General features: G+C 65.9%; 45 protein-coding genes, 2 tRNA genes and 3 pseudogenes (2 of these 50 cut by a window edge). 32 read left to right on the forward strand and 18 right to left on the reverse strand.

The features are described from left to right. Nucleotides 1-473 carry the start of an electron transfer flavoprotein-ubiquinone oxidoreductase gene (locus WS91_RS12495; protein WP_059583127.1) on the reverse strand. Its footprint begins 1,201 nt before the window's first position, so the window shows 473 of its 1,674 coding nt (coding positions 1-473); it begins with the start codon at nucleotides 471-473; its stop codon lies beyond the left edge, outside the window. A 180-nt stretch (nucleotides 474-653) separates the two neighbouring features. Between WS91_RS12495 and WS91_RS12500 the strand changes: the two genes are divergently transcribed. After that, the gene (locus tag WS91_RS12500) at nucleotides 654-1,433 is read left to right on the forward strand and encodes an SDR family oxidoreductase (RefSeq protein ID WP_038751253.1); all 780 of its coding nucleotides are present in this window, start codon (nucleotides 654-656) and stop codon (nucleotides 1,431-1,433) included. A 44-nt stretch (nucleotides 1,434-1,477) separates the two neighbouring features. Further along, entirely contained in the window at nucleotides 1,478-1,909 is a 432-nt protein-coding gene (locus WS91_RS12505; RefSeq protein ID WP_038751251.1) for an acyl-CoA thioesterase, read from the forward strand. Nucleotides 1,910-2,149: 240 nt separating this feature from the next. On the opposite strand, the gene WS91_RS12510 is transcribed toward WS91_RS12505, so the two are convergent. Both WS91_RS12510 and WS91_RS12515 read right to left on the reverse strand, forming a co-directional pair. Further along, nucleotides 2,150-3,682, reverse strand: coding sequence for a cellulase family glycosylhydrolase (locus tag WS91_RS12510; protein ID WP_059583130.1), 1,533 nt, complete (start codon nucleotides 3,680-3,682; stop codon nucleotides 2,150-2,152). Between the two features lie 586 nt (nucleotides 3,683-4,268). Next, on the reverse strand, nucleotides 4,269-4,814 hold the full coding sequence (locus WS91_RS12515) for a LuxR C-terminal-related transcriptional regulator (protein ID WP_038751247.1): 546 nt from the start codon (nucleotides 4,812-4,814) through the stop codon (nucleotides 4,269-4,271). Between the two features lie 264 nt (nucleotides 4,815-5,078). Here WS91_RS12515 and WS91_RS12520 point away from each other — a divergent pair, with 264 nt between their 5' ends. Together WS91_RS12520 and WS91_RS12525 are read left to right on the forward strand one after the other, a co-directional pair. Continuing rightward, the gene (locus WS91_RS12520; RefSeq protein ID WP_038751245.1) at nucleotides 5,079-5,783 is read left to right on the forward strand and encodes a CoA transferase subunit A; all 705 of its coding nucleotides are present in this window, start codon (nucleotides 5,079-5,081) and stop codon (nucleotides 5,781-5,783) included. Nucleotide 5,784: 1 nt separating this feature from the next. Continuing rightward, the gene (locus tag WS91_RS12525) at nucleotides 5,785-6,426 is read left to right on the forward strand and encodes a CoA transferase subunit B (protein WP_038751243.1); all 642 of its coding nucleotides are present in this window, start codon (nucleotides 5,785-5,787) and stop codon (nucleotides 6,424-6,426) included. 437 nt (nucleotides 6,427-6,863) lie between these two features. Here the strand turns inward: WS91_RS12525 and WS91_RS37935 are convergent. Continuing rightward, a pseudogene (locus tag WS91_RS37935) lies at nucleotides 6,864-7,805 on the reverse strand (NAD(P)/FAD-dependent oxidoreductase); the annotation flags it as partial. Between the two features lie 167 nt (nucleotides 7,806-7,972). Here WS91_RS37935 and WS91_RS12535 point away from each other — a divergent pair. From WS91_RS12535 to WS91_RS12590, 12 genes and pseudogenes are all read left to right on the forward strand, one after another. Next, nucleotides 7,973-9,242 (forward strand): annotated as a pseudogene (locus WS91_RS12535) (alpha/beta fold hydrolase). A gap of 72 nt (nucleotides 9,243-9,314) precedes the next feature. Continuing rightward, nucleotides 9,315-9,668, forward strand: a complete 354-nt coding sequence (locus WS91_RS12540; RefSeq protein ID WP_038751240.1) for a RidA family protein — start codon at nucleotides 9,315-9,317, stop codon at nucleotides 9,666-9,668. A 45-nt stretch (nucleotides 9,669-9,713) separates the two neighbouring features. Beyond that, nucleotides 9,714-11,957 (forward strand): RelA/SpoT family protein, encoded by a 2,244-nt coding sequence (locus WS91_RS12545; protein WP_059645734.1) that lies wholly within the window; start codon nucleotides 9,714-9,716, stop codon nucleotides 11,955-11,957. Nucleotides 11,958-12,065: 108 nt separating this feature from the next. Beyond that, nucleotides 12,066-12,142 (forward strand) — tRNA-Val (locus tag WS91_RS12550). A 271-nt stretch (nucleotides 12,143-12,413) separates the two neighbouring features. Next, nucleotides 12,414-14,321, forward strand: coding sequence for a threonine--tRNA ligase (thrS, locus tag WS91_RS12555; RefSeq protein WP_059583138.1), 1,908 nt, complete (start codon nucleotides 12,414-12,416; stop codon nucleotides 14,319-14,321). Nucleotides 14,322-14,370: 49 nt separating this feature from the next. Continuing rightward, nucleotides 14,371-14,895 carry a translation initiation factor IF-3 gene (gene infC, locus WS91_RS12560; protein WP_081464034.1) on the forward strand — a complete coding sequence of 175 codons (525 nt, stop codon included), beginning with the start codon at nucleotides 14,371-14,373 and terminating at the stop codon, nucleotides 14,893-14,895. Nucleotides 14,896-15,090: 195 nt separating this feature from the next. Then, nucleotides 15,091-15,288, forward strand: a complete 198-nt coding sequence (gene rpmI, locus WS91_RS12565; protein WP_004191477.1) for a 50S ribosomal protein L35 — start codon at nucleotides 15,091-15,093, stop codon at nucleotides 15,286-15,288. A 30-nt stretch (nucleotides 15,289-15,318) separates the two neighbouring features. Then, a complete protein-coding gene (gene rplT, locus WS91_RS12570; protein ID WP_004192938.1) occupies nucleotides 15,319-15,678 on the forward strand; it encodes a 50S ribosomal protein L20 in 360 nt (119 codons plus the stop codon). Between the two features lie 148 nt (nucleotides 15,679-15,826). Further along, nucleotides 15,827-16,840 (forward strand): phenylalanine--tRNA ligase subunit alpha, encoded by a 1,014-nt coding sequence (gene pheS, locus WS91_RS12575; protein ID WP_059583141.1) that lies wholly within the window; start codon nucleotides 15,827-15,829, stop codon nucleotides 16,838-16,840. Between the two features lie 87 nt (nucleotides 16,841-16,927). Continuing rightward, nucleotides 16,928-19,360 (forward strand): phenylalanine--tRNA ligase subunit beta, encoded by a 2,433-nt coding sequence (gene pheT / locus WS91_RS12580; RefSeq protein ID WP_059670360.1) that lies wholly within the window; start codon nucleotides 16,928-16,930, stop codon nucleotides 19,358-19,360. 72 nt (nucleotides 19,361-19,432) lie between these two features. Further along, complete coding sequence (locus tag WS91_RS12585) at nucleotides 19,433-19,837, forward strand: integration host factor subunit alpha (protein WP_038751231.1); 405 nt, start codon at nucleotides 19,433-19,435, stop codon at nucleotides 19,835-19,837. 57 nt (nucleotides 19,838-19,894) lie between these two features. After that, the gene (locus tag WS91_RS12590; protein ID WP_059645731.1) at nucleotides 19,895-20,299 is read left to right on the forward strand and encodes a MerR family transcriptional regulator; all 405 of its coding nucleotides are present in this window, start codon (nucleotides 19,895-19,897) and stop codon (nucleotides 20,297-20,299) included. Nucleotides 20,300-20,451: 152 nt separating this feature from the next. Here the strand turns inward: WS91_RS12590 and WS91_RS12595 are convergent, their stop codons facing one another. The 4 genes from WS91_RS12595 to WS91_RS12610 all read right to left on the reverse strand — a co-directional run bounded on the left by WS91_RS12595 (nucleotide 20,452) and on the right by WS91_RS12610 (nucleotide 25,862). Next, nucleotides 20,452-22,605: a hypothetical protein gene (locus WS91_RS12595; RefSeq protein WP_059670361.1), complete on the reverse strand. Its 2,154-nt coding sequence runs from the start codon at nucleotides 22,603-22,605 to the stop codon at nucleotides 20,452-20,454. 1,279 nt (nucleotides 22,606-23,884) lie between these two features. Next, a tRNA-Pro gene (locus WS91_RS12600) sits at nucleotides 23,885-23,961 on the reverse strand. 184 nt (nucleotides 23,962-24,145) lie between these two features. Next, nucleotides 24,146-25,354, reverse strand: coding sequence for a DUF3443 domain-containing protein (locus tag WS91_RS12605; protein WP_059670362.1), 1,209 nt, complete (start codon nucleotides 25,352-25,354; stop codon nucleotides 24,146-24,148). Nucleotides 25,355-25,364: 10 nt separating this feature from the next. After that, nucleotides 25,365-25,862, reverse strand: coding sequence for a DUF2844 domain-containing protein (locus WS91_RS12610; protein WP_059583154.1), 498 nt, complete (start codon nucleotides 25,860-25,862; stop codon nucleotides 25,365-25,367). A 311-nt stretch (nucleotides 25,863-26,173) separates the two neighbouring features. On the opposite strand from WS91_RS12610, the gene bamC reads away from it, so the two are divergent. Beyond that, nucleotides 26,174-27,385: an outer membrane protein assembly factor BamC gene (gene bamC / locus WS91_RS12615; RefSeq protein WP_038744503.1), complete on the forward strand. Its 1,212-nt coding sequence runs from the start codon at nucleotides 26,174-26,176 to the stop codon at nucleotides 27,383-27,385. A gap of 552 nt (nucleotides 27,386-27,937) precedes the next feature. After that, nucleotides 27,938-28,228, forward strand: coding sequence for a putative quinol monooxygenase (locus WS91_RS12620; RefSeq protein WP_038743285.1), 291 nt, complete (start codon nucleotides 27,938-27,940; stop codon nucleotides 28,226-28,228). Nucleotides 28,229-28,276: 48 nt separating this feature from the next. Here WS91_RS12620 and WS91_RS12625 read toward each other — a convergent pair whose 3' ends face one another. The 3 genes from WS91_RS12625 to WS91_RS12635 form a co-directional block, all read right to left on the reverse strand. Further along, the gene (locus WS91_RS12625) at nucleotides 28,277-28,534 is read right to left on the reverse strand and encodes a hypothetical protein (RefSeq protein WP_038743283.1); all 258 of its coding nucleotides are present in this window, start codon (nucleotides 28,532-28,534) and stop codon (nucleotides 28,277-28,279) included. 148 nt (nucleotides 28,535-28,682) lie between these two features. Beyond that, a complete protein-coding gene (locus WS91_RS12630) occupies nucleotides 28,683-28,955 on the reverse strand; it encodes a hypothetical protein (protein WP_038743282.1) in 273 nt (90 codons plus the stop codon). 256 nt (nucleotides 28,956-29,211) lie between these two features. Continuing rightward, nucleotides 29,212-29,934 carry a YdcF family protein gene (locus tag WS91_RS12635; protein ID WP_059670363.1) on the reverse strand — a complete coding sequence of 241 codons (723 nt, stop codon included), beginning with the start codon at nucleotides 29,932-29,934 and terminating at the stop codon, nucleotides 29,212-29,214. A 200-nt stretch (nucleotides 29,935-30,134) separates the two neighbouring features. On the opposite strand from WS91_RS12635, the gene WS91_RS12640 reads away from it, so the two are divergent. Beyond that, on the forward strand, nucleotides 30,135-30,452 hold the full coding sequence (locus WS91_RS12640) for a hypothetical protein (protein WP_038743279.1): 318 nt from the start codon (nucleotides 30,135-30,137) through the stop codon (nucleotides 30,450-30,452). A 161-nt stretch (nucleotides 30,453-30,613) separates the two neighbouring features. On the opposite strand, the gene WS91_RS37310 is transcribed toward WS91_RS12640, so the two are convergent. Both WS91_RS37310 and WS91_RS12650 read right to left on the reverse strand, forming a co-directional pair. After that, nucleotides 30,614-30,865 carry a hypothetical protein gene (locus tag WS91_RS37310; protein WP_038743277.1) on the reverse strand — a complete coding sequence of 84 codons (252 nt, stop codon included), beginning with the start codon at nucleotides 30,863-30,865 and terminating at the stop codon, nucleotides 30,614-30,616. A gap of 202 nt (nucleotides 30,866-31,067) precedes the next feature. Further along, nucleotides 31,068-31,469, reverse strand: a complete 402-nt coding sequence (locus tag WS91_RS12650) for a transposase (protein ID WP_038743276.1) — start codon at nucleotides 31,467-31,469, stop codon at nucleotides 31,068-31,070. Between the two features lie 417 nt (nucleotides 31,470-31,886). On the opposite strand from WS91_RS12650, the gene WS91_RS12655 reads away from it, so the two are divergent. From WS91_RS12655 to truB, 8 genes are all read left to right on the forward strand, one after another. Continuing rightward, nucleotides 31,887-32,786 carry a LysR family transcriptional regulator gene (locus tag WS91_RS12655; RefSeq protein WP_059670364.1) on the forward strand — a complete coding sequence of 300 codons (900 nt, stop codon included), beginning with the start codon at nucleotides 31,887-31,889 and terminating at the stop codon, nucleotides 32,784-32,786. A gap of 425 nt (nucleotides 32,787-33,211) precedes the next feature. Next, a complete protein-coding gene (gene scpB / locus WS91_RS12660) occupies nucleotides 33,212-34,555 on the forward strand; it encodes an SMC-Scp complex subunit ScpB (protein ID WP_059670365.1) in 1,344 nt (447 codons plus the stop codon). Nucleotides 34,556-34,618: 63 nt separating this feature from the next. Continuing rightward, a complete protein-coding gene (gene rluB, locus WS91_RS12665) occupies nucleotides 34,619-36,307 on the forward strand; it encodes a 23S rRNA pseudouridine(2605) synthase RluB (protein WP_059670366.1) in 1,689 nt (562 codons plus the stop codon). A 304-nt stretch (nucleotides 36,308-36,611) separates the two neighbouring features. Continuing rightward, on the forward strand, nucleotides 36,612-37,073 hold the full coding sequence (rimP, locus tag WS91_RS12670) for a ribosome maturation factor RimP (protein ID WP_004193908.1): 462 nt from the start codon (nucleotides 36,612-36,614) through the stop codon (nucleotides 37,071-37,073). Further along, nucleotides 37,070-38,545, forward strand: coding sequence for a transcription termination factor NusA (gene nusA / locus WS91_RS12675; RefSeq protein WP_038743268.1), 1,476 nt, complete (start codon nucleotides 37,070-37,072; stop codon nucleotides 38,543-38,545). The genes rimP and nusA overlap by 4 nt, the downstream gene beginning before the upstream one ends. A 91-nt stretch (nucleotides 38,546-38,636) precedes the next feature. After that, nucleotides 38,637-41,567: a translation initiation factor IF-2 gene (gene infB, locus WS91_RS12680; RefSeq protein ID WP_059583173.1), complete on the forward strand. Its 2,931-nt coding sequence runs from the start codon at nucleotides 38,637-38,639 to the stop codon at nucleotides 41,565-41,567. A gap of 105 nt (nucleotides 41,568-41,672) precedes the next feature. Then, entirely contained in the window at nucleotides 41,673-42,041 is a 369-nt protein-coding gene (gene rbfA, locus WS91_RS12685; protein ID WP_038743264.1) for a 30S ribosome-binding factor RbfA, read from the forward strand. Nucleotides 42,042-42,096: 55 nt separating this feature from the next. Further along, nucleotides 42,097-43,005 (forward strand): tRNA pseudouridine(55) synthase TruB, encoded by a 909-nt coding sequence (truB, locus tag WS91_RS12690; protein ID WP_394335879.1) that lies wholly within the window; start codon nucleotides 42,097-42,099, stop codon nucleotides 43,003-43,005. Nucleotides 43,006-43,248: 243 nt separating this feature from the next. Here truB and WS91_RS12695 read toward each other — a convergent pair whose 3' ends face one another. The 5 genes and pseudogenes from WS91_RS12695 to WS91_RS37315 all read right to left on the reverse strand — a co-directional run bounded on the left by WS91_RS12695 (nucleotide 43,249) and on the right by WS91_RS37315 (nucleotide 48,573). Beyond that, a complete protein-coding gene (locus WS91_RS12695; protein ID WP_059575140.1) occupies nucleotides 43,249-44,808 on the reverse strand; it encodes a DHA2 family efflux MFS transporter permease subunit in 1,560 nt (519 codons plus the stop codon). 25 nt (nucleotides 44,809-44,833) lie between these two features. Next, the gene (locus WS91_RS12700) at nucleotides 44,834-46,069 is read right to left on the reverse strand and encodes an HlyD family secretion protein (protein WP_038743258.1); all 1,236 of its coding nucleotides are present in this window, start codon (nucleotides 46,067-46,069) and stop codon (nucleotides 44,834-44,836) included. A 63-nt stretch (nucleotides 46,070-46,132) separates the two neighbouring features. Then, nucleotides 46,133-47,629, reverse strand: a complete 1,497-nt coding sequence (locus WS91_RS12705) for an efflux transporter outer membrane subunit (RefSeq protein ID WP_059575138.1) — start codon at nucleotides 47,627-47,629, stop codon at nucleotides 46,133-46,135. Between the two features lie 99 nt (nucleotides 47,630-47,728). Then, nucleotides 47,729-48,226, reverse strand: a complete 498-nt coding sequence (locus WS91_RS12710; RefSeq protein ID WP_038743254.1) for a MarR family winged helix-turn-helix transcriptional regulator — start codon at nucleotides 48,224-48,226, stop codon at nucleotides 47,729-47,731. A 208-nt stretch (nucleotides 48,227-48,434) separates the two neighbouring features. Continuing rightward, nucleotides 48,435-48,573 (reverse strand): annotated as a pseudogene (locus WS91_RS37315) (pyridoxal-dependent decarboxylase). Here WS91_RS37315 and typA point away from each other — a divergent pair. From typA to zapE, 5 genes are all read left to right on the forward strand, one after another. After that, on the forward strand, nucleotides 48,526-50,352 hold the full coding sequence (gene typA / locus WS91_RS12715; protein ID WP_038743252.1) for a translational GTPase TypA: 1,827 nt from the start codon (nucleotides 48,526-48,528) through the stop codon (nucleotides 50,350-50,352). The pseudogene WS91_RS37315 and the gene typA overlap by 48 nt on opposite strands. Before the next feature lie 357 nt (nucleotides 50,353-50,709). Further along, on the forward strand, nucleotides 50,710-53,574 hold the full coding sequence (locus WS91_RS12720; RefSeq protein WP_038743250.1) for a 2-oxoglutarate dehydrogenase E1 component: 2,865 nt from the start codon (nucleotides 50,710-50,712) through the stop codon (nucleotides 53,572-53,574). Nucleotides 53,575-53,707: 133 nt separating this feature from the next. After that, nucleotides 53,708-54,985: a 2-oxoglutarate dehydrogenase complex dihydrolipoyllysine-residue succinyltransferase gene (odhB, locus tag WS91_RS12725; protein ID WP_059670367.1), complete on the forward strand. Its 1,278-nt coding sequence runs from the start codon at nucleotides 53,708-53,710 to the stop codon at nucleotides 54,983-54,985. A 99-nt stretch (nucleotides 54,986-55,084) separates the two neighbouring features. Continuing rightward, nucleotides 55,085-56,515, forward strand: coding sequence for a dihydrolipoyl dehydrogenase (lpdA, locus tag WS91_RS12730; RefSeq protein WP_038743246.1), 1,431 nt, complete (start codon nucleotides 55,085-55,087; stop codon nucleotides 56,513-56,515). Nucleotides 56,516-56,621: 106 nt separating this feature from the next. Next, nucleotides 56,622-57,671, forward strand: the 5' portion of a protein-coding gene (gene zapE, locus WS91_RS12735) for a cell division protein ZapE (RefSeq protein WP_038743349.1). The gene runs 48 nt beyond the window's last position; the window shows 1,050 of its 1,098 coding nt (coding positions 1-1,050); it begins with the start codon at nucleotides 56,622-56,624; its stop codon lies off the right edge, out of view.

Consider the following 57,671-nt stretch of genomic DNA (forward strand, 5'->3'; position numbering starts at 1 on the left):
TCGGCGTTGTAGAGGATCTCGGCGGCCGGAAAGCCCGGGAAGATCTCGACGCCGAGCCCCTCGGCCATTGTCCCGAGCCAGCGCGTGACGTTGCCGAGGCTGATCACGTAATTGCCGTGGTTCTTGAAGTTGTCCGGAAGCGCCCAGTTCGGCACCTGGAACGCGCTCTTCTCGGTCAGGAACAGGAAGCGGTCTTCGGTGACGTCGACGGTGAGCGGCGCGCCTTTTTCCTTCCAGTCGGGGAACAGTTCAGTGATCGCGCGCGGGTCCATCACGGCGCCCGACAGGATGTGCGCGCCGATCTCGGAGCCCTTTTCGAGCACGCAGACGCCGATCTCCGTGCCTTTCTCGGCGGCGAGCTGCTTGAGCCGGATGGCCGCCGACAGGCCTGCGGGGCCGCCGCCGACGATCACGACGTCGTATTCCATCGATTCGCGCGGGCCGTATTGCTCGATGAGGCTTGCGGGGGTCATGAACGCTCCTCTAACCATTAGAATGCTTTTATTCGGGACCGTATTGTCGGCGAAATAAAACGCTTGCCGCAACAGCGGAATCCTAGATTAGCACGATCGTTCTATTTTATGGGTTGGGTCGTGCACGAGAACGTCGCATACTGGTGCGGCATGATGTCATCGGAACGAAGAGGAGTCGGCATGGGCCGTTCGATCAATCTGGAAGGCAAGGTCGCGTTCATCACGGGCGCGTCGAGCGGTCTCGGGCAGCGCTTCGCGCAGGTGCTGTCGCAGGCGGGCGCGAAGGTCGTGCTCGCGAGCCGGCGCGTCGAGCGCCTGAAGGAGCTGCGCGCGGAGATCGAGGCGGCGGGCGGCGCCGCGCACGTGGTGTCGCTCGACGTCACCGATTATCAAAGCATCAAGGCGGCCGTCGCGCACGCTGAAACGGAAGCGGGCACGATCGACATTCTGGTCAACAATTCGGGCGTGTCGACGATGCAAAAGCTCGTCGACGTGACGCCGGCCGATTTCGAGTATGTATTCGATACGAACACGCGCGGCGCGTTCTTCGTCGCGCAGGAAGTCGCGAAGCGGATGATGATGCGCGCGGGCAGCGGCAGCGCGAAGCCGGCGTGCCGGATCATCAACATCGCGTCGGTCGCGGGGCTGCGGCCGTTCTCGCAGATCGGCCTGTATGCGATGAGCAAGGCGGCCGTCGTCCACATGACGCGTGCGATGGCGCTCGAATGGGGCCGCCACGGGATCAACGTGAACGCGATCTGCCCGGGCTACATCGACACCGAGATCAATCACTATCTGTGGGAAACCGAGCAGGGGCAGAAGCTGCAGGCGATGCTGCCGCGCCGCCGGGTCGGCAAGCCGCAGGATCTCGACGGGCTGTTGCTCCTCCTCGCCGCCGACGAGTCGCAGTTCATCAACGGCTCGATCGTGTCGGCCGACGATGGCCTCGGGCTCGCGTGAGCGGCCGCGCCGAACGGTTTCACCTTGCAGAAAAGAAGAGTGCGATGAGCGATTACACCCCTGTTTTCGAAATGTCGATGCCGATCCGCTGGGGCGACATGGACGCGTTCGGTCACGTGAACAACACGGTCTACTTCCGCTACATGGAGGAGGCGCGCGTCACGTGGTTCGGCAAGCTCGGCATCGCGGGCGGCAACGGCGAGGGGCAGGGGCCCGTCGTCGTCAATGCGTCGATGGAGTTTCTCAGGCAACTGCATTATCCGGGCGACGTGATCGCGCGCCTGTCGGCGGCCAAGCCCGGCCGCAGCAGCTTCGACACCGCGTTCGAACTGACCCGCTCGGACGGCCCCGAGCACGTGTACGCGCGCGGCGCTGCGCGTTGCGTGTGGGTCGACTACGCGCTCGGCAAGTCGGTGCCGCTGCCGGATATGCTGCGCAACACGATCGAAAGCGCGCTGCAGACGAAGATCGCGTAAGCGCGGCGGCGCGCCGGCGTACGCCGTGGCCTCGTCGCGCCGCACGCCGGCGCGCCGTTTCTCTTGCTGCCTCGAGCGCTGCAAATCGCGCGTGCCCCGGCGGTCACGCGTTCGGGGGCGCGGCGGCCGAGCTGATTTCGAGGCGAAGCAGCGGGACGTTCCCGCGCCCACGAAGCGCGGCGGCTGCGGTACGCGGTGCCGCGCGCGGCTTTCCGTCGGATCGCCCGCTTTCCCGATGCGTCACCAGCCCGGGCCGACCGGCGCGTAGCCCGGGGTCTGATTGGCCGCCGCCGCGGCGGCGGCGCCGAAGTTGGGCCAGGCCGGATAGTACTGCCCAGACACGGCCTGATACGTGCCCGCGATCTTGGGCGCGCCGGCCGTTCCGCTCGATCCCGTCGAACCGGTGATCGTCACCAGGCCGAAATACGGCTCGTAGATGTTCGCGCTGTATGGCGACGCCAGCGTCATGTCCGAGTAGCAATACGCGTAAACCGGGCCAAACCGGCCGTAAGGCTGGTTGGCGATCCATGCCATTAGCGCCCGGTACTCGCGCGCCTGGTTCGCTTGCGTCAGGTACGAGGGCGCCAGCGTCTGAAAATCGGCGTTCGTGTACTGCTGTGCGCTACCGCCCAGCTGGCCCGTGAAATTGGCGGCGCCATCCGACGCAGTCGTTGCGACCCCGAATTCCGTGATCACGATGGGCTTGGCCCCGTCGCCGTTCGCGTTCATCAGGTCGCGCAGGCTCGTCCCCGTGTAACTGGCGAACGTCTTGCCGGTAGGGGACGGCCAGCCGTAGGAGGGCGACGAGAACGTGTGCCACATGATGTTGAACGGATTCGAGTAATCCGGATAGACGGAGTTGACGGTCGTGCTCGGGCACTGATCGGGGGGCGATTGCCAATCGTCGCTGTGGCAGTGCGGATGGTGCGCGAGCCCGTCGAAATATCCCTTCGCGCCGTTCGCGTACATCACGGCAAGCCAGTCGCGGGGCTCCCATTGCGTCGGCGCGGGGTAGCGGGAATCCGCCGAATTCACGAGGCCCGCCACGCCGCTCGACGGAAGCGCGCCCGTGCCGTTGTTCGGCGACGTGAGGCATCCCGAGCTGCCGCCCGCATAGACGGACGCCGACGGATTGGCTTGCTTGATCGCCGAATACGCGCTCTTCAGGAGCTGGGTATAGAGGACCGGATCGTGCGGGATGAAGTTGGGCCCGCAATTCGGCTCGTTCCAGATTTCCCACGCGTCGATTTTCCCGCCGTAGCTGTCGCTGCTGTAGTGTTTGGCGGCCGCGCGCGCGAAGTTGGTGTACGACGTGGGATTCGGCGCGCACAGCGCATAGGCGCCGTTACTCGACAGGCGGTAGTTGCTCGGACATTGCGAGCCCACCGCCCAGCGCGGCGTCAACGTGATCACGCCGAGAATTCGCATTCCGTAATTTCTGGCGGCCCGAACGACGATGTCCGTCGCGCCCCAGGTCAGGCCGCTGCTGACGCCGGGATTGGGATCGCTGGTAAAGATCCATGTCGACGCCGGCTGGATTTCCGACCAATTGAGGTGAATGCGCAGCCAGCGCACGTTCATCGCGGCGACGCCCGCCATATAGTTATTGATTGCCTGTGCAGGATTATTGGGATTCTGATTGATAATGTCGAGAATTTCTCCGCCGAGATCGATTCCCGTTACCGGCGTATTGGTTTGAGAAAATGCCGCCTGGCATCCAATTACGTTAATCATGAAAATGAAAAATAAATCTCTTGCTCTCGAGATAATCATTAATTCACCTGGCCTTTTGGATTGGCGTAGTTGATTCGGGATTGGGTTTGTTCGATCGATGCGAGAGTCCGGCGCAGCGTGCTACCAGGTGACGCGAGTCCGTTCCGGGGCCGCCGGGCCGCGTTGCGTTCCGCTGCCCGCGATGCCCGGCGCGGCACGCCGACGGCATGAAATCGTCGCGCTCCTGTGTCGGTCGACATTGTTTCCGCACAGGATCGATCGATCATCCGATTCGGTCAGGACGGTGCGAAAACGCCCTGCCAAAAGGTCGACTTTCTTGCTATCTCAAAATATTTATTGCGTGAAGGATAGGGATGTATTGTTTTTCATCCGATGTTGAAGATTGCGTAACTCACTTGGATCGTGTTGCTCAAGGTTAAATAAATTTCTGAAAAAAGTGTAGGGCGGAAATTCGATCTAATCGGTATCGGGAAATGGAATTGTTGAGTTTTGGATGGTAATGACTCGGTTCTGTTCGGGGGCTGACGCTCGGCTTATTGCCGTTCCCGATTGCCTCGGCGCGCAACGGCAGGATGCGTTCGCGTGCATGTGCTCGGCCGTCTGCCCCGGCGGGGCGCGCGGGCCGTCACTGCCCGAGCAGGCGCTGCACCAGCTCGGGCGTGTTCCCCGTTCCGTATTTGCGCATCAGCCGCGCGCGGTAGATGTCGACCGTGCGAGAGCTGATGTCGAGCACGCGGCCGATCTGCTTGCTTGTCTTGCCGGTCACGAGCTGCGCGGCGATCTCGCGCTCGCGCGGCGTCAGCTCGACCGCGACGCGGCGCGTCGCGCTCAGGTCCTCGAACGTCCATACGCCCGCCGCGAGCGGCGCCGTGCGATCGAGCGCGCGGCCCGTCACGTGGCACCAGAACAATTCGCCCGTCGCGCGCTTCATGATGCGATCGTCCGCGTAGCTGCCGTGCGCGATCATCACGGGCGAGATGCGCTCGCCGATCCGCTCGAATTCGTCGGACGACGGGTAGAGCACCTCGAACGACCGGCCGATCAGATCGATGCGCGCGCAGCGGAAGATCGCGGCGAGCTCGTCGTTGCAATCTTCGATGACGCGGTCGTGCGACAGCACGAGGCCGATCGGCGCGAGATGGAAGGCGGTCTTGTAATCGATGGAGGGCATGGACGCTGACGGGCTGTGATCGGGCGCCGCGCAAGCGGCGGCGAACGCTTATGTATTTTTGCGTATTGTGCCGCATCCGGCGCGCATCGTACCCTTTCACACATGTCGCGGCCCATGCCGCGAACGGACGGCAGAAGAAAGCAGAAGAAGGAGCGGCGTCGCGGCAGCATTGGCCGCGCGTGCTTAGAATGGTGCGACGGGCCCGTCGCGCGCGCGAGCCGCGCGGGCTGTCGAGCTGGTTTCCATAGAGGAAGGGACATACAGATGAACAAAGTCTACCCAAGCGCGGCTGCCGCGCTCGAGGGCGTGGTCCATGACGGCCAGACCTTCGCGGTCGGCGGCTTCGGCCTGTGCGGCATTCCGGAAGCGCTCATCGCCGCGCTGCGCGATTCGGGCGTGAAGGACATCACCTGCATCAGCAACAACGCGGGCGTCGACGGCTTCGGCCTCGGCCTTCTGCTCGAAACCCGGCAAATCAAGAAGATGATCTCGTCGTACGTCGGCGAGAACAAGGAGTTCGAGCGCCAGTACCTGTCCGGCGAGCTCGAGCTCGAGTTCACGCCGCAAGGCACGCTCGCCGAGAAGCTGCGCGCGGGCGGCGCGGGCATTCCGGCGTTCTTCACGCAAACGGGCTACGGCACCGTGATCGCCGAAGGCAAGGAGACGCGCGAGTTCGACGGCAAGCATTACGTGCTCGAGCCGTCGCTCACGGCCGACGTCGCGCTCGTGAAGGCGTGGAAGGCCGACAAGTCCGGCAACCTGATCTACCGTCGCACCGCGCGCAATTTCAATCCGATGTGCGCGATGGCGGGCCGGATCACGGTTGCCGAGGTGGAGGAGATCGTCGAGAACGGCGAGCTCGATCCCGACGCGATCCACACGCCCGGCATTTTCGTGCAGCGGCTCGTGCTCAACGCGACGCCGGAAAAACGCATCGAACAACGCGTCGTGCGCGCGAAAGGAGACTGAGATGGCTTGGAATCGTGATCAGATGGCCGCGCGCGCGGCGAAGGAATTGCAGGACGGCTTCTACGTGAACCTCGGCATCGGGCTGCCGACGCTCGTCGCGAACCACGTGCCGGCGGGCGTCGAGGTGTGGCTGCAATCGGAGAACGGCTTGCTCGGGATCGGCCCGTCGCCGACCGAGGACGAAGTCGACGCGGATCTCATCAACGCCGGCAAGCAGACTGTGACGACGCTGCCCGGCTCGTCGATCTTCTCGTCCGCCGATTCGTTCGCGATGATTCGCGGCGGCCACATCAATCTCGCGATCCTCGGCGCGATGCAGGTCAGCAAGAACGGCGACCTCGCGAACTGGATGATCCCGGGCAAGATGATCAAGGGGATGGGCGGCGCGATGGATCTCGTCGCGGGCGTGAAGCGCGTCGTCGTGCTGATGGAGCACGTCGCGAAGGGCGACCAGCACAAGATCCTCGAAGCATGCACGCTGCCGCTGACGGGCGTGGGCGTCGTCGACCTGATCATCACGGATCTCGGCGTGATCGAAGTGACGCCGGACGGGCTCAGGGTGCTCGAACTCGCCGACGGCGTGAGCGTCGACGAGATCAAGGCGAAGACGGGCGCGCCGCTCGACGTGAGCGCGGTCGGCTGACGGCGCGGCATCGGCGCGGGCGCGCGCTTGCGTGAGTTGGGCCGTCGCGCGGCGGCGCTTTCGCAGCACAACAGTGCGAACGATGCGATGAAAATGCCCCCGCTTCGGGAAGACGTGGGGCGTCATGAGATGGTCGGCCCGATCCCTGCTCAGCGTAGTTCGCCAAGTGGGGATAGGGCTGATTGTAGGTTTTTGCTCCGACCGGCGCCGGCGCGCGTTCGATCGCGTATCGGGCGATGCGTGCCCAGATGCGGCGCAGGGCGTTTTGCGGAGATCGCTGCGCGGTGTCGCGGCGCCGCGCGGCAGCAGGCGCGTCGGGGGAGTGAACTCGCGACGCAGTCGGCCGTCCGCGTTGCTAGTTGCTAGTTGCTAGTTGCTAGTTGCTAGTTGCTAGTTGCTAGTTGCTAGTTGCTAGTTGCTAGTTGCTAGTTGCCGCGGCACGCGCCGCCCGCCTTGCCGACGGACAAATCGACGGTGTCGCCGATCGCGTAGACGTTCTCCGCTCCGCGCACGCGCAGCGTCTCGTGGTCGGTCGGCAGCGATCCCTCGCCGTCGGCGGTCTCCGATACGCCGCTTTCGCGCACGGCGTCGGCCGCGCGTACCGGCGGCGTCTTCAGGATGTCGAACGGCTGCTCGGCACCTTCCTCCGAATATGCGATCCCGCGCGCCGGACCGATGCGCGCGAGCGTGACGCCGCGCTGATGGCGGATGCCGCGCCTCGAAGATCGCGGGCAGCGCGTCGCAGGTCGGCTTTTGCAGGAGCAGGCAATCGCGCAGCAATTGCGACGCGGTCGGATACGTGTGGACGATTCCGACCTTGCGCACATCGCGGCGGCGCAGCCAGTCGTCGAACATCAGCGTGGTCTTGATCGGCACGATTCGGCACTGGTGCGGGACGTTGCGCGCCTTCGGAAACGTGACGGTGACGAACACGACGCCGCGCTTGATCGACGCGATCCGCTTGGCGAGCTGCCGCTCGGGCTCATGCTGGTAGAAATGGTTGCTCGCTTCGGCGAGACCTTCGATGCACTCGGGCGACGGCACGCAACCCGTCGCGATCACGAGGTGGTCATGGCCGTAGCGTTTGTCGCTCGTCGTGCGCACGTGCTGCGCGGCGAAGTCGAAATGCGTCGCGCGACCGACGGCGAACGCGATCTCGGGCCGCAGCAGCGAGCGCTCGGCGCGTGTCAGCGCGTTGCGGAAGAACGCGCCGAACGCGACGTACATGAAGGCCGGCTTGTCGTAGTGGCCAGGCGAATCGGACGGCAGCGTGATCCGCGCGTCGTCGCGGGCGACTTCGTCGAGCGGTTTCGGCGCGAATGGTTGGCGAGCGTCGTGCCGCCGAGCCCGTCGCCGACGATCAAAATCTGCGTGGGCATCGTGCATTTCCTTTCGCCGGTCGAGCAGGAGGCACGAGACAGGGCGTCGGCGCGGCAGCCGGCTCCAACGATTGACAATGCGCGAATCGGAGATTCGTTTTTGTTGAGTTGAGCCGAGCGTAGGAAATCCAATCGGCGATGTTGATTCCGCGGCGGCGCTTTCGAGGATGAATGGCAGGCGGGCGCGAGCGACGGGCTCGCGAATCGCGCGTCGGGAGCAGACGCGGGCGAGCGTTGCATATTGCCTCGGCCATTGGCGGGCGCGCACGGCGCATTCATTCGTCGAACAGCGGCGCGGCGGCGCGCGATGGGAAAAGCGCATCCGGTTTTCCGGAAATGCGATTGACGAAATGGATCGATGGATCGTCTCGGTTTCAGTGCGGCGCGCGGATCGCCGCACGTCGCGCGTCTGTCCGTTCGGCCGATCGGCCGTCTGCAACGAAGCGGTTTACAATCGGTTCATCTGTTCGGCACCCGTCGCCACTAGGGCGCCGAGCGTTCGACCATGCCGACCGTTCGTCAGGAGCGCCGATGTCATCGAACCTTGCCACTTCCGTCTCCCCGCGCGAACGCCGCGTGCAATGCGCGAGCCCGGTGGGCCTGCATCACGTCGCATACACCGAATGGGGCGATCCCGAGAATCCGCGCGTGCTCGTCTGCGTACACGGCCTCACGCGCTCGGGGCGCGACTTCGATCGGCTCGCGGCGGCGCTGTCCGACGTCTATCGCGTCGTCTGCCCCGACGTGGTCGGCCGAGGCCGCTCAGACTGGCTCGCGGAGCCGAAGCTCTACGGCCTGCCGCAGTACGTCGCCGACATGGTGACGCTGATTGCGCGCCTCGACGTCGAGCGCGTCGACTGGTTCGGCACGTCGATGGGCGGGCTGATCGGCGTCGCGCTCGGCGGCCTGCCGGGCACGCCGCTCGGCAAGATGATCGTCAACGACGTCGGCCCGCACATCGAGCCTGCTGCGCTCGGGCGGATCGGCGAGTATGTCGGTCTCGACAAGCGCTTCGCGACCGAAGAGGAGGGAGTCGATTATCTGAAATCGCTATCGCTGCCGTTCGGCCCGCTCACGCCCGACGAGTGGCGCGCGCTGAACCGGCCGCTCCTCGTGCAGAGCGCGGACGGCTCGTGGCGCGCGCGCTACGATCCGCGCATCGGCGAGCCGTTCAAGGCCGCGACGCCCGACGCGAACGCTCAGGGCGAGGCCTGGCTCTGGCATGCGTTCGAGCAGTTCGCGGGGCCGCTTCTTGTCGTGCGCGGCGCGCAGTCGGACCTGCTTTCGCGCGACACGGTCGAAGCGATGAAGGCGCGCGGCCGCGCGGTGTCGAGCGTCGAGATCGCCGAAGCGGGCCATGCGCCCGCGTTCGTGAGCGCCGGGCAGATCGCGATCGCTCGCCAATTTTTCGTCGGCGATGCGCCGCACGCGTCATAATATGCGGTTCGGCGCGGCCTGCCCGAGGGCTCGCGGCGCCGTCCACCGATCAACCATTCACCGGGAATTCTCATGGCAGTTACTCGTCACCACGTCGGCCCCCGTCTTTCCGAAATCGCGATCCACGGCGGCACCGTCTACCTCGCGGGCCAGATCGCCGAGGACACGGCGCAGGACATCAAGGGCCAGACGCGCGAAGTGCTCGGCCACATCGATCGCCTGCTCGGCGAGGCGAACAGCGACAAGTCGCATCTGCTGTCGGTGCAGATCTTCATCTCCGACATGGCGAACTTCCCGGGCATGAACGAAGTGTGGGACGCGTGGGTCGCACCGGGCGCGACGCCGCCGCGCGCGACCGTCGAGGCGAAGCTCGCGAATCCGGCATGCCTCGTCGAAGTGGTGGTCGTCGCCGCGCAGCGCGGCTGAGCAGGAGCGCGACACGTTTTTCCAGGCAACATGCAATACCCGACGATGACAGCTGATTCCGCATCCGGCGCCACCGCTGCGGCGCCGTCGCTCGACAACGTGCTCGCGTTCGTGCGCGAGCACGCGGGCGACGCGCGCTTGCCGTCGGGCGAGTTGCTCGTCGATCATGCGGCGGGCACGTCGACGATCATGCAGCGCCTGAACGTCGATCCGCCCGCGACGCAGGCGGCGGCGCTTTTCGCGCTCGCGCCGTATCTGAGCGATCCCGAGAAGCAGATCGCCGAGCGCTTCGGCGACGAGGTGGCGCGCCTCGTCACCGACGTGCGCAAGCTGCTGCGCCTCGGCACCGTGAGTCTGCGCGCCGCGCAGAGCGCGCCCGTCGACACGGGCCGCGACGCGCAGGCGGAGCGGCGCGCGCAGATCGAGGCGCTGCGCAAGATGCTGCTCGCGTTCGCGCAGGACATCCGCGTCGTACTGATCAGGCTCGCGTCGCGACTGCAGTCGCTGCGCTACTATGCGGCCGCGAAAATCGAGCCGCCGCCCGACGTCGGGCGCGAGACGCTAGAGATCTACGCGCCGCTCGCGAACCGGCTCGGCATCTGGCAACTGAAGTGGGAGCTCGAGGATCTCGCGTTCCGCTTCGAGGACCCCGGCACCTACAAGCGCATCGCGAAGCTGCTCGACGAGAAGCGCGTCGAGCGTGAGGCGTACGTTGCCGAGGCGATCGAGCGGCTGCAGCACGAGCTCGCGGCCGCGCATATCCAGGCCGAAGTGAGCGGCCGTCCGAAGCACATCTACAGTATCTGGCGCAAGATGCGCGGCAAGGAGCTCGACTTCTCCGAGCTCTACGACGTGCGTGCGTTTCGCGTGATCGTGCCGGACATCAAGGATTGCTACACCGTGCTCGGCATCGTCCACCACCTGTGGCAGCCGGTGCCGAAGGAGTTCGACGACTACATCTCCCGGCCGAAGCCGAACGGGTACAAGTCGCTGCACACGGTCGTGATCGGCGACGACGGCCGCGCGTTCGAAGTGCAGATCCGCACGCACGAGATGCACCGCTTCGCCGAATATGGCGTCGCCGCGCACTGGCGTTACAAGGAGGCGGGCGCGCGCGGCTACGGCGGCCAGTTCTCGGCGAGCGAGAAGTACGACGAGAAGATCGCCTGGCTGCGCCAACTGCTCGCGTGGAAGGACGAAGTCGCGGATAGCGGCGGCGGGGACGCGATCGGTCATGAGGCATGGGCGCAACTGCGCGAGACGACGCTCGACGACGACCACATCTATGTGCTGACGCCGCAGGCGCGCGTGATCGCGCTGCCGCAGGGCGCGACGCCCGTCGATTTCGCGTATCACCTGCACAGCGAGCTCGGCCACCGCTGCCGCGGCGCGCGCGTCGACGGCGTGATGGTGCCGCTCAATACGCCGCTTGCAAACGGACAGACGGTCGAAATCGTCGCGGTGAAGGAGGGCGGCCCGTCGCGCGACTGGCTCAATTCGCAACTCGGCTATCTGCACAGCTCGCGTGCGCGCCAGAAAGTGCGCGCGTGGTTCAACGCGGTCGACCAGCAGGAAAACATCGCGCACGGCCGCGCGCTCGTCGAGAAGACGCTGCAGCGCGAGGGCAGGACCTCGGTGAATCTCGAGCATCTCGCGGCGAAGCTCGGCTTCAAGTCGCCCGACGAACTGTTTTCGGTCGTCGGCAAGGAAGAATTCAGCCTGCGCAACGTCGAGCAGGCGCTGTCCGACGCGCCGGCGCCCGAGCCCGAGCCGGAAGCGCCCGCGAACTTCGAGAAGCGCGCGAGCGGCGCGAACGTCGCGCACGGCGCGTCGACGGGCGTGCTCGTCGTCGGCGTCGACGCGCTGCTCACGCAGCTCGCGCGCTGCTGCCGTCCGGCGCCGCCCGATCCGATCAGCGGCTTCGTCACGCGCGGCAAGGGGATGTCGATCCACCGCAGCGATTGCGCGATGTTCCGCCGGATGGCCGAGCGCGCGCCTGAGCGCGTGCTGCAGACGACCTGGTCGGCCGACGTGCTGGGCGGGCGCGGCGCGTCTGTCTATCCGGTGGACCTGATGATCGAGGCGACCGATCGGCAAGGGCTGCTTCGCGACATCTCCGAAGTGTTCGCGCGGGAGAAGATGAACGTGATCGGCGTGAAGACGCAAAGCCGCCGCAACGCGGCGTTCATGCAGTTCACGGTCGAGGTGTCGAGCGCGTCGCAGGTGCAGCGGGCGTGCACGCTGCTCGGCGAGGTTCAGGGCGTCGTGCGGGCGGCTCGCAAGGCGTGAGCGCCGGCCGTGCGCCGCCGCGCGGCAACGGGTTGCGAAGTTTTTCGAACAGAAAGCACAAAAACGCTTGCCAGGGCGGAAAGGGCTCCATATAATTTCAGCTTCTTCAGGCTCGTAGCTCAGTTGGTTAGAGCACCACCTTGACATGGTGGGGGTCGTTGGTTCGAATCCAATCGAGCCTACCAACGACATCGGTCGAAGCTCGATTTGTCGGGCTTCGGCGGCAGTAGAGAATTTCTACGCAAAAGGCGAATACGGTTATGGCACCGCGAACGTTGACCGAAACCCATTCGGAGCGACGCTAGTCGAGGAACGTTTTCGCCTTGTGGTTTTGATGTATCGAAATGCGGCCCCTCGAAAGCGGGGCCGCATTTTTTTTGTCGCGCGTTTTCGTTGGCGCTTTCGCGCGTTGATAGATAGTCTGCCGCTCACTGACGGCATCACGGAGATTGCTATATGGTTTCGATACGCTTGCCCGACGGCTCGGTTCGCCAATACGAGCATCCGGTGACGGTCGCCGAAGTGGCGGCGTCGATCGGCCCTGGCCTTGCGAAGGCCGCGCTTGGCGGCAAGCTCGACGGCGAGCTCGTCGACACGTCCGCGCTGATCGACCGCGATGCATCGCTCGCGATCGTCACCGACAAGGACGCCGACGGCCTCGACATCATTCGCCACTCGGCCGCTCACTTGCTTGCCTACGCGGTGAAGGAACTGTATCCGGACGCGCAGGTGACGATCGGGCCCGTGATCGACAATGGCTTCTATTACGACTTCTCGTACCATCGCCCCTTCACGCCCGAGGATCTCGAAAAGATCGAAAGGCGCATGCAGGAGCTCGCGAAGAAGGACGAGGCCGTCACGCGCCGCGTCGTGTCGCGCGACGAAGCGGCGTCGTACTTCCGGAGCATCGGCGAGAAATACAAGGCCGAGATCATCGAATCGATTCCGGCGAGCGACGAGATCAAGCTGTATTCGCACGGCGCCTTCACCGATCTGTGTCGCGGCCCGCACGTGCCGTCGACGGGCAAGCTGAAGGTCTTCAAGCTGATGAAGGTCGCGGGCGCATATTGGCGCGGCGATTCGAAGAACGAGCAGTTGCAGCGGATCTACGGCACGGCCTGGACGAAGAAGGAAGACCAGGATGCGTACCTGCACATGCTCGAAGAGGCGGAAAAGCGCGACCACCGCAAGCTCGGCAAGCAGCTCGACCTGTTCCACATCCAGGAGGAGGCGCCCGGCATGGTGTTCTGGCACCCGAAGGGCTGGACGCTGTGGCAGCAGGTCGAGCAGTACATGCGCCGCCGTCTCGACGCGGCCGGCTACCTCGAGATCAAGACGCCGATGATCATGGACCGCTCGCTGTGGGAGGCGTCCGGCCACTGGCAGAACTATCGCGAGAACATGTTCACGACGGAGTCGGAGAAGCGCGACTACGCGGTCAAGCCGATGAACTGCCCGGGCCACGTGCAGGTGTTCAAGCACGGCTTGCGCTCGTATCGCGATCTGCCGCTGCGTTACGCGGAATTCGGCTCGTGCCACCGCAACGAGGCGTCGGGCGCGCTGCACGGGCTGATGCGCGTGCGCGGCTTCGTGCAGGACGATGCGCACATTTTCTGCACGGAAGACCAGATCAACGCCGAGGCGATCGCGTTCAACAAGCTCGCGATGAGCGTCTACGAGGATTTCGGTTTCGAGCGCATCGACATCAAGCTGTCGCTGCGCCCGGAGCAGCGGATGGGCTCGGACGAGACGTGGGAGCACGCGGAGGAGGGGCTGCGCAATGCGCTGAAGGCGTGCGGTCTGGCGTGGGAGGAACTGCCGGGCGAGGGTGCGTTCTATGGTCCGAAGATCGAGTACCACATCAAGGACGCGCTCGGTCGCTCGTGGCAGTGCGGCACGCTGCAGCTCGACCTGATGCTGCCCGAGCGGCTCGGCGCCGAGTACGTCGCCGAGGACAACAGCCGCCGCCGGCCGGTGATGCTTCACCGTGCGATCGTCGGCTCGATGGAGCGTTTTCTCGGGATTCTGATCGAGCACCACGCTGGTGCAATGCCGGTTTGGCTCGCGCCCGTCCACGCGGTTGTGCTGAATATCGCCGAAAGTCAGGCGGAATATGCTCAGACTGTTGCTCAATCGTTGCAAAAACAAGGGCTTAGAGTGTCAGCCGATTTGCGCAACGAGAAAATTAGCTATAAAATACGCGAGCACACGCTCGAAAAAGTTCCCTATCTGCTCGTTGTAGGCGATAAAGAGCGTGAAGCACAAACGGTAGCCGTGCGTGCCCGTGGCGGCGTCGATCTGGGTGTGATGCCCGTCGAAGCCTTCGTTGAGCGTCTGCATGAGGACATTCGGACGTTCAAGTAACCGCCCTGGCAGCGCGGCTCGTTTTTTTAATTTTTAGAGGAAACGTAACATCGCTACTGATAAGTCGTCGCATCGCATCAACGGTGAAATCACTGCACCGGAAGTGCGTCTGGTCGGGGTCGATGGCGAGCCCATCGGCATCGTGAAACTCGCCGAGGCTTTCCGTAAATCGGAAGAACTGGATGTTGACCTGGTGGAGATCGCGCCGCAAGCGGCTCCGCCGGTTTGCCGTCTGATGGATTACGGCAAGTTCAAGTACCAGGAAGCCAAGAAGCAGCACGAGGCGAAGCTCAAGCAAAAGGTCATCCAGGTCAAGGAAGTGAAATTCCGCCCAGGGACCGATGACGGCGATTACAACGTCAAGCTTCGCAATCTGGTGCGCTTCCTCGAGGAAGGCGACAAGACGAAGATCACGTTGCGTTTCCGCGGCCGTGAAATGGCTCACCAGGAAATCGGCATGCGGATGCTCGAGCGTCTGCGCACCGACCTCGACGAAGTCGGTCAGGTCGAGCAGATGCCGAAAATGGAAGGGCGCCAGATGATCATGGTGCTCTCGCCGAAAAAGAAGAAGTAACGGGCGTGCCGCGCGCGTGCGCGGCGGCTCGGTGAAGTGGTTCGGCGCGTCGTCCGGTCGGGGCGGCGTGCCTGAAACGACGGCGATCGCGCGAGCGCACGCGCCGTACACAAGTGGACTGGGTTCCGAAGGGCGGGTTGAGGGCGCAAGCCAACCGCACACCCACCTCCATCAAATAAACTGGAGTTGTTCGTCATGCCTAAGATGAAGACCAAGAAGAGCGCTGCAAAGCGCTTCGTGGTGCGTCCGGGCGGCACCGTCAAGCGCGGTCAAGCCTTCAAGCGTCACATCCTGACCAAGAAAACCACGAAGAACAAGCGTCACCTGCGCGGCGCCACGGCAGTTCATGATTCCGATCTGAACTCCGTCCGCGCGATGCTCCCGTTCGCGTAACCCCTCAACCGATACTCACAGGAGAGAAACATGCCTCGAGTCAAACGTGGGGTAACCGCACGGGCCCGTCACAAGAAGATCATCAACCTGGCCAAGGGTTATCGCGGCCGCCGCAACAACGTCTACCGCATCGCCAAGCAGGCGGTGATGCGCGCTGGCCAGTATGCGTACCGCGACCGTCGCAACAAGAAGCGTGTGTTCCGCGCACTGTGGATCACGCGTATCAATGCGGCCGTGCGTCAGCACGACATGACCTACAGCGTGTTCATCAACGGCCTGAAGAAGGCGTCGATCGAACTCGACCGCAAGGTGCTGGCCGACATGGCGGTGTTCGACAAGGCAGCTTTTGCCGCGATCGTGAAGCAGGTGAAAGCCGCCGTTGCAGCCTAATTGCGAAATTAGCACTGCGTGGTGAGCTGCAGCGATGTTCCGGTAGTCGCGGCCGCTGCAGCGAAAACGGGGCTCTTCCGAGCCCCTTTTTTGTTGGGTCGGGCGTTTCGCTCGACGAGCACAACTGACGTTGGAAGTGATGGGATCAATGGATCTGGACCAGATTGTCGCCGACGCGCAGCAGTCGTTCGAAGGGGCTGCGGATATCACCACGCTCGAGAACGAGAAGGCGCGGTTTCTCGGTAAGTCGGGCGCGCTGACCGAGCTGCTGAAGGGCCTCGGCAAGCTCGATCCCGAGGCGCGCAAGACGGAAGGCGCGCGCATCAATGTCGCGAAGCAGCAGGTCGAAGCCGCGCTGAACGCGCGCCGCCAGGCGCTCGCCGACGCGCTCCTGAACCAGCGTCTCGCCGCCGAGGCGATCGACGTCACGCTGCCGGGGCGCGGCACGGGCGCGGGCAGCCTCCATCCGGTGATGCGCACGTGGGAGCGCGTCGAACAGATTTTCCGCTCGATCGGCTTCGACGTGGCCGACGGCCCCGAGATCGAAACCGATTGGTACAACTTCACCGCATTGAACAGCCCGGAGAACCATCCGGCGCGCTCGATGCAGGACACGTTCTACGTCGACGGCAAGGATGCCGACGGCCGTCCGCTCCTGCTGCGCACGCACACGAGCCCGATGCAGGTCCGCTACGCGCGGATGAACCGGCCGCCCATCAAGGTGATCGCGCCCGGCCGTACGTACCGTGTCGACAGTGACGCGACGCACTCGCCGATGTTCAACCAGGTCGAAGGCCTGTGGATCGACGAGAACGTCAGCTTCGCCGACCTGAAGGGCGTCTACACTGATTTCCTGAAGAAATTTTTCGAGCGCGACGACATCCTCGTGCGCTTCCGTCCGTCGTACTTCCCGTTCACCGAGCCGTCGGCCGAGATCGACATGATGTTCGAGCACGGCAAGAACGCGGGCAAATGGCTCGAGATCTCCGGCTCCGGCCAGGTGCATCCGGCGGTGATTCGCAACATGGGCCTCGACCCCGAGCGCTACATCGGCTTCGCGTTCGGCAGCGGCCTCGAGCGGCTGACGATGCTGCGCTACGGCGTGCAGGACCTGCGTCTGTTCTTCGAGAACGACCTGCGCTTCCTGCGGCAGTTCGCGTAACGGCGCGACCGTCCCGCTCCGCGCCCGGCCGGCCCACCGAGGCGGCGCGCCGGGCCTCGATCTAACCTGTTTCGAACGTGGATATCCATGCAATTCCCTGAATCCTGGCTGAGAACCTTTGTCGATCCGCAACTGACGACGGACGAACTGTCGCACGCGCTGACGATGGCGGGGCTCGAGGTCGAGTCGCTGCGCCCGGCGGCGGCGCCGACCGAGAAGATCGTCGTCGGCCGCGTGCTCGAGGTGGTCAAGCATCCGGATGCGGACAAGCTCAACGTTTGCCAGGTCGACGCCGGCACGGGCGCGACGCTGCAGATCGTCTGCGGCGCGCCGAACGTCGAGCCGGGCATCAAGGTGCCCGTCGCGCTCGTCGGCGCGAAGCTGCCGCCCGCCGAGGAAGGCGGCGTGCCGTTCGCGATCAAGCTGTCGAAGCTGCGCGGCGTCGAGAGCCAGGGGATGCTCTGCTCGGCGCGCGAGCTGAAGCTTTCCGAGGACCACAGCGGTCTCATGATCCTGCCGGAGGACACGCCCGTTGGCCAGGACATCCGGGAAGCGCTGAACCTCGACGACACCGTCTTCGAAATCAAGCTGACGCCGAACAAGGCGGACTGCCTGTCCGTGTTCGGTATCGCGCGCGAGACGGCCGCGATCACGGGCGCGCCGCTCACGGCGCCCGACATCCGGCCGGTTCTCGCCGAGCTGACGGAGACGCTGCCCGTCGAGATTGCCGCGCCCGACCTGTGCGGCCGCTTCTCCGGCCGCGTGATCCGCGGCGTGAACGCGCGCGCGAAGACGCCGCGATGGATGGTCGAGCGCCTCGAGCGCGCCGGCCAGCGCAGCGTGTCCGCGCTCGTCGACATCTCGAACTACGTGATGTTCGAGCTGGGCCGCCCGTCGCACGTGTTCGATCTCGACAAGATCCACGGCGGCATCCGCGTGCGCTGGGGCAAGCGCGGCGAATCGCTCAAGCTGCTGAACGGCAACACGGTCGAGCTCGACGAGACGGTCGGCGTGATCGCCGACGACGCCCAAGTCGAGAGCCTCGCGGGCATCATGGGCGGCGACAGCACGGCCGTCACGCTCGACACGACGAACATCTATCTCGAAGCGGCGTTCTGGTGGCCGGACAGCATCCGCGGCCGCGCGCGCAAGTACAACTTCTCGACCGACGCGGCGCATCGCTTCGAGCGCGGCGTCGATTACTCGACGACCGTCGAGCATGTCGAGCGGATCACGCAGCTGATCCTCGACATCTGCGGCGGCCAGGCGGGCCCCGTCGACGATCAGATCGCGAACCTGCCGCAGCGCGCGCCCGTCACGATGCGCGTGTCGCGCGCGAACCGGATCATCGGCGTCGAGATCGGCGGCGACCAAGTCGCGCAAATCTTCACGCGCCTTGGCCTCGCATTCGAGCGCGACGGCGACGTGTTCAGCGTGACGCCGCCGCCGCACCGCTTCGACATCGAGATCGAAGAGGATCTGATCGAGGAAGTCGCGCGGATTCACGGCTTCGAGAAGATTCCCGCGCGCCCGCCCGTCGCGACGAGCGAGATGCGCGCGACCGACGAGACGCGCCGCTCGATTCACGCGATCCGTCACGCGCTCGCCGCGCGCGACTACGCGGAAACGGTCAACTTCAGCTTCGTCGATGCCGAGTGGGAGCGCGACTTCGCCGGCAACGACGAGCCGGTGCGTCTGCTGAACCCGATCGCGAGCCAGCTCTCCGTGATGCGCACGACGCTGTTCGGCAGCCTCGTCGGCGTGCTGCGCCACAACCTGAACCGCCGCGCCGATCGCGTGCGCGTGTTCGAGACGGGGCGCGTGTTCGTCGCCGATCCTGCGGTGAAGGCGGGCGAGCTCGCGGTCGAAGGCTACGCGCAGCCGAAGCGCGTCGGCGCGCTCGCGTACGGGCCCGTTGCGGACGAGCAGTGGGGCGTGGCGACGCGCCAGGTCGATTATTTCGACGTGAAGGGCGATCTCGAGGCGCTGTTGGCCCCCGTCGCGGCGCGCTTCGTGAAGGCCGAGCATGCGGCGCTGCATCCGGGGCGCAGCGCGCAGATCGAAGTCGACGGCCGCGCGGTCGGCTGGATCGGCGAGCTGCACCCGCGCCTGATGCAGAAGTACGAGCTGCCGCACGCGCCCGTGATGTTCGAGATCGACGCGGACGCGCTCGTCGCGCGCGCGCTGCCCGCGCCGTCCGAGGTGTCGAAGTTCCCGCCGGTGCGTCGCGACATCGCGGTCGTGGTAGACCAGAAGGTCGAAGTGCAGGCGCTTTTCGACGAGATGAAGAAGGCGCTTGCCGAAGACGCGTGCAAGTTCGTCCAGAAGGTTGCGCTCTTTGATGAATTTCGTGCAAAATCAAATACTTCCAGTGGGTTGTCAGCCCACGAGAAAAGCCTTGCGTTCCGCGTCACGCTGCAGGATGCGGCCGGAACCTTGCAGGACGAGACGGTCGATCTGGCGATTCAGACCCTCGTGGATCGCATGGCTCGAGTCTATGGCGCGCGTTTGCGCGGATAGGGCGCGAAAGTGGCGGAAGCCGCCGCTTTCGTCAGTGTTTTTGTCCAAGTTTGACGCGCTAGTTTTGCAGATATGAACGACATGAACTCGAGTGAATTTGAAGCCCTTCTGACGGCGCAGCGCAGCGCCATGTCCCGCGACGTCCCGGCGTCGCCGCCCGCCGGCGATACGCCGACGCTGACGAAGGCCGAGCTGGCCGAGCTGCTGTTCGACAGCGTCGGCCTCAACAAACGCGAGGCGAAGGACATGGTCGAGGCGTTCTTCGAGGTGATCCGCGATGCCCTCGAGAATGGCGAGAGCGTGAAGCTGTCCGGCTTCGGCAATTTCCAGCTGCGCGACAAGCCGCAGCGGCCGGGGCGCAATCCGAAGACGGGCGAGGCGATTCCGATCGCCGCGCGCCGTGTCGTGACGTTCCACGCGAGCCAGAAGCTGAAGGCGCTCGTCGAAAACGGCGCCGAATCGGATCTCGTGCGCTGAGCCGGCGCTTCGCCACCTGCGCGGAGCGCCCGCGCCCTTACCGACGGTTAACTGACGATGACGTCGACGGTTGAGAAAGTCGTGCTGCCTCCGATTCCCGCGAAGCGCTACTTCACGATCGGGGAAGTGAGCGAATTGTGCGGCGTGAAGCCCCACGTGCTGCGGTATTGGGAGCAGGAGTTCACGCAGCTGCGCCCGGTGAAGCGGCGGGGGAACCGCCGCTACTACCAGCACCACGAGGTGCTGCTGATCCGGCGGATTCGCGAGCTGCTGTACGAGCAGGGCTTCACGATCAACGGCGCGCGCAACCGGCTCGACACGGTCGGCAGCGAGCGGAGCGCGCCGCCCGAGCCGGGCGAGTTGGAGCAGCATGCGGCCGAGCCGGCAACGGGCGACACGATCGACGTCGCGCAGTTGCGCCGGGCGCTTCTCGACGTGATCGACAGCCTCAAGCGCGGCTGAGCGCGGCGTCGAGGGAGCGCAGGATGTGCCGAGGCCGCGCGCCTCGAGCGGCAAGTGGCCGGCAATCGTAGACGAGCCCGTGCGAACCTTGGATCGCACGGGCTTTTTTTCGCGCTGTTTCCCCGCGGAGGCCGCGCCGCGCGCGGCGCGAATCACCGCGCGAGCGGGTCCTTCTTGCCGACGTCGACGTACAGCGTGCCGTCGTGCACCATCCGCACCGCACCGCGCGAGACCACGTCGCGGTAGTCGTAGAGATCGAAGCGCACCCGCTGTTTCGTCGTGTCCTCGACGAGAATGCGCATGTTTAGCACGAGGACGTTGAACATCTTCGTATCGCCGCTTTCGAGCCACAGGTAGCTGTTCGGAAGGTTCGCGGGCGGGCGCAGCACGGGCGCGTTCGGCGCCGGGCGGAACGTGAGGCGCAGGCCGTCCGGCTCGACCGTCGCCTGCGACATGTGGCCGACCAGCATGGGCGACGGGAACACCGTGTACTGGTCGAGCACGAGCGCATTGCCGCGCAGCTCGGCGCCGCGACGCTTGAGCGGCGCGAGCGACGACAGCTCGATGCCGAGCGCGCGCAGCAGCTTCGCCTGCGGCACGCCGAGCACCGACACCTGCGTCGGCGTGAACGCGAGATGGCGATCGTCGAGGAGCGACAGCGTGCCCTTCATGTCGGCCGGCAGCCACACGCCGGGCGGCACCTGGTTCCACAGCTTGAGGCCGCCCTGCACGCGCAGCATGTCGCCGTCGGCGCTCAGCTTCAGATCGTTCAGCGAGCGCGGCGAATAGTCGAGCAGATGGCGGTTGAAGAGGTCGGACATCGCGTCCCACGGCGCGAGCACCGAGCCGCTCACGATGCGGATGTCGTACTGATTCGGATCGTCGAGGTCGACGGGCTCGCCCGCGCGTTTCGCGACGAGCTGGACGACGAGATCGTCGACGCGAAAGCCGATGTTGCCGGCGATGTAGAAATCGGCGTTGTGCAGGTGGATCGTGGTCGTGCCGTTCGAGATATGGCGCGGGCCGAAGGCCGTCACGTCGCCGCCCGGCCGCGCGGCCACCTTGCGGAAGTTGGACTGCGGCGCGCCGCCGTGCGGTGCGATCGCGAATGCCTCCCATTGGCGGCGCGCTTCGTTCAGGTTCGACTGCTGCGCGTCGATCAGGCTGTCGTTCATCCGCGCGGACGCGCTGCCGATGCCCGGTGCGGCGGGGCGCGCGACCTGCCGGTACGACGGCATCAGGATCGACAGCGCGCCGCTCGGCTCGAAGTTGAAATAGCCGGCGACGAGCTGCTCGCGGTAGTGATACATGTCGAACACGAACGCGTCGTCCGGCGATGACTCGCGCGGCGGATAGATCACGATGTCCGCGTTCATCGGCATCGTGCGCATGAATTTCACGTCGCCGCCGCGCAGATACATCGCGTGCTTCGGCGCGTTCTCCGGCATCGTGAAGCCCGCCTTCGTGCCGTCGTCGAGCACGAGGTCGAGGCCGGCGGGCGTGAGTTTCAGCGCGATGATGTTGATCTTCAGATGGGGCGGCGGCAGCAGCTTGTCCACGTTCAGCACGAGATCGTTGCCGTTCAGCTTCACGATCGGCGTGTCGATCTTCAGCAGATCCGACACTTGCACTTTCGCGGCCCGCATCACGGGGCCCGCGTCGATGCCCGAGACGTGCACGTCGGTCGGGCGAAAGACGAGCGTCGAGCCGTCGCGAATCTCCAGCTTGCCCCTCAGCGAGAACGGCACCCAGCCGTCTCGCTGCATTTCGCCGCGGATGTCGAGGAAGCCTTCGCCCGCCGTCACGCGCACGTTTCGCAGCGGCGCATTGCGGTAGCCGAAGATGTAGCCGCCGAAGAGCGCGTTGAGCTTCGTATCGTCGAGCGTCACGGTGCCGTGGTGCACGGCGATGTCGAAGCTCGTCGGATCGTCGAAGACGGCGGGTGCGCCGGGACGAGTCGGCACGAGCGTCGCCGACAACTCGTGGACGAGGAAGCCGAGATCGCCGACGATGCGGAAATCGACTTCGCGCAGGAACGCGAGCGTGCCGCTCTGGCCGGAATCGCGCAGCGTGAGCGGGCGTAGCTGGTCGACCTTGATCGACGCGAGCGTCGGCACGGTCCGTGCGATCTGCTGCTCGCGCGCGACGCGATCGGCCTTCGCGCGCTCGATCGCCGTCGACGTCGTGCTGCCGCGATCGGTCTTGGGCGTCGATTCCGCGCATCCCGCGCTCAGAACGGCGAGCGTGACCGCCGTTCCCGCGCACGAGCGCAGGAACCAGCGTGAAGCCGAAATGGCCGTGCACATGGCGCGCCATGCGCCGCGCGTACGGTGAAACGGCGGCGTGCGCTGGGCGCGCTGGACCTGTGTCCGCATCGTTGATGTCTCCCTATCTTTGTCGTGACTGGCGCGCGAGCGCGCGCGTCGGCTGGCGCCGATGTTTGGCGGCAGTGTGGCATAGCCGCGCTAGAGGAGCGGCACCAAACATCGGCCCGGCGTGCTGCGCTGCAAGATGGCGCGTTGCGGCGCGGATGTCGCGATGGCAATGATACGAATCAAACGCTCGTATGAAGCGCGGGCCGTGATCCGTGACGCGAAATCATGTGAAGTGCTTCCGCCGAAGGGATGTCGACCGTGGTGTCCGGGCGAGCCCAGGTGGGCGTTGCGTGCGTCGCTGGTGGCGGCGTGGAGCCGCGTCGCGGCCGGAGAAATGCGTCGCGCGCCGGTATTCGGCTCGCGCGCGGCATATTCGGATCGCAATCGACGCGGGAGCGTTCGGATCGATGCCGGCGCGGGCATGCGGATGTGCGATGCGTCGAGAGGGGGGGCGATGCGATCCCCCATGCGGCGCGCGCCCGTCGGCCGAAGAAGTGCTGCGTCGCCGGGAAGTTGGGAGGCCGATGTCGCTCGCGCGCAAACGGCTTGACGAGCGCGTCTTCGGCAGGCTGTCGGTGCGGGGATGAAGCGGGTGTGAGCGTCGGCGTGAACGCTGGAGCAGCATGTGATGCGGCGAGACGCTTGTTTTTGCCGACGAGGCTGGTGACGCATGGACGCGTGACCACACTCGCGCTGCGCATTGCAATGTCTGGCGCGCCCTTCGAGCTTGCTTCCATGCGTCGGGGCGGTCGAGTTCGCGGGGGCTATTGCCCGAATTCTGGCGTTGCGAAGCGCGCGATGCGGACGATGGATCGCGGGACGTCCTGCGACGAGTCGTCCGTTTCCGAGTCGTGCGCGTCTCGGAACGGGCGGCGCGTCGCGCGCATCGATCGGCAGCGGTGGGGCTGTTGCCTGGTACGTCAGAAGCCACCTGTTGCGGCGGGGCCGACTTTATAGCCGCCGTCCGCCGTCGGTTGAATGCTCACGCCGATGCATCCTGCAAGTGCCGCCAACATGACAATGAGAATGGCCAGTTTCATGAATTTGCTGTTCCTGTTTGTTGTGTTTGGCAGTGCATCGTAGCGCTGCATCGGGATCGTGTTCGCGTGTCCTCGACATGGGCGATTGTGCTCAAGATCGCGCGCGGATCGCTAGAACATCGCCGCAAAAGAAAAACCCGCGTCAGCCATGGCTGACGCGGGTTTGATCTTGGTCGGGGCGAGAGGATTTGAACCTCCGACCACCTGCACCCCATGCAGGTACGCTACCAGGCTGCGCTACGCCCCGAAAGCGTGAAAGTATAACAGACACTTTTCTCAAATAGAACTGCTCGGATGCAAATTCTGTTCGACGCCGGCACGATGCCTATTCGCGCGCGACGCCGTTGCGGATCAATCGCATCGGCACGCGAATCAATGCGTCGATGCGTTTCGCGCCGCGCGCCGCACGATCGCATCTTCCGCGCGTTCCTTCAGAACGCATAGTACGGCCCGGGTCCCGCGGGCGTTGCTCTCCCTTCGATCGCGGTATAGACGCTGCGTCCATAGAAGAACGGCAGCCCCAGATCGACGACGTTGCCGATCGGGCCCGCGAGATCGTCGAACGCGAAGTTGAACGTGGAGAACAGCACTTGCGAGCTTGCGACCTGGAACGTCGTCGCTTTGGTCGGCGTGCCGTTGCCGCTCGTGAGCGTGATGCCGAACGTCTGCGTGCTGCCGGGGCAAAACCACGATCCGCATTGCGGCAGCGAGGCATCCGCGAAGAAGATCCCGTTCGAGCCGCTGTCGAAGAACGTGCGCATGTTCGTGTTGCCGTTGAGCACGCTCGTCACGTAGGCGCCCGAGGAGATCGTCGCGAGCGTCGTCGTCGAGCCGAGTCCGTTGTTCGTCTGCGTGCCGATGCCGAAGACGAGCGAGCCGTTGACCGTCGCCGAGCCTGTTGCCGGGATCGCGGGCAGCACGATCGCCGAGCCGTTGTTGTCGCTCGCGAACGCGCCGACCGGATTCGCGACCTGTTGCGCAATCGGCTGCGACGTGCTCGTGCATGAGCCATCCGTCGCGCATGCGTAATACCAGCCGGACAACGCGCTGTTGGCGCACGCGGGGCCGCAGTCCGTGGTGAAAAGACCGATGCCGAGAATCCCGTTCGCGCGCAGCGTGCCTTGTGTTTGCATCGGCCCGGCGCTTTGCGTGCAATCGGCTGGCGTGTTCGGCGTGCTCGGGTCGGCGATCACCTGGATCGGGATGTTCGCCGCGACTTCGCCTGCGATCTTCACGTCGGCGCGACGCACGGCGCCCCACGTGAAGCCCGTGCCGAACACCGCGCATGCGCCCGTGATCGGCGCGTTCGCGGCCGCCGCGATCGGCAGCGCGACGCTCGGCGGCAGCGCGGCCGCGAGGATGCGCAAGCCCTCCGAGCCGGTGTCGATCTGCACGTTGTCGAGCGTCTGGCAGTCGTTCGTGTTCGGCACGCACACGGTGACGCTCGTCATCAGCATGTTCGCCGCACCCGTCACGCCCGCCGACACCGTGACGGGCTGCACGTTCGCCGCGCTGGACGGCGCGACGCCGTTGCCGTTGCCGTTCGAGTTCGGCGTCGCCGAGCCGCCACCGCCGCCGCCACCGCATGCGGCGAGCATCGCGGCGAGCGCGGCGACGCACCACGCGATCTTGAGGGGCATGGCCGTCTCCTCACCGCAGAGCGTCGATCGACACGCCGGCCGGCACCGCGCCGGGCAGCCACGCGCGGCCGACGTACGCACGCATGCGGCCGCCGGCTTCGACGACGAAGTCGGCTTGCGCGACGCGTCCCGCATGGAGTCCCGCGCGGACGCGCGGATCGGTCGCGACGGCGTGGCCTTGGTAGATCGCGAAGCGCTCGCCGAGCAGCTGCCGCAGGTTCGGCGATGTCGGCCCGTCCCACGTGTACGCGAAAATCTGTCCCGTGCGCGTCGCGTACTCGCGAATCGTCGTGCCGCCCGTGTCGACGTAGCTGCGCATCGTGACGGCGCCGTCGAAGAGCGCGGTCGCCCCTTGCGCGAACATGCGCGCCGACGGGTTCGGGGCGATGCCGCCGAGTTGCGAGTGCGCGGCGACGGGGGCGAGCGCGACGGCGGCGGCGACTGCGACCACGAGAAGGGCATGCGCCGGGCCGCGCCGCGTCGGAGAAGGTGACTGCTTGTTGTTCATGCGACTGCCCTCCGCAGGTGAATACGGCTGGGGTCACTGTCCAATCAATGATAGTGAGTCCCGGCGCGCGCTGAGGCCGAAATTTCGGGTGCCGGATGCTCGTTATCCCTAGGCGGCAATGCGAGTCGCCATGCGCCGCTTCGCCGTCGCGCACGCGGGACGGGCCATGCGCGAGCGAGCGACGCGATGGGCGCATACGAAAGCGCACAAATGAGACCGCGCGCTTTTTGCACGGTCCGCCGCCGGACCGGTAAAATAGAAAGTTGACTCACGGAAAAGTCGCCGTGACCTAGTGGAAGGATTCCCTGAACATGACTGATCTTCGTCTTACCAAGCGGTTCGCAGCACTGCTTGCAACCGGCGTGTTCGTTGCCGGCTGCAGTACGCCGTCGCCTACGAAAATCGACTACAAGAGCGATTCGAAATCGAAGGAGGTGTCGCTCGCGGTGCCGCCCAACATGCTCGACGAGACGCCGGATCAGCGGTCGTTGCCGCCGCAGGGCGGCGCGACGTCGCTTTCCAGCCTGCAGCAGGTGCAGCAGGTCGCGCCGCCCACCGACGCGGTCGCGCCCGTCGTCCCCGGCATGCGCATCCAGCGCGACGGCAGCGAAAGCTGGCTCGTGATCGACGACAAGGCGCCGGCGCAAATCTGGCCCCAGGTGCGCCGCTTCTGGCAGGAGCAGGGCTTCCTGCTCGTCGTCGAGCAGCGCGACAAAGGCGTGATGGAAACCGACTGGAACGAAACGCATCCGCAGATCAACGACGGCCTGATTCGGGGCGTGATCTCGAAAGCGATGGGCAACTCGTACGTCACGGCGGAGCGCAACAAGTACCGCACGCGCCTCGACGCGGCGCCGAACGGCGGCACGTACGTCTTCATCAGCCAGAAGGGGATGCGCGAGGCGCTGACGGGCGCGAACAACGACTCGAGCAAGTGGGAGCCGAAGGCGAACGATCCGGGCCTCGAAACCGAATACCTGAAGCGCCTGATGGCCGTGCTCGCGCAGAACGATGCGCGTGTGAAGGCGGGCGGCGTGCCGATCACCGACGATGCGGCGCCGTCGAAAAGCGCGAAGGCGTCGAGCGGCAAGAGCAAGGATGCCGCGGCGGCGATCGCCGCGCAGAACGTCGCGAGCGCATCCGCATCGCGCGGTCCGGGCGATGCGAGCGCGCTGCCCGACGTGCCGCCCGAAGTGACGCTCGCGGAGCCGTACGATCGCTCGTGGCTGCACGTCGGCCTCGCGCTCGATCGCGCGAATTTCACGGTCGACGATCGCGATCGCACGAAGGGCCTTTATTACGTGCGCTACGTCGATCCGAAGGATCTGAGCGTCGAGGAGCAGGGCTTCTGGAGCCAGCTGTTCCACGGCAAGAAGGAGAAGAAGGCGAAGCAGTACCTCGTCAACGTGAAGGCGATCACCGAGGGCCAGACGCGCGTGGCGATCGTGGACGAGAAGGGCGGTGTCGACGCATCGGCGCCCGCGCGGCAAATCATGTCGCTGCTCGTCAATCAGCTGCGCTGACGTCGAGGCGCGCGGCGTTCGCCGCCGAACCCGCCAAGCCCGCCTTTCGGCGGGCTTTTTTGTGCCCGCGGCCGGCCGTCGATGCGGACTCGAGCGCTTGTCATGCATTCGTCGCGTTACGTAACGTCACCCCGTAACGAATGGAATGAATGCACATTTCTGTCTGGCGTTTGAGGATTAATCGTTAAAAATCAATCGTTTGATGGGTGGCCTTCAGTTGGCACGGAAGCTGCTCTATCTATCGTCAACCAAGCAATCAGGGAGGGCGCCAAGAAAACAGCCTGGCTCGGCTATGCGTGCCTCCCGCCTAGTGTGGATGTCGACGTTTCAGGCAGTCGCCGTTGCCGGCGAAGCTGCCGTACTGGACGACGACCCGTGCGTTCGCGCGGGTCTCGGTGGCCCCGTCGCCTATCCTCGTAGGGCGACGGTTTTGCCCGCGCTTCTCGTGAAGCGCGGGCTATTTTTTTGGGTGGTCGGGCGTGAATGCGCGAAAGCCCGCTCGTGTCGATTCGCGTATGCTGAGCCCTTTGTCACGCAGCAAAGGAGATCTGCATGTCCGAAGTCGCCGTCGTCGCGTTCATCGTCGCCAAGCCGGGCGCGGAAGCAAAACTGTTGGAGCAGCTCGAGGGAATCGTCGGGCCGACGCGCAACGAAGAGGGCGCGCTGCAATACGATCTGCACCGCGATCTCCATGAGCCGCGCCGTTTCATCTTCATCGAGCGTTGGGCCAGCGAGGCGGCGCTCGCCGCCCATGCGCGTTCCGCTCACATCGACGCGTACAAGCGCGCGGCGGCGGACTGGATCGAGAGTTCGGAAATTCGCGTCGCGTCGAAGATCGCGTAGCGAAGAGGGCGGGCCGCGCGTCGCGCGGCCCGATGGGCGCATCGGCGATCAGTGCGATGCGTTCGGGACGTCGAGAATCAGGATGATCGTCCAGTCGGCGTCGCCGTCATGGTGGTATTGCCGCTCAGCGACGATGAACGGCTGCTGCTTGCCCTGCGGACCGAGGAAAAGCACGTCGCCTTCCGTCGGCAGGCATTCGATCGGCGGCAGCGCGAGGAACGCGTCGTCGGAGCCGCGCGGCATCAGTTGCTTGATCTTGCGCGTCGCGGCTTCGGTCCATTCGATGTCGAGTTGGATGTTGCTCATTCAGTCCTCCGCACCGGAGTGCGCACGGTTGGAAAAGTACGGTGCGCGACTTTAGCATAATGCGCTACGCGCTCATTGGGGCGCGCCAATGAAAAAGCCGAACCCGGCATGCCGGATTCGGCTTTCGCGCAAGCGGGGCGTGCCGTGCTTATTGGCCGGCGTCGCTCGCGGGAGCCGCCTTGGCGGCTTTCTTCGCGCCCTTATGAGCCTTCTTCGCGTGATGCTTGTGCTGCTCGTGCATCGGTTTCGCCTCGGCGGCCGGCTCGGCTGCCTGCTGTTGTTGCAGCGCTTGTGCGCGTTGCTCGATTTCTGCAATCTTTGCCGGATCGGTGATCGTCCTGATTTCCGTGCTCTCTTGCGCATGCGCTGCGCCAGCCAGAGCCGACATCGATACCAGGATAGCCATGGTCATCTTCTTCATTGCTTACCTCCGCTAAGTGGTGATGGACCCGAGTGTTGCCGATTTGTCTGGCGTCTGCAATCGAGTGAGGCGAGTTTATCAAAAGTGACGGATCAGTGCATTCGATTGCGTCATGGCGCCTGGTGGCGTGGATCGGGCGCAACAGTGCGGCAACCCGTCATCGCCGCGCCATTCGCGTGCGCAAAATGGGGGGCTGGCGGCATTGGAGCCGCGACGATCGGGCGCGCCGAATGTGCGCCGAATGTCGCATGCGCCGCTAGAACCAGCCGAGACGGCGATACACGTGGAACTGCGCGACACCGACGATTTCGTGCAGCGCCTGCTCCGCGTTGACGAGGTTGGCCGCGCGCGGCAGCCAGCCGAGCTGCGCGTTCCTGCGATTCGCGTAGACAGGCTGCGGCACGATCCCGAATCGGCCGAAATCGAGCAGCGCGCGTTTCATCTGATATGACGAAGTGACGAGAATCAGATCATCGTAATGTTGGGCGCGTAATATGGGAGCAGTGAAACGCGCGTTCTCGTAGGTCGTGTGGCTGCGCTTCTCGCGGATCAGGTCGCCGTTCGCGACGCCGCGCGCGAGCAGATAGGGCGCATACGTGTCCGCTTCCGTGACGCCGCGCACCTGCGGATCGCCGCCCGACACGACGACCGTGCAGCGCTTCGCTGTTCGTTGGCATGCCGAATAAAGTTCGGCTGTCTTGTCGATGCGGGCGAGCGCGTCGCGCGGCGGCAACGCGATGCCGTCGCGGCGCTTGATGCCCGAGCCGAGCATTACGATTGCCGTTTCGCCCGTCATCGCGGGATGCGCGACCGGTCGCACGCCCGATTCGGCGAGCGCGATGAGCGGTGCGGCGAGCCAGCCCGAAGCGATCGACCATAGGAGCAAGATGCCGATCGCGAGTATCGCGGAGGCCCCGCGGTGTTTGCGGCAGAGCAGAAAAACGACGAAGAGAATTCCAAATGAAATAAACAGAATCAATTTGATTGCGGTAAGGTAGTTCTTTGGGAAACGATTGGCGATCTGTCCCTGCTTTGCGCGAACGAAGCATCGGGGAACGGGTCGGAAGGAGTGGAGGGATTATAAGGACCCCTCTTGAGCTGCGTGGCGGTGCCGGCGGGCGAGGAGTCCGCTTGGCGGAGCCGCTCTGCAATGTCGCCGCACTTTAAGAAAGAATCGAGATGGCCACGTATTCCAACGAAGCAGTGCTCGACGCGCTGAGGCGCGTCCAGTACCGTCAGGTTCCGTGGGCGAGGCGTCCGGGTGTGTTCGAATACCTGCGTGCGCTCGGCTTGATGGATACGGTTCGGCAGAAGACTGTCGCGCCCGCGCCCGGTTTCCACGCGCCCGTCGATATCGCCGTTCTGACGGACAATGGTCGAGCCGAATTCGCACGGCTCGAGCGAGACGAGAGGCAGCCCGACTGGGAGGCGCGCCGGATCGAAGATTACGCGCTCAGCGAAGCGAGCGCCGTGTCGATTCTCGAGAGTCGCTTGTAGCGCCGGCTTCGCGCTGCATTTTCCGCACGAAAAAAAGCCCGTATCGCGAGGATACGGGCGGTACCGGGTACATTGCTGCTGCCACGCTGTGCTCATGGCAACGATCAGACTCGGCGCGCGCCGCGCAGTTCCCGGGGGTGCGGATTTTTCCCGTTGTCGCTTCAGGGGTGGTTCGTATAACTCGGCGGACGTTGCGCGTCGTTGCGCGCGCGCGCGTTGCTGGCGATGTCGCCGCGCAGATCGCCGCGCGGCACGTTTGGCCGTGCGCCGCGCGCGGCCGCGCCCGCTTGCGTGCGGGCGGCTTGTTCTCGCTGTCCGTGCTGCTTCGGAGAAAATTGATCGGCGCGCGAAGGAGCGGCGAGCGCCAGCGAAACGACAATGCCGCATGCCGTGAGAAGTGACATGGGTTTCATCGTTGGGAGCTCCCTTTCAAGCCGTCGAACGGCTCGTTCGTATACCGCTACGTTATGCGGGGGAGCGAAGGCGCGCTGTAAATATTAGTAAATAGATGTATCGCCGGATCGCATCGTCAGGAGTCCGTGCGAACGGGTGGCCATGCGCCGCGGCGGGCGCCAAAAATGATTCTGGGCGGCCGATGCCGCCCAGAAATCGAATTCATGCCATCTTGACGGGAGCGCGCCAGGATTCCGGATTGGTCCAGAACGCGCCGCGCAGTCGGTCGCGGCTCGGCGGGGCGGGCGGCTTCACCGCGCTTGCGCCGATGCGTCCGCGCAACGAAATCTGGCGGCCGCTGGAGCCGAGGCGCTTCACCACTTCGGCGAGCGTGCCGTCGGCCTGCCATTCGTCGAAGCGTCGACGGCAAGTCGGCGGCGACGGATAGCGGCCGGGGAGCTTCGACCAGCCTTCGCCCGTCGACAGCACCCAAAGAACGGCGTTCACCACCGAGCGGGCTTCCACGCGGGGACGACCACGGCGTTCACTGCGTGCGGGCTCGGAGCAGAACAGTCCCTCGACCAGCGCCCATTCGTTGTCTCTCAAATCGTCGAACAGCATCATGTCCTCACCTCAGCGAAGCTAACTCCGGTGCGCCGCCCTGCGCTGCGCACTCAATGAGCACTCGATTCAACGAGTGCCGGGTGAAGGCGTCGGCTTCATGGAGCGGCGGATGTTGCGCGATCCGCCGCGAGAAGTTCGAAAGCCCGCAGCCCTGTGCGCCTGCTAATGCAGGAAGCGTGCCATGTTGGCGACGACCGCCCCAAAGCCGCCTGGCAGCGAGCTGACAGCCGCGTCAGCTAGGGGCGTATAAGACGCCAAAATGGCCGTCGAGCAAATAAGGACAATCACCAATCTTGTGCAGTCTGGCCCGTGAGACGTGCGTTTCGGCCGTGTGCTGCACCGCACCGACACACGGCACGGGATCGCGCGGGCACAATACAATTGCGCATCGATGCGTTCGATTGATGAGGGAATCCCATGAATATCACGCTGAGGCAATTGCGCGTGTTCATTGAAGTGGCGCGGCTCAAGAGCTTCAGCCGGGCGGGCGACGAAATCGGCCTCACGCAATCGGCCGTGAGCCGCTCGGTGCGCGAGCTGGAGGGCGAGATCGGGCTCAAGCTGATCGACCGGACGACGCGCGACGTGCAACTAACCGACGTCGGCACGAATCTGATTGCGAGCGTGTCGCGCCTGCTCGGCGACCTCGACGACACGTTGCGCGAAATCCGCGAGATCGGCGAACAGCGTCGCGGGCGCGTGATCGTCGCGGCCAGCCCGACGATCGCGTGCCGGCTGATGCCGCGCGTCGTCGCCGCGTGCGAGCGGCGCTTTCCGTTCGTCGCGCTTGGCCTGCGCGACGACGTGCAGAGCGACGTGCTGCGCAAGGTGAAATCGGGCGAGGTCGATTTCGGCGTCGTGATCGGGCCGCTCGCGACGAGCGATCTGATCAACGAACCCTTGATGACCGACTCGTTCTGCCTGGTCGCGCGCGCCGATCACCCGCTCGCCGCGCGCGAGCGGGTGCCATGGACGGCGCTCGCGGGCGAGCGGCTGGTGCTGCTCGACTATGCGTCGGGCAGCCGGCCGCTGATCGACGCGGCGCTCGCGACTCACCGGGTCGCGGCGGCCGTCGTGCAGGAGCTCGGGCATTCGGCCACGGTGTTCGGCCTCATCGAGGCGGGCGTCGGCGTGAGCGTGCTGCCGTGGCTGTCGTTGCCGCTGCCGGCCGGCTCGTCGCTCGTCGCGCGGCCTCTGACGCCGCGTGCGGAGCGCACCGTCGAGCTCGTGCGGCGGCGCGACCGCTCGCTGTCTCCGGCGGCGGATGCGGTCTGGGGGCTCGTCAAGGAGATGCCGGCGCGCGTCGAGGATATCTGAGCTGAGGGCGCGGCCGCGCGGGCCGGTTCGATGCGTGCCGGCGCGCGGCGGCGCGGCGCTTTTCGCGGCGTTCGGGGCGGGGCGGATCGTCGTTCGAATGGGCGGGCGCGTCGATTGCGAATGCGGCGGGACGCGCGGCCGCGGTCTTTTTTCCGGCCGGCGACGGGACAAAAGATATGTCTTTTGGCGTACGTTCTTTGTCTTTACGCACTGGGTAATTTTGCGTAAGATGGCGCTCAGTCACGCGGTTCCAACGTGGTTCCGCGCTGTTCCGTCCGGTTTGGGTTGGGCTTGAGAGTAGGTTCGCCGCCCCCGGTTCGTGCTCCCATCAATATGACCGATCAGAATCGGGCGAGCGCGTCTTCCGTTCCTTTCGTCTGTTCGATTGATCCGGTTCGTTTGACCACAGGGTCTGACCTAGCTGCATGAATACCCAAGAGGCGAAAATCGTCCTCGAGACTGCTTTGATCTGCGCGCAGGAACCGCTGAAGCTCGGCGATTTGCGCAAGCTCTTTGCCGACGGCGTGTCGGCGGACACAGTCCGAACACTGCTCGAAGATCTGAAACGGGAATGGACGGGGCGCGGCGTCGAACTCGTCGCGCTCGCGTCGGGTTGGCGCTTTCAAAGCACGCCCGCGATGCGCACGTACCTCGACCGGCTGCATCCGGAGAAGCCGCCCAAGTACTCGCGGGCCGTACTGGAAACGCTCGCGATCATCGCGTACCGGCAACCGGTGACGCGTGGCGACATCGAGGAAATCCGCGGCGTCACCGTGAACACGCAAGTCGTCAAGCAGCTCGAGGATCGCGGCTGGATCGAGGTGATCGGCCATCGCGACGTGCCGGGTCGCCCGGCGCTCTACGCGACGACGAAGCAGTTTCTCGACGACCTCGGCCTGAAGGCGCTCGACGATCTGCCGGCGCTCGAGGAGCCGGCCGCGCACCTGGAGGCGAGCCTCCTCGCGCAGCAGGCGATCGACTTTCCCGAGGATGCGCGCGCCGACGGCGACGCGATTGCGGACGTGTCGGTGGCCGATGTCGGTGAGGCGGGCGCGTCGGCGGTGGGAGCGGACGAGGCCGGCGGCGAAGCGGCGCCGGCGGCGCACGTATCCGTTGCGTCGTCCGACGGCGCGGATGGCTCGGCGGCAAGGATTGCCGATCCGGCTGATAATGACGAGCGGGCCGGTGCTGAAGCGAGCGTCGAGGCGACGTGCGTCGCGAGCGAGGCCGAGGCGTCACGCGTCGCGGGCGGCGACGCGTCCGAGCAGGCTGCCGGCCATGCCGACGGCCGAATCGAGTCCGGCGAAGTCGTCGCCGATCCGGCGTCGGCGGACGATGAGGACGCAGCTGCGGCGCGTGATCGCAAGGCGGCGCGCGGCGATGCGCAGGATTCAGCGGACGCCGCCACGGCGCCGCATGCCGAGGCGGCCGAGCGCGCCGTCACGGCGGACGGCGAGCCCGTCGAATCGCCCGTGCCGGCGAACGAATACGCACACGCCGTCGCGCGGTCGGACGCAGTTCCGGCCGGCGCGGCGAACGCAGCAACCCGCGAGGCGGCCGCCGACCCGGCGGCCAACCGAGCGACGAAGGGAGACCAACGCGCGATCGGCGGCATCCCGCACGATGCCGAGCCGGTCCCGGCGCACACGGAGGAGGCGTTGGACGACACGTCCGACAGCCTCGCCGACGCCGTGCGCAGTGCAAGCGAGGCGGCCCCCGAGCGCGAGTTGCAGGACGACGACGAAGCGCCTGCGAAGCGTCGCGCCTGAGGCGCGCGACCGTACCTTAGCCGTGCCCGCGACGGGCGCGAGACCTGACATTTTGAGGTTGTTTTGACTGATACCCACGACATCGATTCGTCCGAATCCGCGCATGCCGTCGCGACGGCGCACGCCGACGGCGCACCCGAGCAGTCCGCTCAGGACGCGGGCGGCGAAGAGCGCCCGCGCCGCGGTCTGCGGCGCGGGCCGCGCAGCCTGATCGCGCGCCGCCGCGCGGCCGCGAAGTCGAAGAGCGCCGACGCCACGGAGGGCGGCGAAGCCGCCGCCGCGGCGACGGACACCGGCGCCGCAGCCGCGAAGGCGCCGGCGCGCGCGCCGCGCAGCAAGGAAGCGGCGGCAAAGGCGCCGCGCAAGCCGGCGGCCGGCAAGCGCGAGGGCGAGGGCGCGGCGGCACGGCAGGGCCCGGCGAAGCGCGGCGCCGCATCGGCTGCGGCTGTCGCGGCATCCGCCGACGCCGGCCAGGACGATCTGTTCGCCTACGTGATTTCGCCCGCGTTCGACGCCGACAACAATGCGTCGGGCGGCGGCGTGCGTGCGCCGATGCTGCGCCGGGGCCGCCAGAACCAGCCGAAGCGCGTGCTGTCGCCGGACGACGACGCGCCGAAGCTGCACAAGGTGCTCGCCGAGGCCGGGATGGGTTCGCGCCGCGAGATGGAGGAATTGATCATCGCCGGCCGCGTGTCGGTGAACGGCGAGCCGGCGCACATCGGGCAGCGGATCATGCCGACCGATCAGGTCCGGATCAACGGCAAGCCGGTCAAGCGCAAGCTGCCGAACAAGCCGCCGCGCGTGTTGCTGTATCACAAGCCGGCGGGCGAGATCGTGAGCCACGCGGACCCGGAGGGGCGCCCGTCGGTGTTCGACCGGCTGCCGCCGATGAAGACCGCGAAATGGCTCGCGGTCGGCCGCCTCGACTTCAACACTGAAGGCCTGCTGATGCTGACGACGTCGGGCGATCTCGCCAACCGTTTCATGCATCCGCGCTATAGCGTCGAGCGCGAGTATGCGGTGCGTGTCGTCGGCGAGCTGTCCGAGGCGTCGCGCCAGAAGCTGCTGCACGGCGTCGAGCTCGACGACGGCCCGGCGAACTTCCTGCGCATCCGCGACGGCGGCGGGGAAGGCACGAATCATTGGTATCACGTCGCGCTCGCCGAAGGGCGCAACCGTGAAGTGCGTCGGATGTTCGAGGCGGTCGGCCTGATGGTGAGCCGCCTGATCCGCACGCGCCACGGCCCGATCCCGCTGCCGCGCGGGCTGAAGCGCGGCCGCTGGGAGGAGCTCGACGAAGCGCAGGTGCGCCGCCTGATGACGACGGTCGGCCTGAAGGCGCCGGCCGAGGAGAAGGGCGGCAAGCGCGGCGGCGCGGCGGAGCGCCGCCAGCCCGACCCGATGCAGACGTCGATGGGCTTCATCAATCGCGAGCCCGTGCTGACGACTCACGGCCAGCTCGATCAGCCGCGTCGCGGTCGGCGCGGCACGGCGGGCGGCGGCTTCAACGCGGGCCTCGGCGGCTACGCCGGCCTGCCGGGCTACGGCGGCGGCAGCGGCAGCGGTGGTGGCGCGCGCCAGGGCGGTCGCGACGTCGACGGCAATCGCGCGTCCTACGGCACGGGCGGCAACAAGCCGCGCGGCGGCGCCGGCAAGGGCGGCCGCAACCCGAACGGCAATCGCGCGGCTGAAGGCGGCGGCCCTCGCGGCGGCCAGCGCACGCCGCAGCGCAATCGTTCGCGCGGCCGCTGATCGTCCGAATCGGCATTCGCAACCGCGCTCGCGCGTTGCGAATGCCCCGCGAAGTCGCCGTTTCGGGCCGATTTTGCGGGCCCAAGCTTTGCGTTCGGGCCAAAAATCGCTATAATCGCCAAGTCGCTGGGCGTACGGATTCGATGTGTAGCTCAGGTGCGACCACCGGTAACAAGATGGGCGTTGCGCCCATTTTTTTTTGCCGAAACGGTTGGGCATCTCGGGTAGCGCTTCCTGCGCCGGCTAAGGCGCGCGTTCAGCGGGTGAATCGCGAGGGGCGGGCGCGGACACCTGAGAGGACACTGTGCAACTGACGGAACTGATAGAAACTACGGTCACGGGGCTCGGCTACGAGCTCGTCGATCTCGAGCGCACCGGGCGCGGCATGGTCTGCGTCTACATCGATCAGCCCGCCGGCATCACGATCGACGATTGCGAGAAGGTCACGCGTCAGCTCCAGCACGTATTGACGGTCGAAAACATCGATTACGAACGGCTCGAGGTCTCGTCACCGGGGCTCGACCGGCCGTTGAAGAAGCTGGCTGACTTCACGCGTTTCGCGGGCAGCGAGGCCGTCATCACCTTGAAAAAGCCGCTGGACGGGCGCAAGACGTACCGGGGCATTCTGCACGCGCCGAACGGCGAGACGATCGGTTTGGAATTTGAGAGGAAGAAGGGCGAGGCGGCCATGCTGGATTTCACGCTGGCAGACATCGACAAAGCCCGCCTGATTCCGCACGTTGACTTTAGGAGCCGCAAACAATGAGTCGCGAAGTGTTGATGTTGGTGGATGCGCTGGCGCGTGAGAAGAACGTCGACAAGGACGTCGTGCTGGGCGCGCTCGAAGCAGCCCTCGCATCGGCTTCCAAGAAGCTGTTCGACGAAGGCGCCGAGATCCGCGTACATATCGATCGCGAGAGCGGCGAACACGAGACGTTCCGTCGCTGGCTCGTCGTGCCCGACGAAGCCGGCCTGCAAGAGCCGGATCGAGAGATCCTGCTGTTCGAGGCGCGCGAGCAGAAGCCCGACATCGAGATCGGCGACTACATCGAGGAACCGGTGCCTTCGATCGAGTTCGGCCGCATCGGCGCGCAGGCCGCGAAGCAGGTGATCCTGCAGAAGGTCCGCGACGCGGAGCGCGAACAGATCCTGAACGACTACCTCGAGCGCGGCGAGAAGATCATGACGGGCACGGTGAAGCGCCTCGACAAGGGCAACTTCATCGTCGAATCGGGCCGCGTCGAGGCGCTTCTGCGCCGCGACCAGCTGATTCCGAAGGAAAACCTGCGCGTCGGCGACCGCGTGCGCGCGTACATCGCGAAAGTCGACCGCACCGCGCGCGGCCCGCAGATCGAGCTGTCGCGCACCGCGCCCGAATTCCTGATGAAGCTCTTCGAGATGGAAGTGCCGGAAATCGAGCAGGGCCTGCTCGAGATCAAGGCGGCCGCCCGCGATCCGGGCGTGCGGGCGAAGATCGGCGTCGTCGCGTACGACAAGCGGATCGATCCGATCGGCACGTGCGTCGGCATCCGCGGCTCGCGTGTGCAGGCCGTGCGCAACGAGCTCGGTGGCGAAAACATCGACATCGTGCTATGGTCGGAGGATCCCGCCCAGTTCGTGATCGGCGCGCTCGCGCCGGCGGCCGTCCAGTCGATCGTCGTCGATGAAGAAAAGCATTCGATGGACGTCGTCGTCGATGAGAACGAGCTGGCCGTCGCGATTGGCCGCAGCGGCCAGAACGTTCGTCTTGCCGGCGAGCTGACAGGCTGGCAGATCAACATCATGACGCCGGACGAATCCGCCCAGAAGCAGAACGAAGAGCGCGACACGCTGCGCGGCCTCTTCATGGCGCGCCTCGACGTCGACGAGGAAGTCGCGGACATCCTGATCGACGAAGGTTTCACGAGCCTCGAAGAGATCGCTTACGTGCCGCTCAACGAAATGCTCGAGATCGAGGCGTTCGACGAGGATACCGTCCACGAGCTGCGCAACCGCGCGCGCGACGCGCTGCTCACGATGGCGATCGCCAACGAGGAGAAGGTCGAGACGGCCGCCCTCGATCTGAAGAGCCTCGACGGCGTGACGCCCGAACTGCTCGCGAAGCTGGCCGAGCATGGCGTGCAGACGCGCGACGATCTCGCGGAGCTTGCCGTCGACGAGCTGGTCGACATGACCGGTACTGACGAGGAAGCCGCGAAGGCGCTGATCATGAAGGCGCGCGAACACTGGTTCCAGTGAGAAATGACCATGGCGCAATGATTTGCTGGCGGCCGGAAGGCCTGACCCGATGCTAACCGCAAGGAATCGGTCCTTGCACTAAGAGGAATGAATGGCGAGTAACAACGTAGCCCAATTTGCCGCGGAACTGAAAATGCCTGCTGGTGTGCTGCTCGAACAGCTGCAGGCGGCGGGCGTCCAGAAAGCGAGCGAGGACGATGCGCTGTCGGAGACGGACAAGGCGCGTCTGCTCGATCATTTGCGCAAGTCGCACGGCGCGACCGATGGCGACAAGCGCAAGATCACGCTGACTCGCCGGCACACGTCGGAGATCAAGCAGGCCGACGCGACGGGTAAGGCTCGCACCATTCAGGTCGAGGTGCGCAAGAAGCGCACGTTCGTCAAGCGCGACGACGTGAGCGAGACGGGCGCCGACCAGGCACAGGCGCAGGCCGACGAGCAGGCGGAAGCCGAACTGAAGCGCCGCGAGGAAGAGGCGCGCCGCGAAGCCGAGCTGCTCGAGAAGCAGGCTCAGGAGCTGCGCGAGCGTCAGGAGCGCCTCGAGCGCGAGGAAGCCGAGCGCCGTGCGCGCGAAGAGGCGGCTGAAGCCGAGCGTCGCCGTGCGGAAGACGAAGCCGCGGCGAAGCACGCGGCGGCTGCCGCGCAGGCCGAAGCAGTGCAGCAGGCCGAGGCCGCGGCCGCCCGCGAGGAAGCGCAGCGTGCGCAAGCCGGGCAGACGACTCAGGACGAAGCGCGCGCGGCCGCCGAGCGCGCCGCGCAACGCGAAGCGGCGAAGAAGGCCGAGGACGCCGCGCGCGAAGCGGCCGACAAGGCGCGCGCCGAGCAGGAAGAGATCCGCAAGCGCCGCGAAGCCGCGGAGGCGGAAGCGCGCGCGATCCGCGAAATGATGAACACTCCGCGCCGCGCGCAGGTGAAGGCGGTCGAGCCGCCGAAGCCCGCGGAGCCGCCGGCTGCGAAGGCGGCCGAGGCGAAGGGCACGCTGCACAAGCCGGCGAAGCCCGCCGGCGCGGCGGCTGCGGCTCGCCCCGCGGCGAAGAAGCCGGCAAGCGGCACGGCGGCGCCCGCCGCCGCCGCGCCCGCGGGCGACCGCAACAAGAAGCCGGGCACCGGCAAGAGCGGCTGGCAGGACGACGCAGCGAAGCGCCGCGGGATCAAGACGCGCGGCGATTCGAGCGGCGGCGTCGATCGCGGCTGGCGCGGCGGCCCGAAGGGGCGCGGCAAGCATCAGGACAACGCGTCGTCGTTCCAGGCGCCGACCGAGCCGATCGTGCGTGAAGTGCATGTGCCGGAGACCATCTCGGTGGCCGATCTCGCGCACAAGATGGCAATCAAGGCGTCGGAAGTCATCAAGATGATGATGAAGATGGGCCAGATGGTCACGATCAACCAGGTGCTGGACCAGGAAACGGCGATGATCGTCGTCGAGGAGCTGGGCCACCGCGCGGTCGCCGCGAAGCTGGACGATCCGGAAGCGCTGCTCGTCGAAGGCGAAACGGGCACCGACGCGGAGCAACTGCCGCGTCCGCCGGTCGTCACGGTGATGGGCCACGTCGACCACGGCAAGACGTCGCTGCTTGACTACATCCGTCGCGCGAAGGTCGCGGCGGGCGAAGCGGGCGGCATCACGCAGCACATCGGCGCATATCACGTCGAAACGCCGCGCGGCGTCGTCACGTTCCTCGATACGCCGGGTCACGAGGCGTTCACGGCGATGCGTGCGCGCGGCGCGAAGGCAACCGACATCGTCGTTCTGGTGGTCGCGGCCGACGACGGCGTGATGCCGCAGACGAAGGAAGCGATCTCGCACGCGAAGGCGGGCGGGGTGCCGATCGTCGTCGCGATCAACAAGATCGACAAGCCGGAAGCGAACCCCGATCGCGTGAAGCAGGAGCTCGTCGCGGAAGGCGTCGTGCCGGAAGAGTACGGCGGCGATTCGCCGTTCGTGCCGGTGTCGGCGAAGACGGGTTCGGGCATCGACGATCTGCTCGAGAACGTGCTGCTGCAAGCGGAAGTGCTTGAGCTGACGGCGCCCGTCGAGGCGCCGGCGAAGGGCATCGTGATCGAAGCGAAGCTCGACAAGGGCAAGGGCCCGGTCGCGACGGTGCTCGTGCAATCCGGCACGCTGAACCGCGGCGACGTCGTGCTCGCCGGGACGGCCTACGGCCGCGTGCGCGCGATGCTCGACGAGAACGGCAAGCCGACGAAGGAAGCCGGCCCGTCGATTCCGGTCGAGATCCAGGGCCTGTCCGAAGTGCCGGGCGCGGGCGAGGAAGTCATCGTGCTGCCGGACGAGCGCAAGGCGCGCGAAATCGCGCTGTTCCGTCAAGGCAAGTTCCGCGACGTCAAGCTCGCGAAGCAGCAGGCGGCGAAGCTCGAAAGCATGCTCGAGCAGATGGGCGAGGGCGAAGTGCAGAACCTGCCGCTCATCATCAAGGCGGACGTGCAGGGCTCGCAGGAAGCGCTCGTGCAGTCGCTGCTCAAGCTGTCGACCGACGAAGTGCGGGTGCAGATCGTGCACAGCGCGGTGGGCGGCATCAGCGAGAGCGACGTCAACCTCGCGACCGCGTCGAAGGCCGTCATCATCGGCTTCAATACGCGTGCGGACGCCCAGGCTCGCAAGCTCGCCGAGGCGAACGGCATCGACATCCGTTACTACAACATCATCTACGACGCAGTGGATGAGGTGAAGGCGGCGATGTCGGGCATGCTCGCGCCGGAGAAGCGCGAAGTCGTGACGGGCATGGTCGAGGTGCGCCAGGTGTTCAAGGTGCCGAAGGTCGGCGCGGTCGCCGGCTGTATGGTCACGGACGGCGTCGTCAAGCGCACGTCGTCGGTGCGCGTGCTGCGCAACAACGTGGTGATCTTCACGGGCGAGCTCGATTCGCTCAAGCGCTTCAAGGACGACGTGAAGGAAGTGAAGCAAGGCTTCGAATGCGGTATGTCGCTCAAGAACTTCAACGATATCGTCGAAGGCGATCAGTTCGAAGTGTTCGAGGTCACGGAAGTCGCGCGTACGCTGTAACGCAGGCGTGACGGCTTGAATGGGCGGGTCGGGCTTGGGCCCGTCCCGCCCATTTTCATGAACGGCGCCGCGCGGCGCGCCGATCAACCGGATGACGGATTAATCATGTCGAAAAAACGCAGTTCTCCCAATCGCAACGTGCAGATCGCCGATCAGATCCAGCGCGATCTGTCGGAGCTCATCATGCGCGAGGTCAAGGACCCGCGCATCGGGATCGTGACGATCCAGTCGGTCGAGCTCACGCCCGATTACGCGCATGCCAAAGTCTATTTCACCGCGCTCACGGGCAATCCGGCGGACACGCAGGAGGCGCTCAACCACGCGGCCGGCCATCTGCACAATCTGCTTTTCAAGCGCCTGCACATTCATACGGTGCCGACGCTGCATTTCCATTACGACCAGACGATCGAGAAGGCCGTCGCGATGTCGCGCCTCATCGACGAGGCGAACGCGACGCGCGCGAAGGACGAATGAACACCGCACGAGCCACTGCGCGCCGACCATGACGACTGTTTCGCCACGCCCCCGGATTCCGCGTCGCGCGCTCGACGGCGTGCTGCTGCTCGACAAGCCGGTCGGGCTCTCGAGCAACGACGCGCTGATGCGCGCGAAGCGCCTGTACCTCGCGAAGAAGGCGGGCCACACGGGCACGCTCGATCCGCTCGCGTCGGGGCTGCTGCCGCTTTGCTTCGGCGAAGCGACGAAGTTCTCGCAGGATCTGCTCGACGCCGACAAGACCTATGAGGCGACGATGCGTCTCGGCGTGCGCACGACGACGGGCGACGCCGAAGGCGACGTGCTCGACACGCGCGATGTGACCTGCGACGAAGCCGCGGTCGTCGCGGCGCTCGCGCGCTTCGTCGGCGACATCGTGCAGGTGCCGCCGATGTACTCGGCGCTCAAGCGCGACGGCAAGCCGCTTTACGAATACGCGCGCGCCGGCCAGACGGTCGAGCGCGAAGGGCGCGCGGTGACGATCCGCTCGCTCGAGTGCCTGTCCTGCGCGCTGCCCGACGTCACGTTTCGCGTGACGTGCAGCAAGGGCACGTACGTGCGCACGCTCGCCGAGGATATCGGCGAAGCGCTCGGCTGCGGCGCGCATCTGACGATGCTGCGGCGCACGGGCGTCGGTTCGCTGTCGCTCGAGCATGCGGTGACGCTCGATGCGCTCGATGCCGCGACGCAGGACGAGCGCGATGCGCGGCTTGCGCCCGTCGATGCGCTGCTGTCGACGTTCCCGCTCGTGGAGCTCGACGCGGCGCTCGCGAAGCGCTTCCTGCACGGCCAGCGCCTGAAGCTTGCCGAACTCGCGGCGCAGCCCGATGCGGACGAAGGCGCACGCGTGCGCGTCTACGACGGCGACGGCCGGCTGCTCGGCGTCGCGCGGGCGGCGGAGGGCGTGCTCGCGCCTGAGCGGCTTGTCGTGACGGGCTCGTAGGCGCGCGCACGCGCGGGCGGCTCGTATGCGCGGGCCGCGCGGAGAGCGGAATCCGCGTTGCGGGGCGCTCGCATTTGGCGGCGGCGTATCAGTCGCCGTGCGAGCCCGCCAATGGAGGCGGATTCTGCACGACGCCAACGCAACGATCCCCGCGCGGATCGCATTTGCATCGCCAGATACGAAAACGCCCGGCTCGAAAGCCGGGCGTTTTGCTTCGCACGCGCGAACGGCGCGGGACGCCGCTCAGTGCGCGGCCGACGCCGCCGCGCTCGAATCGCCGCCGCCCGCGCGCTCGGGCTTCGTGATCCAGATGAGCGCGATGAGCAGCACGAAGATCGCGGCCGAGATGTAGAACAGATCGTTCACGCCCAGTTGCGCGGCCTGCTGCGTCGCGATGTTGTTGATGAGCCCGTGCGCCTGGTCGCGCGTGAGCCCGAGCTGCCCCATCTGCGTGACCGCCTGGTTGAAGGTCGGGTTGTACGGGTTCGCCTGCTCGACGAGCTGCGCGTGGTGGAAGTTGTTCCGATGATCCCACGCGGTCTGGAAGATCGACGTCCCGATGCCGCCGCACATGATCCGCACGAAGTTCGACAGGCCCGACGCCGCCGGAATCCGGTGGCCGGGCAGGCCGGACAGCGTGATCGACACGAGCGGGATGAAGAAGCCCGCCATCGCGATCCCCTGCACGAAGGTCGGCGCCATCAGCGACCACTCGTCGACGCCCGTCGTGTAGCGCGAGCGCATCCAGAAGCACAGCGCGAACGTGAGGAACGCGGCCGTCGCGATGTAGCGCGGGTCGGTGCGCGACAGGAACTTACCCGTGAGCGGCGACAGCAGGATCGCGAAGAAGCCGACGGGCGCCATCACGAGCCCGGCGTCCGTCGCCGTGTAGCCGATCTGCGTCTGCAGCCACAGCGGCAGCAGCACGAGGTTGCCGAAATAGAGCCCGTAGCCGACCGACAGCGCGATCGTGCCGCCCGAGAAATTGCGCATCCGGAACAGCGACAAGTCGACGACCGGATGCTCGGCCGTCAGTTCCCACACGACGAAGAACGCGAATGCGATGAGCGCGGTGAGCGCGAGCACGACGATCGTCGTCGACGCGAACCAGTCGAGATCCTTGCCCTTGTCTAGCATGATCTGCAGCGAGCCGACCCAGATCACGAGCAGCGCGAGCCCGACGCCGTCGATCGGCGCGCGGCGGACCGCCGATTCGCGGCTGCGATAGATCATCCACGTGACGGCCGCGGCGGCGATGCCGACCGGAATGTTCACGTAGAAGATCCACGGCCACGAGTAATTGTCCGAGATCCAGCCGCCGAGAATCGGGCCGGCCACGGGCGCGATCAGCGTCGTCATCGACCAAAGCGCGAGCGCCATCGGCGCTTTCGCGCGCGGATAGCTCGACAGCAGCAGCGCTTGCGACAGCGGGATCATCGGCCCGGCTACCGCGCCCTGCAGCACGCGCGACGCGAGCAGAAACGGCAGCGTCGGCGCGAGGCCGCACAACCACGACGAGATCACGAACAGGATGATCGACGCGAGGAAGAGGCGCACCTGGCCGATACGCTCGGTGAGCCAGCCCGTGAGCGGCACCGAGATCGCGTTCGCGACCGCGAACGACGTGATGACCCAGGTGCCCTGGTCGGACGACACGCCGAGGTCGCCCGAGATCGTCGGGATCGCGACGTTGGCGATCGACGTGTCGAGCACGTTCATGAACACGGCAAGCGATACCGCGATCGTGCCGAGTATGAGCTGTCCGCCCTTAAGCGGAGGAAGAGGAGCTTGGGGCTGTGCCATGCTTCGTGGTCCGGCCGAGGGGCGCTTACATCAGGTTCGACGTGCGGCCGACGGCCTTCGCGGCCGGCGCCGGCGTGGCCGAGACGGCCGACGTGCCGCCGCCCGCATTCGTCGCGATGATGCGCGCGATCTCGGCGTTCGCTTCGTCGCCGTACTTCGCGAACACGTCGGTTTCGTACACGGTGTTCTGCACGTTGCCAAGCTGGTTGCCGCTTTCGTTCTTGATGTCGACGTCGACCTGCATCGACAGGCCGATCCGCAGCGGATGATCCTTCAGCTCCTTCGGATCGAGCTCGACGCGCACGGGCAGGCGCTGGACGACCTTGATCCAGTTGCCCGTCGCGTTCTGCGCGGGCAGCAGCGAGAACGCGGCGCCCGTGCCGGCCGAGAAGCCGACCACCTTGCCGTGGTACTGCACCGACGAGCCGTAGATGTCGGCCGTCAGCTCGACCGGCTGGCCGATCCGCATGTGCTTCAACTGCACTTCCTTGAAGTTCGCGTCGACCCACACCGCGTTGAGCGGCACGACCGACATCAGCGGCGTGCCCGGCGACACGCGCTGGCCGACCTGCACGGAGCGCTTCGCGACGTAGCCCGTGACGGGCGCGGGCAGCGTGTTGCGCGCGTTGTTCAGATACGCGTCGCGAACCTTCGCGGCGGCGGCGAGCACGTTCGGGTGATCGGCGATCGTCGTGTTCGCGGTGAGCGCGCGATTCGACGCGAGCTGCTGCTCGGCGGCGTCGAGCGACGCCTGCGCGGCCTTCACCGCGTCGCGCGCGTGCGAGATCTCTTCCTGCGACACGGCGCCCGTCTGCGCGACGGCGAGCCGGCGACGCAGGTCATCCTGCGCCTTCGACAGATCCGACTGGCGCAGCGAGACCTGGGCGCGGTATTGGTCGTCGTTCACGTAGAGGCCGCGCACCTGGCGCACCGTTTGCGCGAGGTTCGCCTCGGCCTGCTGCAGCGCGACTTGCGAATCGGCCGGATCGAGCACGACGAGCGGGTCGCCCGCCTTCACGGTTTGCGTGTCGTCCGCCTTCACCGCGATCACGGTGCCCGTCACCTGCGGCGTGATCTGCACGACGTTGCCGTTCACGTACGCGTCGTCGGTGGTTTCGTGGAAGCGCGCGACGAGCACGTAATAAAGGCCGTACGCGATCGCGGCGATCGCGATCACCGCGACGAGCAGCGTCATCATTCGCTTGCGCTTGCCGTTGCTCTGCGGCTGCGCGGGCGCTGCGTTTTGTTGAGGGTCGCTCATGGCGAGTTTCTCCGTCTTCTATCTAAAGCGATTAAAGCGATGGTTCGGGTGTGATCCGGGAATTCAGTTCGACGCGTGCTGCGCGGAGGCGGCGCTCGCCGATGCGGGCGCGGGCGCGGCGAGCCGCGTGCCCGTCGCGTCGAAGCCGCCGCCGAGCGCTTTCACGAGGCCGATCTGCATGTCGCGCCGGCGCATCTTCAGGTTCGTCACCGTCTGCTCGGCGGCGAGCCGGCTGCTGTCCGCGTTCAGCACCTGCAACTGCGGCGACAGGCCCGCCTTGTAGCGGATCACGGCGAGCTCGTACGCGCGCGTCGACGCGTCGAGCGCGCGCTGCGCGTCGCCCATTTGCGTGTCGATCGAGCGGATCGACGCGACTTGCGTCGCGACGTCGTTGAACGCGCCGATCAGCGTCTGGTTGTAGTTCGCCACCGACAGGTCGAAGTCCGCATAGCGGCCCTTCAACTGCGCGCGCAGCGCGCCGCCGTCGAATATCGGCAGGTGGATCGCCGGGCCGAACTGCGCCTGGCGGCTCGCGAAGTTCAGGAATTTGCCCCAGCCGAAGGCGTCGAAGCCGAAGCCCGCGGCGAGGTTGATGTCCGGATAGAACTCCGCCTTCGCTTCCTTCACGTCGTGCATCGCCGCCTCGACCTGCCAGCGCGCGGCGACGATGTCCGGGCGGCGCGACACGAGATCGGCGGGCAGGTTGTCCGGCAGCGCGACCGCGCCGCCCGGGCTCAGCACCGGCTGCGCGATCTGCAGCCCGCGGTCCGGGCCCTTGCCGAGCAGCGCGGCGAGCTGATAGCGGAGGTTCGTGATCTGGCCGTCGAGATCGGACAGCGCCTGCTGACTCGTCGCGACGTTGCCGCGCGCGGTCTGGCGCTCGACGTTGGTGTCGAGGCCCGCGCCGACGCGATCGTCGGTGATCTTGCCGACCGTCTGCCGGTTCGAGATCTCGCGCCCGGCGATGTCGCGCAGCGCGTACAGCTGCGCGAGCTGGTTGTAGGCGCGCGCGACCGACGTCGCGAGCGTCACGCGCGCCTGCTGCATGTCGGCCTCGGCGGCCTTTTCCTGCGACACGGCCGCATGCAGGCGCGCGCGGTTCTTGCCCCACAGGTCGAGCTCCCACGACGCGCTCGCGAGCGCGTTGTTCTCGCTGTACCACTGGCCGCCGAACGGCGGCGGGAAGAGAGCGTTGCCCGAGTACAGCTCGCGGGTCCACGAATACTTGGCGTCCGCCTGCGGCAGGAGCGTCGAGCGCGACGTCTCGATGTACGACGAGGCCTTCGCGATTCGCGCCTGCGCCTGCGCGATCGTCGGATTGCCTTCGAGCGCCTCGTCGATCAGCTTCGGCAGTTGCGGGTCGCCGAACTGGTTCGCCCAGTCGAGCGACGGCCACTGGCCGCCTTGCGCAGGCAGGCTCTGCGCGCTTTCGAACTGCGTCGCGGGGGCGAGCGCCTTGTCGCTCTTGATGCCGAAATAGTTCGCGCATCCCGCGAGCGCGAGCGCGGCGACCGCGACGGCCATGGCGGTCCGGCAAGCGGACAACGGGAAGGTCTTCATTGCTGGGTTTCCTGACTCGGAATCTGATTCGGCGTGAATAGTGGACACTGCAAGGATTTCCTTACATTTATCTGTCTGAATTACTTGTTGCGGCAATATTTACGACAGGGTTCCGCTCGTGCCCGGGCATTCGCCCGAATTCACGAGAATGCGGCGCAGCATGCTCTTCAGGAAACCGACTTCCTCGGGCGTGAAGCCGTCGAGCACCTGATCGAGCACGCTGCGGAAGATGGCCGGCATGCGCTTCGTGAGCTCGCGCCCCTCGTCGGTCAGTTCGAGCCGCACGACGCGCCGGTCCTCGCTGCTGCGCACCCGCTGCAACAAGCCGCGCTTCTCGACGCGGTCGAGCAGGCGTGTGATCGCGCTCGCGTCGATGCCGTATTCGCGTGCGAGTTCGGCCGCCGTCGAGCACTTGCCGACGGCGAGCATGAACAGCATCGTCGCCTGCGTGCCGGTAATGCCGAGTTCGGTCTGCGTGCGCTGCGTGATCATGTTCGTCATCAGCGATTTCACGCGCGACATCAGGTAGCCGACGCTATCGTTGATCTGGTACAGGGACAGATCCAGGTCGTGCTGCGAGGAAGAGGGAGCCGACATAAATTCTCTGAAGCTGCAATAGTTGACTAGGCATCAGTATAGGCGCGATTTAGTTGCTGCGGCAAATGTTAATTGAAGCGCGATTTGGTTGCAGGACTGCAAAAATGGCCCTGACGCGAGTGGGTTCATCGGCATCCGGGCAACCGCGCGCGCGGTTGCCCGGATGCCGCGTCGCAACGGACGGCTCAGTCCGCGACATCTTGACGTGCTATAATTTGTGGCTTTCCAAGCTGCAAGTCGCGCGCGCATCGGGCAACGGTGCGCGCGCGTTTGCGCGTTCCATCCGTTTTCAGGTTTCTATGACCCGCGCCCTTCGCAACATCGCCATCATCGCCCACGTCGACCACGGCAAGACGACGCTCGTCGACCAACTGCTCCGCCAGTCCGGCACCTTCCGCGAGAACCAGCAGGTCGCAGAACGGGTGATGGATTCGAACGACATCGAAAAAGAGCGCGGGATCACGATTCTCGCGAAGAACTGCGCGGTCGAATACGAAGGCACGCACATCAACATCGTCGACACGCCGGGGCACGCGGACTTCGGCGGCGAAGTGGAGCGCGTGCTGTCGATGGTCGACTCGGTGCTGCTGCTCGTCGACGCGGTCGAGGGCCCGATGCCGCAGACGCGCTTCGTCACGAAGAAGGCGCTCGCGCTCGGCCTGAAGCCGATCGTCGTCATCAACAAGATCGACCGTCCGGGCGCGCGCATCGACTGGGTGATCAACCAGACGTTCGACCTGTTCGACAAGCTCGGCGCGACCGAAGAGCAGCTCGACTTCCCGATCGTCTACGCGTCGGGCCTGAACGGCTACGCGTCGCTCGACCCGGCCGCGCGCGAAGGCGACATGCGCCCGCTGTTCGAAGCGATCCTCCAGCACGTGCCGGTGCGCCCGGCCGACCCGGAGGCGCCGCTGCAACTGCAGATCACGTCGCTCGACTATTCGACGTACGTCGGCCGGATCGGCGTCGGCCGCATCACGCGCGGCCGCATCAAGCCGGGCCAGCCGGTCGTGATGCGCTTCGGCCCGGAAGGCGAGGTGCTGAACCGCAAGATCAATCAGGTGCTCTCGTTCCAGGGCCTCGAGCGCGTGCAGGTCGAGGCGGCCGAGGCGGGCGACATCGTCCTCATCAACGGGATCGAGGATGTCGGCATCGGCGCGACGATCTGCGCGGTCGACGCGCCCGAAGCGTTGCCGATGATCACCGTCGACGAGCCGACGCTGACGATGAACTTCCTCGTCAATTCGTCGCCGCTCGCGGGCCGCGAAGGCAAGTTCGTGACGAGCCGCCAGATCCGCGACCGCCTGATGAAGGAGCTGAACCACAACGTCGCGTTGCGCGTGAAGGACACGGGCGACGAAACGGTGTTCGAGGTGTCGGGCCGCGGCGAGCTGCACCTGACGATTCTCGTCGAGAACATGCGCCGCGAAGGCTATGAGCTCGCGGTGTCGCGTCCGCGCGTCGTGATGCAGGAAATCGACGGCGTCAAGCATGAGCCGTACGAACTCCTGACGGTCGACCTCGAGGACGAGCATCAGGGCGGCGTGATGGAGGAGCTCGGTCGCCGCAAGGGCGAGATGCTCGACATGGTGTCGGACGGCCGCGGCCGCACGCGCCTCGAATACCGGATTCCGGCGCGCGGCCTGATCGGCTTCCAGGGCGAATTCCTGACGCTCACGCGCGGCACGGGCCTGATGAGCCACATCTTCGATGCGTACGCGCCGGTCAGGGAAGGTTCGGTCGGCGAGCGCCGCAACGGCGTGCTGATCTCGCAGGACGACGGCGCGGCCGTCGCCTATGCGCTGTGGAAGCTGCAGGATCGCGGCCGCATGTTCGTGAAGCCGGGCGACGCGCTCTACGAGGGCATGATCATCGGCATCCACAGCCGCGACAACGATCTCGTCGTGAACCCGATCAAGGGCAAGCAGCTGACCAACGTGCGCGCGTCGGGCACCGACGAGGCGGTGCGCCTCGTGCCGCCGATCCAGATGTCGCTCGAATACGCGGTCGAATTCATCGACGACGACGAGCTCGTCGAAGTGACGCCGCAGTCGATTCGCCTGCGCAAGCGTCACCTGAAGGAGCACGAGCGCCGCCGCGCGAGCCGCGAGGCCGAGGCCGGCTGAGCGTTCGGCGGGCGGCCCGCCCGCGCGCGTTTCGCACGGCATTCGCCGTGCATCGGAAGGCCGCCTTCGGGCGGCTTTTTCGTATCCGCGCGAAGGGGCGGGCGCGCCGTTTGTAAAACAGTGTTGCGCGGTGCCGGCGGAATCGCCGCGACCGGCGCGAAAGCCCGTCTGGACGGGCTTTCAGGGCGCTATCGCCGCGTTCGCCGCAGGTTTTTTTGTGCTATGCTGCGCGCACGCAAGTTTTAGGTCCTTCCAAGCAAGACTTGATTCGCGCAATCCGCTAAACGGTCAGGCCGTGTCGCGGAAGGTTGAGTAACCCGCTATTTCTCGAGAAGCTCGAAGAAAGGTGAGCGTCAAATGTCAGATGTAATGAAGCAGTTCCAGCTGAACTCGTATTTGTTCGGCGGCAATGCTTCGTATGTTGAAGAACTGTACGAAGCCTATTTGGATAACCCGGCGTCGGTGCCGGATAACTGGCGCGAATATTTCGACGCGCTGCAGAACGTCCCCGCAACCGACGGTTCGAACGCGAACGACGTGGCTCACAACCCGATCGTCGAGTCGTTCGCCCAGCGCGCGAAAGCCAACGCTTTCATTCCGCGCGAAAGCGGTGCCAATCTCGCCACCGCCCGCAAGCAAGTCCACGTTCAGTCTCTCATCAGCGCGTATCGCTTCCTCGGCTCGCAATGGGCCAACCTCGATCCCCTGAAGCGCCGCGAACGCCCCGCGATTCCCGAGCTGGAACCCGCGTTCTACGATTTCTCCGAAGCCGACCTCGACCAGACGTTCAGCGCGAGCAACCTGTATTTCGGGTTCGAGCAGGCGTCGCTGCGCGACATCGTCAAGGGGCTGCGCGACACGTACTGCGGCACGATCGGCGCCGAGTACATGTACATCAGCGATCCCGAGCAGAAGCGCTGGTGGCAGGAGCGCCTCGAGTCGACCCGCGCGACGCCGAACTTCTCGGCTGACGAGAAGAAGCACATCCTGAACCGCCTGACGGCCGGCGAAGGCCTCGAACGCTACCTGCACACGAAGTACGTCGGCCAGAAGCGCTTCTCGCTCGAAGGCGGCGAGAGCTTCATCGCGGCGATGGACGAAGTCGTCCAGCACGCGGGCTCGAAGGGCGTGCAGGAAATCGTCATCGGCATGGCGCACCGCGGCCGGCTGAACGTGCTCGTGAACACGCTCGGCAAGATGCCGGCGGATCTCTTCGCCGAATTCGAAGGCAAGCACGTCGACGACCTGCCGGCAGGCGACGTGAAGTACCACAAGGGCTTCTCGTCGGACATCGCGACGCAAGGCGGCCCGGTGCATCTGTCGCTCGCGTTCAACCCGTCGCACCTCGAAATCGTGAACCCGGTGGTCGAAGGTTCCGCGAAGGCGCGGATGGATCGCCGCGGCGACGCCGACGGCCTGCAAGTGCTGCCCGTGCAGATTCACGGCGACGCGGCGTTCGCCGGCCAGGGCGTCGTGATGGAAACGCTGAACCTCGCGCAGACGCGCGGCTACGGCACGCACGGCACGCTGCACATCGTCATCAACAACCAGATCGGCTTCACGACGTCGGACCCGCGCGACGCGCGCTCGACGCTGTACTGCACGGACGTCGTCAAGATGATCGAGGCGCCGGTGCTGCACGTGAACGGCGACGATCCGGAAGCGGTCGTCCTCGCGACGCAGATCGCGATCGACTACCGGATGCAGTTCCACAAGGATGTCGTGATCGACATCGTCTGCTTCCGCAAGCTCGGCCACAACGAGCAGGACACGCCGGCCGTCACGCAGCCGCTGATGTACAAGAAGATCGCGCAGCACCCGGGCACCCGCGCGCTGTACGCGGAGAAGCTCGTGCAGCAGGGCGTGATCACGGCCGAAGAAGGCGACGGCTTCGTGAAGGCGTACCGCAAGGCGATGGACGACGGCCATCACACGGTCGATCCGGTGCTGTCGAACTACAAGAGCAAGTACGCGGTCGACTGGATGCCGTTCCTGAACCGCAAGTGGACGGACGCGGCCGACACCGCGGTGCCGCTCGCCGAGTTGAAGCGCCTCGGCGAACGCATCACGACGGTGCCGGAAAACTTCAAGGTTCACCCGCTCGTCGAGCGCGTGATCAACGATCGCCGCAACATGGCGCGCGGCGATCAGCCGCTCGACTGGGGCATGGGCGAGCATCTCGCGTACGCGTCGCTCGTCGCGTCGGGCTACGCCGTTCGCCTGACGGGCCAGGACTCGGGCCGCGGCACGTTCACGCACCGTCACGCGGTGCTGCACGACCAGAACCGCGAGCGCTGGAACGACGGCACGTACGTGCCGCTGCAGAACATCTCGGAAGGCCAGGCGAAGTTCAACGTGATCGACTCGGTGCTGTCCGAAGAGGCGGTGCTCGGCTTCGAATACGGCTACTCGACCGCCGAGCCGAATACGCTCGTGCTGTGGGAAGCGCAGTTCGGCGATTTCGCGAACGGCGCGCAGGTCGTGATCGACCAGTTCATCTCGTCGGGCGAAGTGAAGTGGGGCCGCGTGTCGGGTCTCACGATGCTGCTGCCGCACGGCTATGAAGGCCAGGGGCCGGAGCACTCGTCGGCGCGCATCGAACGCTATCTGCAGCTGTGCGCGGAGCACAACATGCAGGTCGTCCAGCCGACGACGCCCGCGCAGATCTTCCACCTGCTGCGCCGCCAGATGATCCGCCTGTTCCGCAAGCCGCTCATCGTCGCGACGCCGAAGTCGCTGCTGCGCCACAAGGAAGCGGTGTCGGACCTGTCGGAGCTCGCGAAGGGTTCGTTCCAGCCGGTGCTGGGCGAAGTCGACGGCGGCATCGACGCGAAGAAGGTCAAGCGCGTGGTCGCGTGCTCGGGCCGCGTGTATTACGACCTCGTCGCGCATCGCCGCGAAGCGAAGGCGAACGACGTCGCGATCATCCGGATCGAGCAGCTGTATCCGTTCGCGCACAAGCAGTTCGAAGCGGAAATGAAGAAGTACGAGAACGCGACGGAAGTGGTCTGGGTGCAGGACGAGCCGCAAAATCAGGGGCCGTGGTTCTACGTCGAACACCACCTGAAGGAAGGCATGAAGGAAGGGCAGAAGCTCGCGTACAGCGGCCGCCCGGCTTCCGCCTCGCCGGCTGTCGGCTATTACGCGAAGCACTACGAGCAGCAGAAGGCCCTCGTCGAAGGCGCATTCGGCCGCTTGAAGAGCGCATCGATCGCGAAATAAAGAGGCGTAGCGAAGCGGGAAGGCGCGATGCGCTTTCCCGCGCGCTTTCGACCGCAGGCGCCGCGCGCCGCGACACTCGACAGCGCTCGCAGACGCCTCGTCGTTACCCAGATTAAGCATCCAGGAAATTCACATGGCTATCGTAGAAGTCAAAGTCCCCCAGCTCTCCGAATCGGTTTCGGAAGCGACCATGCTGCAGTGGAAGAAGAAGCCCGGCGAGGCCGTCGCGCAAGACGAAATCCTGATCGAGCTCGAGACCGACAAGGTCGTCCTCGAAGTGCCGGCGCCCGCCGCGGGCGTGCTCGCGCAAGTGCTGCAGAACGACGGCGACACGGTTGTCGCCGACCAGGTGATCGCGACGATCGACACCGAAGCGAAGGCAGGTGCCGCCGAAGCGGCGGCAGGTGCAGCCGAAGTCAAGCCGGCGGCGGCGCCCGCCGCAGCCGCACCGGCGCCGGCCGCGCAGCCGGCCGCCGCGACGGCGTCGAGCTCGGCGGCGGCATCGCCGGCCGCGTCGAAGCTGCTGGCCGAGAAGGGCCTGTCGGCCGGCGACGTCGCAGGTTCGGGCCGCGACGGCCGCATCACGAAGGGCGACGCGCTGGCCGCAGGCGCGCCGAAGGCCGCACCGGCTGCCGCACCGGCTGCCGCACCGGCGAAGCCGTCGCTGCCGGAAGTGAAGGTGCCGGCGTCGGCGACGACGTGGCTCAACGACCGTCCGGAGCAGCGCGTGCCGATGTCGCGCCTGCGCGCACGCATCGCCGAGCGTCTGCTCGAGTCGCAGCAGACCAACGCGATCCTGACGACGTTCAACGAAGTGAACATGCAGCCCGTCATGGATCTGCGCGCGAAGTATAAGGACAAGTTCGAGAAGGAGCACGGCGTGAAGCTCGGCTTCATGTCGTTCTTCGTGAAGGCCGCCGTGCACGCGCTGAAGAAGTTCCCGCTCGTGAACGCGTCGATCGACGGCAACGACATCGTCTATCACGGCTACTTCGACATCGGCATCGCCGTCGGCTCGCCGCGCGGCCTCGTGGTGCCGATCCTGCGCAACGCGGATCAACTGAGCCTCGCCGACATCGAGAAGAAGATCGCCGAATTCGGCCAGAAGGCGAAGGACGGCAAGCTGTCGATCGAGGAAATGACGGGCGGTACGTTCTCGATCTCGAACGGCGGCGTGTTCGGCTCGATGCTGTCGACCCCGATCATCAACCCGCCGCAGTCGGCCATCCTCGGCGTGCACGCGACGAAGGAGCGCCCTGTCGTCGAAAACGGCCAGATCGTGATCCGTCCGATCAACTATCTGGCGCTGTCGTACGACCACCGGATCATCGACGGCCGCGAAGCGGTGCTGTCGCTCGTCGCGATGAAGGACGCGCTCGAAGATCCGGCGCGCTTGCTGCTCGACCTGTAAGCACGCTTTTCACACCGTATCGAACCGCTTCGGCGGGCCGCGCGGGCGCCCATTGCGAGGCGCCTGCTCGGCTTGCCGGAGCCAAACCAAAGGATTGTCATGTCGAAGGAATTTGACGTCGTCGTGATCGGCGCGGGCCCGGGCGGCTACATCGCCGCGATCCGCGCCGCGCAACTGGGCAAGACCGTTGCCTGTATCGAGAAATGGAAGAACCCGGCCGGCACGCTGAAGCTGGGCGGCACGTGCCTGAACGTCGGCTGCATCCCGTCGAAGGCGCTCCTCGCTTCGTCGGAGGAGTTCGAGAACGCGCAGCACCACCTCGCCGACCACGGCATCAGCGTCGACGGCGTGAAGATCGACGTCGCGAAGATGCTCGCGCGCAAGGACGCGATCGTCGAGAAGATGACGGGCGGGATCGAGTTCCTGTTCAAGAAGAACAAGATCACGTGGCTCAAGGGCCACGGCAAGTTCACCGGCAAGACCGATGCCGGCGTGCAGATCGAAGTGAGCGGCGAGGGCGAAACCGAAGTCGTCACCGCGAAGAACGTGATCATCGCGACGGGCTCGAAGGCGCGTCACCTGCCGAACGTGCCCGTCGACAACACGATCGTCGCGGACAACGAAGGCGCGCTGACGTTCGACACGGTGCCGAAGAAGCTCGCCGTGATCGGCGCGGGCGTGATCGGCCTCGAGCTCGGCTCGGTGTGGCGCCGCCTCGGCGCCGAAGTGACGGTGCTCGAGGCGCTGCCGGCGTTCCTCGGCGCGGCCGACGAAGCGCTCGCGAAGGAAGCGGCGAAGCTGTTCAAGAAGCAGGGCCTCGACATCAACCTCGGCGTGACGATCGGCGAAGTGAAGACGAGCGCGAACGGCGTGTCGATCGCGTACACGGACAAGGACGGCAACGCGCAGACGCTCGACGCCGACCGCCTGATCGTGTCGGTGGGCCGCGTGCCGAACACCGACGACCTCGGCCTCGAGTCGATCGGCCTGAAGGCGAACGAGCGCGGCTTCATCGACGTCGACGACCACTGCCGCACCGCGGTGCCGAACGTCTACGCGATCGGCGACGTCGTGCGCGGCCCGATGCTCGCGCACAAGGCGGAAGACGAAGGCGTGCTCGTCGCGGAAGTGATCGACGGCCAGAAGCCGCACATCGACTACAACTGCATTCCGTGGGTGATCTACACGCACCCGGAAATCGCGTGGGTCGGCAAGACGGAGCAGCAACTGAAGGCCGAAGGCCGCGAGATCAAGTCGGGCAAGTTCCCGTTCTCGATCAACGGCCGCGCGCTCGGCATGAACGCGCCGGACGGCTTCGTGAAGATGATCGCGGATGCGAAGACCGACGAGCTGCTCGGCGTGCACGTGATCGCCGCGAACGCGTCGGACCTGATCGCGGAAGCCGTGGTGGCGATGGAGTTCAAGGCGGCGTCGGAAGACATCGCCCGCATTTGCCACCCGCATCCGTCGATGTCCGAAGTGATGCGCGAAGCGGCGCTCGCCGTCGACAAGCGCTCGCTCAACAGCTAAGCGCGAAAACGCAGCACCGCGCGCCGGCCGTCGCGGCCGGCGTCGCTGTCTCTCGGCGAAGGCGGGCGGGATTTCCCGCTCGCCTTCATTTTTGCCGGTTTGCATGATGAACGTCACCGAATACTACGAGCACGAGCTGAAGACGCGCGGCTATCAGTCCGATGCCGCGCAGCGCGCCGCGGTCGAACGCCTGCAGCGCTGCTACGCCGAATGGGTCGCCTACAAGGCGCGTCGCTCGAATGCGTTCAAGAAACTCGTCATACGCCCGGATTTGCCGCGCGGCGTCTACATGTGGGGCGGCGTCGGGCGCGGCAAGAGCTTCCTGATGGACAGCTTCTATGCGATCGTGCCGGTGCAGCGCAAGACGCGGCTGCATTTCCACGAGTTCATGCGCGAGGTGCATCGCGAGCTCGAAGAGCTGAAAGGGCAGGCCGATCCGCTCGACGAGCTCGCGCGCCGGATCGCGAAGCGCTACCGGCTCATCTGCTTCGACGAATTTCACGTGTCCGACATCGCCGACGCGATGATCCTGTACCGGCTGCTCGACCGGCTGTTTTCGAACGGCGTGCAGTTCGTGATGACGTCCAATTACGACCCGGACGATCTGTACCCCGACGGCCTGCATCGCGACCGGATGCTGCCCGCGATCGCGCTTCTGAAGGACAGGCTCGACGTGCTGAACGTCGACGGGGGCGTCGACTATCGGCAGCGCACGCTCACGCAGGTGCGGATGTATCACACGCCGCTCGGCGCGGACGCCGATCGCGCGCTGCGCCATGCGTTCGGCCAGCTCGCCGCGGTGCCGGACGAGAGCCCGATCCTGCACATCGAAAAGCGCGAGATCAAGGCGCTGCGCCGCGCGGACGGCGTCGTCTGGTTCGATTTCGCGACGCTCTGCGGCGGCCCGCGCTCGCAAAACGATTATCTTGAGCTCGCGAGCCGCTTTCACGCGATCGTGCTGTCGGAAGTGCCGCAGATGTCGCCGCGGATGGCGTCCGAAGCGCGCCGCTTCACGTGGCTCATCGACGTGCTGTACGACCACAAGGTGAAGCTGCTGATGTCGGCCGCGGTGGCCGCGGAAGATCTGTACATCGAAGGACCGATGGCGAACGAATTCAGCCGCACGGTCTCGCGGATCGTCGAGATGCAGTCGAAG

This window comes from Burkholderia sp. MSMB1498 (genome assembly GCF_001526245.1).
GTDB lineage: Bacteria > Pseudomonadota > Gammaproteobacteria > Burkholderiales > Burkholderiaceae > Burkholderia > Burkholderia savannae.

Coding starts and splice junctions, on each gene's coding strand:
- WS91_RS12585 (WP_038751231.1), top strand. CDS start 19,433: ATGAACGACATGAACTCGAGTGAATTTGAAGCCCTTCTGACGGCGCAG.
- WS91_RS12700 (WP_038743258.1), bottom strand. CDS start 46,069: ATGAGCGACCCTCAACAAAACGCAGCGCCCGCGCAGCCGCAGAGCAAC.
- WS91_RS12650 (WP_038743276.1), bottom strand. CDS start 31,469: ATGATGCTGTTCGACGATTTGAGAGACAACGAATGGGCGCTGGTCGAG.
- WS91_RS12540 (WP_038751240.1), top strand. CDS start 9,315: ATGGCAGTTACTCGTCACCACGTCGGCCCCCGTCTTTCCGAAATCGCG.
- WS91_RS12525 (WP_038751243.1), top strand. CDS start 5,785: ATGGCTTGGAATCGTGATCAGATGGCCGCGCGCGCGGCGAAGGAATTG.
- WS91_RS12630 (WP_038743282.1), bottom strand. CDS start 28,955: ATGAAGAAGATGACCATGGCTATCCTGGTATCGATGTCGGCTCTGGCT.
- WS91_RS12545 (WP_059645734.1), top strand. CDS start 9,714: ATGACAGCTGATTCCGCATCCGGCGCCACCGCTGCGGCGCCGTCGCTC.
- WS91_RS12515 (WP_038751247.1), bottom strand. CDS start 4,814: ATGCCCTCCATCGATTACAAGACCGCCTTCCATCTCGCGCCGATCGGC.
- WS91_RS12590 (WP_059645731.1), top strand. CDS start 19,895: ATGACGTCGACGGTTGAGAAAGTCGTGCTGCCTCCGATTCCCGCGAAG.
- pheS (WP_059583141.1), top strand. CDS start 15,827: ATGGATCTGGACCAGATTGTCGCCGACGCGCAGCAGTCGTTCGAAGGG.
- pheT (WP_059670360.1), top strand. CDS start 16,928: ATGCAATTCCCTGAATCCTGGCTGAGAACCTTTGTCGATCCGCAACTG.
- lpdA (WP_038743246.1), top strand. CDS start 55,085: ATGTCGAAGGAATTTGACGTCGTCGTGATCGGCGCGGGCCCGGGCGGC.
- WS91_RS12710 (WP_038743254.1), bottom strand. CDS start 48,226: ATGTCGGCTCCCTCTTCCTCGCAGCACGACCTGGATCTGTCCCTGTAC.
- WS91_RS12695 (WP_059575140.1), bottom strand. CDS start 44,808: ATGGCACAGCCCCAAGCTCCTCTTCCTCCGCTTAAGGGCGGACAGCTC.
- odhB (WP_059670367.1), top strand. CDS start 53,708: ATGGCTATCGTAGAAGTCAAAGTCCCCCAGCTCTCCGAATCGGTTTCG.
- WS91_RS37310 (WP_038743277.1), bottom strand. CDS start 30,865: ATGAAACCCATGTCACTTCTCACGGCATGCGGCATTGTCGTTTCGCTG.
- rpmI (WP_004191477.1), top strand. CDS start 15,091: ATGCCTAAGATGAAGACCAAGAAGAGCGCTGCAAAGCGCTTCGTGGTG.
- WS91_RS12640 (WP_038743279.1), top strand. CDS start 30,135: ATGGCCACGTATTCCAACGAAGCAGTGCTCGACGCGCTGAGGCGCGTC.
- rbfA (WP_038743264.1), top strand. CDS start 41,673: ATGTCGAAAAAACGCAGTTCTCCCAATCGCAACGTGCAGATCGCCGAT.
- scpB (WP_059670365.1), top strand. CDS start 33,212: ATGAATACCCAAGAGGCGAAAATCGTCCTCGAGACTGCTTTGATCTGC.
- rplT (WP_004192938.1), top strand. CDS start 15,319: ATGCCTCGAGTCAAACGTGGGGTAACCGCACGGGCCCGTCACAAGAAG.
- WS91_RS12605 (WP_059670362.1), bottom strand. CDS start 25,354: ATGCCCCTCAAGATCGCGTGGTGCGTCGCCGCGCTCGCCGCGATGCTC.
- WS91_RS12655 (WP_059670364.1), top strand. CDS start 31,887: ATGAATATCACGCTGAGGCAATTGCGCGTGTTCATTGAAGTGGCGCGG.
- WS91_RS12510 (WP_059583130.1), bottom strand. CDS start 3,682: ATGATTATCTCGAGAGCAAGAGATTTATTTTTCATTTTCATGATTAAC.
- WS91_RS12610 (WP_059583154.1), bottom strand. CDS start 25,862: ATGAACAACAAGCAGTCACCTTCTCCGACGCGGCGCGGCCCGGCGCAT.
- WS91_RS12625 (WP_038743283.1), bottom strand. CDS start 28,534: ATGAGCAACATCCAACTCGACATCGAATGGACCGAAGCCGCGACGCGC.
- WS91_RS12620 (WP_038743285.1), top strand. CDS start 27,938: ATGTCCGAAGTCGCCGTCGTCGCGTTCATCGTCGCCAAGCCGGGCGCG.
- WS91_RS12500 (WP_038751253.1), top strand. CDS start 654: ATGGGCCGTTCGATCAATCTGGAAGGCAAGGTCGCGTTCATCACGGGC.
- bamC (WP_038744503.1), top strand. CDS start 26,174: ATGACTGATCTTCGTCTTACCAAGCGGTTCGCAGCACTGCTTGCAACC.
- WS91_RS12520 (WP_038751245.1), top strand. CDS start 5,079: ATGAACAAAGTCTACCCAAGCGCGGCTGCCGCGCTCGAGGGCGTGGTC.
- WS91_RS12705 (WP_059575138.1), bottom strand. CDS start 47,629: ATGAAGACCTTCCCGTTGTCCGCTTGCCGGACCGCCATGGCCGTCGCG.
- WS91_RS12720 (WP_038743250.1), top strand. CDS start 50,710: ATGTCAGATGTAATGAAGCAGTTCCAGCTGAACTCGTATTTGTTCGGC.
- WS91_RS12505 (WP_038751251.1), top strand. CDS start 1,478: ATGAGCGATTACACCCCTGTTTTCGAAATGTCGATGCCGATCCGCTGG.
- typA (WP_038743252.1), top strand. CDS start 48,526: ATGACCCGCGCCCTTCGCAACATCGCCATCATCGCCCACGTCGACCAC.
- WS91_RS12595 (WP_059670361.1), bottom strand. CDS start 22,605: ATGTGCACGGCCATTTCGGCTTCACGCTGGTTCCTGCGCTCGTGCGCG.
- nusA (WP_038743268.1), top strand. CDS start 37,070: ATGAGTCGCGAAGTGTTGATGTTGGTGGATGCGCTGGCGCGTGAGAAG.
- thrS (WP_059583138.1), top strand. CDS start 12,414: ATGGTTTCGATACGCTTGCCCGACGGCTCGGTTCGCCAATACGAGCAT.
- infB (WP_059583173.1), top strand. CDS start 38,637: ATGGCGAGTAACAACGTAGCCCAATTTGCCGCGGAACTGAAAATGCCT.